Source organism: Dyella acidiphila (genome assembly GCF_014863405.1).
GTDB classification, from domain to species: Bacteria; Pseudomonadota; Gammaproteobacteria; order Xanthomonadales; family Rhodanobacteraceae; genus Dyella_B; species Dyella_B acidiphila.
Map to the genome: position 1 here is coordinate 1 of NZ_JACZZA010000019.1, position 55,544 is coordinate 55,544.

Annotated in this window: 55 protein-coding genes; 33 read left to right on the forward strand and 22 right to left on the reverse strand. The window is 64.2% G+C overall.

Translation table 11 applies throughout. From position 1 onward, the window contains the following. Positions 1-135: 135 nt before the first annotated feature. Entirely contained in the window at positions 136-885 is a 750-nt protein-coding gene (locus IGX34_RS21150; RefSeq protein WP_192557747.1) for a hypothetical protein, read from the reverse strand. A 544-nt stretch (positions 886-1,429) separates the two neighbouring features. Here IGX34_RS21150 and IGX34_RS21155 point away from each other — a divergent pair. The 4 genes from IGX34_RS21155 (at position 1,430) to IGX34_RS21170 (ending at position 5,215) form a co-directional block, all read left to right on the forward strand. After that, entirely contained in the window at positions 1,430-1,954 is a 525-nt protein-coding gene (locus IGX34_RS21155; protein ID WP_192557748.1) for a hypothetical protein, read from the forward strand. Positions 1,955-2,501: 547 nt separating this feature from the next. Then, on the forward strand, positions 2,502-2,864 hold the full coding sequence (locus tag IGX34_RS21160; RefSeq protein WP_192557749.1) for a hypothetical protein: 363 nt from the start codon (positions 2,502-2,504) through the stop codon (positions 2,862-2,864). Between the two features lie 219 nt (positions 2,865-3,083). Further along, on the forward strand, positions 3,084-4,400 hold the full coding sequence (gene rimO / locus IGX34_RS21165) for a 30S ribosomal protein S12 methylthiotransferase RimO (protein WP_192557750.1): 1,317 nt from the start codon (positions 3,084-3,086) through the stop codon (positions 4,398-4,400). 11 nt (positions 4,401-4,411) lie between these two features. Beyond that, positions 4,412-5,215 (forward strand): DUF3025 domain-containing protein, encoded by an 804-nt coding sequence (locus IGX34_RS21170; RefSeq protein WP_192557751.1) that lies wholly within the window; start codon positions 4,412-4,414, stop codon positions 5,213-5,215. Here the strand turns inward: IGX34_RS21170 and IGX34_RS21175 are convergent, their stop codons facing one another. Together IGX34_RS21175 and greB are read right to left on the reverse strand one after the other, a co-directional pair. After that, on the reverse strand, positions 5,216-6,169 hold the full coding sequence (locus tag IGX34_RS21175) for a sulfotransferase family protein (protein ID WP_192557752.1): 954 nt from the start codon (positions 6,167-6,169) through the stop codon (positions 5,216-5,218). Positions 6,170-6,280: 111 nt separating this feature from the next. After that, positions 6,281-6,784: a transcription elongation factor GreB gene (gene greB / locus IGX34_RS21180; protein WP_192557753.1), complete on the reverse strand. Its 504-nt coding sequence runs from the start codon at positions 6,782-6,784 to the stop codon at positions 6,281-6,283. A gap of 122 nt (positions 6,785-6,906) precedes the next feature. On the opposite strand from greB, the gene IGX34_RS21185 reads away from it, so the two are divergent. Next, positions 6,907-8,415, forward strand: coding sequence for a transglycosylase SLT domain-containing protein (locus tag IGX34_RS21185; protein ID WP_192557754.1), 1,509 nt, complete (start codon positions 6,907-6,909; stop codon positions 8,413-8,415). Between the two features lie 120 nt (positions 8,416-8,535). On the opposite strand, the gene IGX34_RS21190 is transcribed toward IGX34_RS21185, so the two are convergent. Together IGX34_RS21190 and asd are read right to left on the reverse strand one after the other, a co-directional pair. After that, positions 8,536-8,976, reverse strand: a complete 441-nt coding sequence (locus IGX34_RS21190) for a hypothetical protein (RefSeq protein WP_192557755.1) — start codon at positions 8,974-8,976, stop codon at positions 8,536-8,538. 153 nt (positions 8,977-9,129) lie between these two features. Then, positions 9,130-9,978, reverse strand: coding sequence for an archaetidylserine decarboxylase (gene asd, locus IGX34_RS21195; RefSeq protein WP_192557756.1), 849 nt, complete (start codon positions 9,976-9,978; stop codon positions 9,130-9,132). A gap of 66 nt (positions 9,979-10,044) precedes the next feature. On the opposite strand from asd, the gene IGX34_RS21200 reads away from it, so the two are divergent. The 10 genes from IGX34_RS21200 to IGX34_RS21245 all read left to right on the forward strand — a co-directional run bounded on the left by IGX34_RS21200 (position 10,045) and on the right by IGX34_RS21245 (position 19,743). Then, positions 10,045-10,371, forward strand: coding sequence for a cupin domain-containing protein (locus IGX34_RS21200; protein WP_225737678.1), 327 nt, complete (start codon positions 10,045-10,047; stop codon positions 10,369-10,371). A 78-nt stretch (positions 10,372-10,449) separates the two neighbouring features. After that, positions 10,450-11,370 (forward strand): 50S ribosomal protein L3 N(5)-glutamine methyltransferase, encoded by a 921-nt coding sequence (gene prmB / locus IGX34_RS21205; RefSeq protein ID WP_338015526.1) that lies wholly within the window; start codon positions 10,450-10,452, stop codon positions 11,368-11,370. A 132-nt stretch (positions 11,371-11,502) separates the two neighbouring features. After that, positions 11,503-12,054, forward strand: a complete 552-nt coding sequence (locus IGX34_RS21210) for a GNAT family N-acetyltransferase (RefSeq protein WP_192557758.1) — start codon at positions 11,503-11,505, stop codon at positions 12,052-12,054. Positions 12,055-12,150: 96 nt separating this feature from the next. Then, on the forward strand, positions 12,151-13,239 hold the full coding sequence (gene aroC, locus IGX34_RS21215; RefSeq protein WP_192557759.1) for a chorismate synthase: 1,089 nt from the start codon (positions 12,151-12,153) through the stop codon (positions 13,237-13,239). Between the two features lie 84 nt (positions 13,240-13,323). Then, on the forward strand, positions 13,324-14,325 hold the full coding sequence (locus IGX34_RS21220) for a 2-hydroxyacid dehydrogenase (RefSeq protein WP_192557760.1): 1,002 nt from the start codon (positions 13,324-13,326) through the stop codon (positions 14,323-14,325). A gap of 133 nt (positions 14,326-14,458) precedes the next feature. Further along, positions 14,459-15,487, forward strand: a complete 1,029-nt coding sequence (locus IGX34_RS21225) for an aspartate-semialdehyde dehydrogenase (protein WP_192557761.1) — start codon at positions 14,459-14,461, stop codon at positions 15,485-15,487. Next, entirely contained in the window at positions 15,487-15,783 is a 297-nt protein-coding gene (locus tag IGX34_RS21230) for a hypothetical protein (RefSeq protein WP_192557762.1), read from the forward strand. The genes IGX34_RS21225 and IGX34_RS21230 overlap by 1 nt, the downstream gene beginning before the upstream one ends. Before the next feature lie 168 nt (positions 15,784-15,951). Continuing rightward, positions 15,952-18,249 carry a motility hub landmark protein FimV gene (locus IGX34_RS21235; protein ID WP_192557763.1) on the forward strand — a complete coding sequence of 766 codons (2,298 nt, stop codon included), beginning with the start codon at positions 15,952-15,954 and terminating at the stop codon, positions 18,247-18,249. Between the two features lie 106 nt (positions 18,250-18,355). Beyond that, positions 18,356-19,123: a tRNA pseudouridine(38-40) synthase TruA gene (gene truA / locus IGX34_RS21240; RefSeq protein WP_192557764.1), complete on the forward strand. Its 768-nt coding sequence runs from the start codon at positions 18,356-18,358 to the stop codon at positions 19,121-19,123. Next, complete coding sequence (locus IGX34_RS21245; protein ID WP_192557765.1) at positions 19,120-19,743, forward strand: phosphoribosylanthranilate isomerase; 624 nt, start codon at positions 19,120-19,122, stop codon at positions 19,741-19,743. The genes truA and IGX34_RS21245 overlap by 4 nt, the downstream gene beginning before the upstream one ends. Positions 19,744-19,837: 94 nt before the next feature. Here the strand turns inward: IGX34_RS21245 and IGX34_RS21250 are convergent, their stop codons facing one another. Next, entirely contained in the window at positions 19,838-20,722 is an 885-nt protein-coding gene (locus IGX34_RS21250) for a LysR family transcriptional regulator (RefSeq protein WP_192557766.1), read from the reverse strand. A gap of 123 nt (positions 20,723-20,845) precedes the next feature. Between IGX34_RS21250 and trpB the strand changes: the two genes are divergently transcribed. The 3 genes from trpB to accD all read left to right on the forward strand — a co-directional run bounded on the left by trpB (position 20,846) and on the right by accD (position 23,979). Beyond that, positions 20,846-22,057 carry a tryptophan synthase subunit beta gene (gene trpB, locus IGX34_RS21255; RefSeq protein ID WP_192557767.1) on the forward strand — a complete coding sequence of 404 codons (1,212 nt, stop codon included), beginning with the start codon at positions 20,846-20,848 and terminating at the stop codon, positions 22,055-22,057. After that, a complete protein-coding gene (trpA, locus tag IGX34_RS21260) occupies positions 22,054-22,854 on the forward strand; it encodes a tryptophan synthase subunit alpha (protein WP_192557768.1) in 801 nt (266 codons plus the stop codon). Before trpB ends, trpA begins: the two co-directional genes overlap by 4 nt. A gap of 255 nt (positions 22,855-23,109) precedes the next feature. Continuing rightward, positions 23,110-23,979, forward strand: a complete 870-nt coding sequence (accD, locus tag IGX34_RS21265; RefSeq protein WP_192557769.1) for an acetyl-CoA carboxylase, carboxyltransferase subunit beta — start codon at positions 23,110-23,112, stop codon at positions 23,977-23,979. Positions 23,980-24,625: 646 nt separating this feature from the next. On the opposite strand, the gene IGX34_RS21270 is transcribed toward accD, so the two are convergent. Together IGX34_RS21270 and IGX34_RS21275 are read right to left on the reverse strand one after the other, a co-directional pair. Then, positions 24,626-25,201, reverse strand: coding sequence for a phosphatase PAP2 family protein (locus IGX34_RS21270; protein ID WP_192557770.1), 576 nt, complete (start codon positions 25,199-25,201; stop codon positions 24,626-24,628). After that, positions 25,170-26,330: a glycosyltransferase family 4 protein gene (locus tag IGX34_RS21275; protein WP_192557771.1), complete on the reverse strand. Its 1,161-nt coding sequence runs from the start codon at positions 26,328-26,330 to the stop codon at positions 25,170-25,172. Before IGX34_RS21275 ends, IGX34_RS21270 begins: the two co-directional genes overlap by 32 nt. Positions 26,331-26,507: 177 nt before the next feature. Between IGX34_RS21275 and IGX34_RS21280 the strand changes: the two genes are divergently transcribed. The 4 genes from IGX34_RS21280 (at position 26,508) to IGX34_RS21295 (ending at position 29,335) form a co-directional block, all read left to right on the forward strand. Continuing rightward, a complete protein-coding gene (locus IGX34_RS21280) occupies positions 26,508-26,942 on the forward strand; it encodes a DUF4399 domain-containing protein (RefSeq protein ID WP_192557772.1) in 435 nt (144 codons plus the stop codon). A gap of 99 nt (positions 26,943-27,041) precedes the next feature. Further along, complete coding sequence (gltX, locus tag IGX34_RS21285; protein ID WP_192557773.1) at positions 27,042-28,442, forward strand: glutamate--tRNA ligase; 1,401 nt, start codon at positions 27,042-27,044, stop codon at positions 28,440-28,442. Positions 28,443-28,538: 96 nt separating this feature from the next. Continuing rightward, positions 28,539-28,808: a hypothetical protein gene (locus IGX34_RS21290; RefSeq protein WP_192557774.1), complete on the forward strand. Its 270-nt coding sequence runs from the start codon at positions 28,539-28,541 to the stop codon at positions 28,806-28,808. A 107-nt stretch (positions 28,809-28,915) separates the two neighbouring features. After that, complete coding sequence (locus IGX34_RS21295; RefSeq protein ID WP_338015527.1) at positions 28,916-29,335, forward strand: transcriptional repressor; 420 nt, start codon at positions 28,916-28,918, stop codon at positions 29,333-29,335. A gap of 2 nt (positions 29,336-29,337) precedes the next feature. Here IGX34_RS21295 and IGX34_RS21300 read toward each other — a convergent pair whose 3' ends face one another. Continuing rightward, positions 29,338-30,132: an alpha/beta hydrolase gene (locus IGX34_RS21300; RefSeq protein WP_225737680.1), complete on the reverse strand. Its 795-nt coding sequence runs from the start codon at positions 30,130-30,132 to the stop codon at positions 29,338-29,340. A 155-nt stretch (positions 30,133-30,287) separates the two neighbouring features. On the opposite strand from IGX34_RS21300, the gene IGX34_RS21305 reads away from it, so the two are divergent. The 3 genes from IGX34_RS21305 to IGX34_RS21315 all read left to right on the forward strand — a co-directional run bounded on the left by IGX34_RS21305 (position 30,288) and on the right by IGX34_RS21315 (position 31,996). Then, complete coding sequence (locus tag IGX34_RS21305; protein ID WP_192557776.1) at positions 30,288-30,719, forward strand: MerC domain-containing protein; 432 nt, start codon at positions 30,288-30,290, stop codon at positions 30,717-30,719. 59 nt (positions 30,720-30,778) lie between these two features. Beyond that, positions 30,779-31,750: a cation diffusion facilitator family transporter gene (locus IGX34_RS21310; RefSeq protein WP_192557777.1), complete on the forward strand. Its 972-nt coding sequence runs from the start codon at positions 30,779-30,781 to the stop codon at positions 31,748-31,750. Positions 31,751-31,831: 81 nt separating this feature from the next. Further along, a complete protein-coding gene (locus IGX34_RS21315; RefSeq protein WP_192557778.1) occupies positions 31,832-31,996 on the forward strand; it encodes a 30S ribosomal protein THX in 165 nt (54 codons plus the stop codon). A gap of 45 nt (positions 31,997-32,041) precedes the next feature. Here the strand turns inward: IGX34_RS21315 and hutI are convergent, their stop codons facing one another. The 3 genes from hutI to IGX34_RS21330 are packed head-to-tail and all read right to left on the reverse strand — an operon-like array spanning position 32,042 to position 36,305. Next, complete coding sequence (gene hutI, locus IGX34_RS21320) at positions 32,042-33,268, reverse strand: imidazolonepropionase (protein WP_192557779.1); 1,227 nt, start codon at positions 33,266-33,268, stop codon at positions 32,042-32,044. Further along, positions 33,265-34,704, reverse strand: coding sequence for a chloride channel protein (locus IGX34_RS21325; protein WP_192557780.1), 1,440 nt, complete (start codon positions 34,702-34,704; stop codon positions 33,265-33,267). Before IGX34_RS21325 ends, hutI begins: the two co-directional genes overlap by 4 nt. Positions 34,705-34,742: 38 nt before the next feature. Continuing rightward, positions 34,743-36,305, reverse strand: a complete 1,563-nt coding sequence (locus IGX34_RS21330; protein WP_192557781.1) for a bifunctional GNAT family N-acetyltransferase/carbon-nitrogen hydrolase family protein — start codon at positions 36,303-36,305, stop codon at positions 34,743-34,745. Positions 36,306-36,414: 109 nt separating this feature from the next. Between IGX34_RS21330 and IGX34_RS21335 the strand changes: the two genes are divergently transcribed. Together IGX34_RS21335 and IGX34_RS21340 are read left to right on the forward strand one after the other, a co-directional pair. Next, positions 36,415-37,785, forward strand: a complete 1,371-nt coding sequence (locus IGX34_RS21335) for a formimidoylglutamate deiminase (protein WP_192557782.1) — start codon at positions 36,415-36,417, stop codon at positions 37,783-37,785. A gap of 429 nt (positions 37,786-38,214) precedes the next feature. Then, the gene (locus IGX34_RS21340) at positions 38,215-38,379 is read left to right on the forward strand and encodes a hypothetical protein (protein ID WP_192557783.1); all 165 of its coding nucleotides are present in this window, start codon (positions 38,215-38,217) and stop codon (positions 38,377-38,379) included. 17 nt (positions 38,380-38,396) lie between these two features. On the opposite strand, the gene IGX34_RS21345 is transcribed toward IGX34_RS21340, so the two are convergent. Then, on the reverse strand, positions 38,397-39,341 hold the full coding sequence (locus IGX34_RS21345; RefSeq protein WP_192557784.1) for a LysR family transcriptional regulator: 945 nt from the start codon (positions 39,339-39,341) through the stop codon (positions 38,397-38,399). A 132-nt stretch (positions 39,342-39,473) separates the two neighbouring features. On the opposite strand from IGX34_RS21345, the gene IGX34_RS21350 reads away from it, so the two are divergent. From IGX34_RS21350 to IGX34_RS21365, 4 genes are all read left to right on the forward strand, one after another. Further along, a complete protein-coding gene (locus IGX34_RS21350) occupies positions 39,474-40,595 on the forward strand; it encodes an aldo/keto reductase (protein WP_192557785.1) in 1,122 nt (373 codons plus the stop codon). 65 nt (positions 40,596-40,660) lie between these two features. After that, on the forward strand, positions 40,661-41,509 hold the full coding sequence (locus IGX34_RS21355; RefSeq protein ID WP_192557786.1) for an alpha/beta fold hydrolase: 849 nt from the start codon (positions 40,661-40,663) through the stop codon (positions 41,507-41,509). A gap of 78 nt (positions 41,510-41,587) precedes the next feature. Continuing rightward, complete coding sequence (locus tag IGX34_RS21360) at positions 41,588-42,874, forward strand: MFS transporter (protein WP_192557787.1); 1,287 nt, start codon at positions 41,588-41,590, stop codon at positions 42,872-42,874. Next, positions 42,871-43,254: a VOC family protein gene (locus IGX34_RS21365; RefSeq protein WP_192557788.1), complete on the forward strand. Its 384-nt coding sequence runs from the start codon at positions 42,871-42,873 to the stop codon at positions 43,252-43,254. The genes IGX34_RS21360 and IGX34_RS21365 overlap by 4 nt, the downstream gene beginning before the upstream one ends. Here IGX34_RS21365 and IGX34_RS21370 read toward each other — a convergent pair. Together IGX34_RS21370 and IGX34_RS21375 are read right to left on the reverse strand one after the other, a co-directional pair. Continuing rightward, the gene (locus IGX34_RS21370) at positions 43,251-44,159 is read right to left on the reverse strand and encodes a LysR family transcriptional regulator (protein WP_192557789.1); all 909 of its coding nucleotides are present in this window, start codon (positions 44,157-44,159) and stop codon (positions 43,251-43,253) included. The two genes, IGX34_RS21365 and IGX34_RS21370, sit on opposite strands and share 4 nt — an antisense overlap. Positions 44,160-44,390: 231 nt before the next feature. Continuing rightward, positions 44,391-45,695, reverse strand: a complete 1,305-nt coding sequence (locus IGX34_RS21375; protein WP_192557790.1) for an alkaline phosphatase family protein — start codon at positions 45,693-45,695, stop codon at positions 44,391-44,393. Positions 45,696-45,871: 176 nt separating this feature from the next. On the opposite strand from IGX34_RS21375, the gene IGX34_RS21380 reads away from it, so the two are divergent. Further along, positions 45,872-46,348, forward strand: a complete 477-nt coding sequence (locus IGX34_RS21380; RefSeq protein ID WP_192557791.1) for a nuclear transport factor 2 family protein — start codon at positions 45,872-45,874, stop codon at positions 46,346-46,348. A gap of 22 nt (positions 46,349-46,370) precedes the next feature. Here the strand turns inward: IGX34_RS21380 and IGX34_RS21385 are convergent, their stop codons facing one another. The 7 genes from IGX34_RS21385 to IGX34_RS21415 form a co-directional block, all read right to left on the reverse strand. Further along, positions 46,371-47,627, reverse strand: coding sequence for a TIGR03862 family flavoprotein (locus IGX34_RS21385; RefSeq protein WP_192557792.1), 1,257 nt, complete (start codon positions 47,625-47,627; stop codon positions 46,371-46,373). 42 nt (positions 47,628-47,669) lie between these two features. Continuing rightward, positions 47,670-48,200 carry a cupin domain-containing protein gene (locus IGX34_RS21390; RefSeq protein WP_192557793.1) on the reverse strand — a complete coding sequence of 177 codons (531 nt, stop codon included), beginning with the start codon at positions 48,198-48,200 and terminating at the stop codon, positions 47,670-47,672. A gap of 145 nt (positions 48,201-48,345) precedes the next feature. Beyond that, entirely contained in the window at positions 48,346-49,461 is a 1,116-nt protein-coding gene (gene ampH / locus IGX34_RS21395) for a D-alanyl-D-alanine-carboxypeptidase/endopeptidase AmpH (RefSeq protein ID WP_192557794.1), read from the reverse strand. Between the two features lie 71 nt (positions 49,462-49,532). Then, complete coding sequence (locus IGX34_RS21400; protein WP_192557795.1) at positions 49,533-50,057, reverse strand: methylated-DNA--[protein]-cysteine S-methyltransferase; 525 nt, start codon at positions 50,055-50,057, stop codon at positions 49,533-49,535. After that, positions 50,054-51,565 carry a DNA-3-methyladenine glycosylase 2 family protein gene (locus tag IGX34_RS21405; RefSeq protein ID WP_192557801.1) on the reverse strand — a complete coding sequence of 504 codons (1,512 nt, stop codon included), beginning with the start codon at positions 51,563-51,565 and terminating at the stop codon, positions 50,054-50,056. The genes IGX34_RS21400 and IGX34_RS21405 overlap by 4 nt, the downstream gene beginning before the upstream one ends. 109 nt (positions 51,566-51,674) lie before the next feature. Continuing rightward, on the reverse strand, positions 51,675-52,217 hold the full coding sequence (locus IGX34_RS21410; protein ID WP_192557796.1) for a cytochrome b: 543 nt from the start codon (positions 52,215-52,217) through the stop codon (positions 51,675-51,677). Next, a complete protein-coding gene (locus IGX34_RS21415; RefSeq protein WP_192557797.1) occupies positions 52,217-53,302 on the reverse strand; it encodes a catalase in 1,086 nt (361 codons plus the stop codon). Before IGX34_RS21415 ends, IGX34_RS21410 begins: the two co-directional genes overlap by 1 nt. Positions 53,303-53,526: 224 nt before the next feature. Here IGX34_RS21415 and hutU point away from each other — a divergent pair, with 224 nt between their 5' ends. Then, positions 53,527-55,197: a urocanate hydratase gene (gene hutU / locus IGX34_RS21420; protein WP_192557798.1), complete on the forward strand. Its 1,671-nt coding sequence runs from the start codon at positions 53,527-53,529 to the stop codon at positions 55,195-55,197. Positions 55,198-55,544: the final 347 nt, after the last annotated feature.

Consider the following 55,544-nt stretch of genomic DNA (forward strand, 5'->3'; position numbering starts at 1 on the left):
CCTGCGAGGAAAGCACCTCGGCCTCGCGCAGCTTGTGGATGATCTCTTCGGAACTAAAGCGTTTCTTGGGCATCGTCCAGTCTCCTCGTCATAAGTCTATGAACTTTGGATCTGGACCAGAAATTTCAGGTCAGCTCACGATTTAATTTGCGCAATCACAGGCGCCATTGCTTCATCACTAGAAACTGGAGCTTCTAGTACAAATTGCATAAAGGCTTCGGGGTTAGATGCTACAATTTCATAAATGTCATTGCTTCGTACATTGTGTTTAGACGCAGTGACGATCCTGCGGTTAACTTCATCGGCCTTTTCATCGTTTTTTTCCAACTGCGCGTATGTCATTTCTTGATGCAAGGCAGCCATAAGCTCCCTTTGTTTTTGCTTGACAGGGGCATACAGCGCGGCCGCGAAGTCGCCTAAAAACATGTCAATCCATGATGATAGAGCGGTCCTTATTTTAGATGAGGAGCTTCCTACGCCCTTGAGAGTTTTGACAACGTTCTGGGCCGTAGCGTAAGCGTATTGGGGGGTCGGAGGACCGGTGAAGCGTCCGGCTTTGCTTTGTAGGTTGACGAGGCTTTCGCAGGTGAGTTCGCTTAGTTCCCTTATGCGGGCGAGTATGTCCGTTGCCTCTGTAATCTTTTCTTCCAGCTTACGGGTCTTTGCTTCAATGCCAAGACCTTTCAAAGATTCAAATTTATCTATATTTCCCGCCAAAACAAGTACAAGTCCTGCAGCGAGGCACGTGCCTGCGACCGAAATATTCCCCTCTGCCGCAAAGTAAGTGCCGATGAACAAATTTACACCACCGAAAATACAAAGCACTCCACTGGCGACTGGAAAGGTCCATCGCTGCAGCTCTTGTAGAATCTCTTTGGCTTTCATGTTCTGCCCCCTAGATACTCTCTCCAAAGCACTGGATACTAACGAAGAAAGCGGCATTATGCCGCTTTCCTTTTGATCTTTATTTGTTCGGTGGGGGATGTGTGTATAGGTATATGCGCCGATCCTTGTGGAAAACTTTTTTAGCAAGCGATAGCTACGTTCCACGCCTCTTTAGCGACATTTTTTCCGCTCTCGATAATTTGGCCGTGCTCATCAATGATCGCCAATTGAGCAGGTTTCCCGTCGGCCGCGGTAACGCTAAGTCCTTCGAAACAAACAGCGCTAATAACTGAGTCGGATAAACCACCAGTTTTGTGCATTCCAATCATTGACTGTCCTTACGTGGAAAGCGGTTCCAGGTTGACTTACTTTGTAGCCGGGAGGCTCAAGGCAGTGGAGACCGTATACGTCCGGTGCAAGGGGCTTGAGCTATAACGGGCTCCCCAGCCGCTTTTGGGGCGGCGTAGGGGCCGGCCGGCAGCGGGTTCCCGAATCCCACTATAATTTTTGGACTTCACAGAGAACCGTACAGGGGTGTTTGCGTATGTCTGTGCCGGACTTGGTGACGATAACGCTCGGTGTAGTTTCGCCGCTAGTTTCTTTGGGCGGTTCCTATATTTCGTGGCGCATTTATCAAAATCAGGCACGAGATAGCAGGAGCCAGACGCGCAAGACTATGGAGATATTGGCGCCTTCCTTTCTTGGGGATGTGCGGACTGCAAGGGCTGCCTTAGAGCAAGTACGCAACGATTGCGCTTCAATTCCGCAGGTGCGCATGGCGAATTCAAGGCAATCTGTAGAGGTCGTTCAGACGCTGGCAAAGATACGAATGCCGACAGTTGAGAAATACAAAGATGACGTAGTCAGGTTCGACCCTACGGTTGCCGATCCACTATTGCAAGCTTTGGCGTGCCTCGAACGCGTCCGCAACGTGGTGGAAAACCTTGTTAGTAAAGATCTAAGCGTGGCAAGCTTGAACGATGCTATCGCTGGAATACGAACATCGATTCCTAACGCGATCCGGCTGTTTGAAATCGCTGAGGACGTGCTGGCGATGCCGTCTAAATAAGGTCGACGAGGGAGCGTGACCCGCTGGAACCTAAATCCAACGGGCCTATAGCGACTGATAGTAAAAAGAAAGCGGCTTTAGGCCGCTTTCTTTTCAGAAACGGTTCCAGGTTCAGTTATGCCCAACAGCACTCCCTTGTGGGACTCCCTTCCTGTTTTGAGGGGGCGGCTGGCAGCCAGGCACCAGCAGCTCTGGTTCCCGCTATAATTCGCAGTTTGCCAACCCCTTAACGGTCCCCAGGTCATGTCCAAGGCCACCCAGAAAATCGGTTTCGTCAGCCTCGGCTGCCCCTGGCGCACTCTATCTATACTGAACAACCTACTCATTTCCTGATTTGCGGCTTAGACGGGGTCTAGGCAAGTGTGAAATGTCGGCTGTTGACCCTTGACGGACACATTGTTGCAGCCTCTAACCGAGCCTGGGGCATAATGCGCCGGTAGTCCGGTCCGGCACTTACAATTCAATCGTCGAGGCTAGATGGCCGATGTGGTCAATTCGTTTCACAAAAAAGTCTTTGCGGCGTTGGTTTGGGCGCCTATTCCAAATCGTGCTGGCCATCCTCACGGTCATATTGCTCTGCCATCCTACGCTTCATGTGTTTGCACCACTGCTCGATTTGATTGGCTCAGTGGGCCTTGACGGATTGCTTTTGATCTTGGAAGTGCAATTTCTGGCGTGGTCCGTCCCGATCCTTCGCCGCCGTGTTGGCCCGGCGATCACGCAGTACTGGAATCGCTATTTCGCTTCGTACTTTGGCTTGCAACCAAGTGAAAATATTTTTTTTGACGCCACGCTAAGCTTTTTTCACTTTCTGTTGCTTCGCGGCGGCGCGCCTGGTTTAACGATCTATCTCTTTTATATTGCCTTTGCTTGCCACTTTAGTACTCATGTGCACATGGCACTGAGTTGAAGAAGCATCGGAGCCTTCACTCAATCTCAGCTTCGCCATAAATGGGTAGCGGACATTGCGCATGGCCATATCAGCACTCATGTTCACATGGCACTGAGTTGAGGAAGCGACTGGAAGCGGACAGCAGGGTAAAATACTAGTTTAGTGTGAATCAGGGCACCCTGGTCCCTGCAGAAATTCGGTGAGCGAGTGAAAAAGCGTTTAGAATTAAAGGTTAATATGGCGCCTGCGCCCAAAATCGGGCTGCTCAGCCTCGGCTGCCCCAAGGCGCTGGTCGATTCCGAGCGCATCCTCACCCAGCTGAAGGTGGAGGGGTACGAGATTGTGCCCAGCTACGACGCGGCCGATGCGGTGGTGGTGAATACCTGCGGCTTTATCGATGCGGCCGTGCAGGAGTCGCTGGACGCGATCGGCGAGGCGCTGCACGAGAACGGCAAGGTGATCGTTACCGGTTGCCTGGGCAAGCGCTCGGAGCTGATCCGCGAGGCTTATCCGGATGTGCTGGCCATTACCGGTCCGCAGGACTACGGCAGCGTGATGAATGCGGTGCATGCGGCGCTGCCGCCCAAGCGCAATCCGCTACTGGACATCATTCCCGATACCGGCATCAAGCTGACGCCCAAGCACTACGCGTATCTGAAGATTTCCGAGGGCTGCAATCACCGTTGCAGCTTCTGCATCATTCCCTCGATGCGTGGCGACCTGGTCTCGCGCCCGGTGGACGAAGTGCTGCTGGAAGCGGAAAAGCTGGCCAAGGGCGGGGTGAAGGAGCTGCTGGTGATTTCGCAGGACACCAGCGCCTACGGCGTGGATATCAAATACGCCGAACGCAGCTGGCGCAACACGCAGTACCGCACGCGCATGACCGAATTGTGCGAAGGCCTGTCGGAGCTGGGCGTGTGGACGCGCCTGCACTACGTGTATCCGTATCCGCACGTGGACGAGATCATGCCCTTGATGGCCGAAGGCAAGCTGCTGCCGTACCTGGATATCCCGTTCCAGCATGCCAGCCCGCGCATCCTCAAGCTGATGAAGCGCCCGGGCAATATCGACAAGACCCTGGAGCGCATCCAGAACTGGCGCAAGCTGGTGCCGGATCTCACCTTGCGCAGCACCTTTATCGTCGGTTTCCCCGGCGAGACCGATGCGGAGTTTGAAGAACTGCTGGATTTCCTGCGCGAAGCCGAGCTCGATCGCGTGGGTGCCTTCACCTATTCGCCGGTGGACGGCGCCAAGGCGAACGAGCTGCCCAATCCGGTTTCCGAAGAGCTGAAGGAAGATCGCCTGGAGCAGTTCATGGCAGTGCAGGCGGAGATTTCCGCGGCGAAGCTGCAGCGCAAGGTTGGCCGCACGATCAAGGTGCTGGTCGACGAGGCCGGCGCCGATGGCGCGGTGGCGCGTTCGGCGGCCGATGCGCCGGAGATCGATGGCGTGGTGCACATCGCCAACGGCCAGGCGCTGAAACCGGGCCAGTTCGTCGAAGTGGTGGTGCAGGCTGCCGACGAACACGATCTGCACGCTAGCCTGGTGCACTGAGCCGGCGCGCCATGCGCTATCTCGCGCCTGCTCGCGCTGCGGTCGATCCGGCGGTATTCGACTACGCGCCGCTGCGTGACTGGGACAGCCATGGCGACTGGTTGCGCGGCGCCGGCTGGCCGTCGATCGAGCAGCTCAATGCACATTGGCCCGCGGAAGCTGGCGAGCGCTTCGTGGCGCAGACCCGCGCGCTGCTCGAAGATGGGCTGCATTACGAGCAGCGCATCGCGCAGCATGGTGTGATCGCCACGCGCGAACAAAACTGGCACGACCTGTTCAACGCCATGATCTGGCTGCGCCATCCGGCGCTGAAGCGCGCGCTCAACCGGCAGCAAGTGGCAGAGATCATCCGCTTCGGCCCGCGCGAACGTTCGCGCCCGCAATGTGCGCAAACGCATTTTGACGAGGCCGGCGTGCTGGTCATGGTGCGCGATCCTGGCTTGATGGCTTTGTGGGATGCGCATGACTGGCACGGCTTGTTCTGGCGCCAGCGCAGTGCGTGGCGCGATGGCTGCATCGAGCTGGAACTGTTCGGCCACGCCTTGCTGGAGCACGCGCTGACGCCGGGCAAGTTGCTGGTGGGCAAGGCCCTGGCGGTGGATGCTGCCGATTCGTCGCGGGCGCTGGCGCAGTGTGCCGAGGCGATTGCCGCCGGGCGGTTGCTGCGCGATCCGCAGGAATTGCGTCCGTTGCCGCTGTCAGGCATTCCGGGCTGGCATGCCGAGAATGAAAGCGAAGCCTTTCATCTCAACGCCGCCTGCTATCAGCCCTTGCGTGCCGGGCGCCGCTATCCCGCGCCATGGCGCCTGGATTGATCAGCTTTTCGGCTGGATTTTTGCGGCGATGTTCTTCAGCAGCTCTTCGTAGGCAAGCAGCTTTTTGGTCAGCTCCTGCTCCCTCGCATGCACCTGGTCCAGATGCGTGCTGTACAGCTCGGAGACGCTGCGGAAGTTGAGCGCAGCCTGATCCAGTGCCTGCCAATCGCTGCGCGCTTGGGCCAGTGCGAGGCAATGGCGGTAGAACTCGGCGACGAAGGGCGGGAGATTGTCCGGCAATGCGCTGTCATGCTCGGGCCTGGCCCGATGATGGCGATGACCTGCATGCAGAAAGCTGTCGATGTCCGAACTGGCGGCCGCTTCGGCGCGTGGCCAAGTCAGCGCCAGCGTACCGGCGACGCGCTGCATGGTGGCGCGCCAATCGCCCAGCAATTGATCGTAGGTGATCAGCGCGCGCGGGCATTCGCGCGCGGCCAGCACCGCTTCCACCATGTAGTGCGCCCACAGCAGGTATGCCGGCTCGCGCATCCACGGTTCGCGTGCTTGCAGGGAGGCGGCGACTTCGCGCGGATCGCGCACCACCAGCAGGCATTGCACCTCGTAGCCCATGGCGCGGAAGGCATCGATCCATGCCGGTGCGGTCAGGCACATGCGCGGGTCTTTGACGGCTACCAGGGTGCTGGCGGCGAATTCATCGCTGATGATGCGCCGAATGCGTGGCTGCACGTTTTGCGCTTCCGGCCGCTGCAGCCAATGGGGCGGCAGGCGGCGGATATCGAACCAGCTGCGCCCGAATGATTCCAGCAGATAGTGATTGGTCAGCATCGCATCGGCGTGCTCCCAAAAACCTTCGGAATTGCCTGCGCCTGGCGGCAGGATATTGCGGCCGATATTGGCCCCCAGCAGATTGACCACGCGCGTGACAGCGGAGGTTCCGCTGCGATGCATGCCCAGGATAAGCAGCGCCTTGCGGCGCGGTGGTGATGCTGACATTCCGGAGTGATTCCCCGCGCGAAGCGCCAACGTGCAAGTCTCGAGACAGTTTTAACGTGTCGCCGGATGCGGGGTTGACGTAGGGCAGCGGGGGGGCGCGGTATGCGCAGTTTATTGCGGATAGTCGACACCGATCACGGCAAAGCGCGTACGCCCGCCGGGCAGCTCGGCCTCGAATTCGTCGTCCACTTTTTTCTTCATCACTGCACGGGCCATAGGCGAGTCGATGCTGATCCAACCACGCTTGGCATCGGTCTCGTCGGGCCCGACGATGCGATAGCGCAGCGTGTCGCCGCTGTCGACGTTTTCCAGTTCGATGACGGCGCCGAAGAACACGGTGTCGCGATCGGCAGGCGTTCCTTCGGCCACCTTCAGCGAGGGAATGCGCTTGCTCAGATAACGCACGCGCCGATCGATCTCGCCGAGCTGCTTCTTGCGATAGGTGTACTCGGCGTTTTCCGAGCGATCGCCTTCGGCCGCGGCGGCAGCCAGCGCCTTCACCACCTCTGGGCGCAGCGTGTGCCAGAGATGGTCCAGTTCGCTCTTGAGCTTCTCGAAGCCTTCGCGCGTGATGATGGCAGTGGAGCGTGGGGCAGGTGGACGCCAGCGAGTCATGGCAATACGCGGTTATCGTTGCGATGGTGGCACAGGGCACGCATTGTAGCGGCGTCGAAAGAAGTTGTTTGCATCCGCGTCGCCCGCTATGGTTGCGCCTTCATTGCAGGTGTATTGCCGACATGCCGAATCGCCCCGTAGCTGTGTCCCTTCGTCTGGTTCTATTGGCCGCGGGGCTGACGCTATTGGGGGGGTGCGCATCCGGCAGCAAGGCGGCCAAGCCCGCACCAACACCGGATGCGGTGAACGTGCTCTACACCCAGCTCGACCAGGCCAGCAAGAGTTACGAGACGGCCTTGCAGCAGACCCGCGCCGGCGACATCGAGGCTGCGCAGAAAACCCTCGATGGTGCGCTCGATCAGCTCAAGGAGGCTTCCGCGCATTGCGGTACCACTCCGGGCTGCGATCCGCAGCGCTTCTTCTCGGTGTTTGATCATCTGCTGCGCCTGAAGGACGGCAGCTTTATCGGCGACGAAACGCCGGGCGAAGGCGAAGCGGCCACGGGCGAAACCTCGTCCGTGCCGGTGGCCGGCCAGGCCGGCGCCGCCGGCAGCCTGCCCGAAGTGCAGCGCAGCGTGACCTTGCTGCGCGGCCACCAGCTGTCCGAGTTGATCGCCATGAACGGACCGGTGAAGGCGGCGCTGGAGATGTGGTTGACGCAATGGCGCGGCAACCTGATGGACGCCTACGTGAATTACCAGTACCTGCGCCAGGAGATGTGGCCGCAGTACCAGCAGGAAGGCCTGCCCGAGGCGCTGCTGTTCGGCATTCTGGCCAAGGAATCGGGCGGCAAGGTGCACGCGGTATCGCGCTCGGGTGCGGCCGGCCCCTTGCAGTTCATGTATGCCACGGGACTGCGTTTCGGGCTGAGCGATCAGGATGGCTTCGACTCGCGCTTCGATCCTGGCGAGTCGGCCCGCGCCAATGCCGCGTACATGGATGAGCAGCTGAAGGTGTTCAACGACAACCTGGAGCTGACCCTGGCCGCGTACAACGGTGGCGAAGGGCGCATGAAGCGCCTGGTCGGCGACGATACCTCGGTGAGCTTCTACGATCCGCGCATCTACGGCCAGGTGTCCCAGGAAACGCGTGACTACGTGCCGTCGGTGTTGGCGGCAGCGTGGCTGTTCCTGCATCCGGACAGCTACAACCTGCGCTTCCCGAAGGTGGATGGCCTCACCGGCAACATCACGCTCAAGCGCGCAGCGTCGATTTCCGAACTCACCGTGTGCCTGGGCTCGGCCAACGACATGCCGGACGGCTGGTTCCGCACGCTGCGCAATCTCAACCCGCGGCTGGATCCGCAGCAGGAGCAGCCGGTGGGCGCGGAATTGCAGATTCCCAAGGCGCTGGAGGGCGTCTACGCCGTGCGCTGCGTGAATGGGCCGTGGCCGATCCTGGCGGCCGATCTGCATAACGCCGTAGTGCCGGTATTCCCCGATCCGCCGCCGGCAGTGGCGGCAGCTTCCAGTTCCACCCAGCGCTACACCGTGCGCCGTGGCGATACGCTGGGCAGCATCGTGCGCAAGCATGGCGGCTGTTCGAGCGAGAGCGAAGTGGCTCGCATGAACAACCTCAAGTTCAATCATGTGAAGGTAGGGCAGGTGCTGAAACTGCCGAGCTGTCGCTAACGCCGCCGTCCGCACGGAACCAACGTAGGTTGGGTTAGCGTAGCGTAACCCAACGGAGTTTGATCGCTTCGGTGAAGATCTGTTGGGTTACGCTGCGCTAACCCAACCTACGGCGATGCTTTAGGCCGCGGCGCCGGAACGCATCCACTGCGCGGTCGCATCCTGTTGCTCGCTGCCGGCGTCGCGCAGCTCGCGCAATACGCGCAGCAGCTGGCGGTGCTGCGGCTGCAGGCTGGTGTGCGGCGATTCCTTGGTTTCGTGATAGGCCACCGCCAGCCACAGCGCGATGCCGCGCAGGGCTACTTCGGGATTCTCGGATTGCGCGCGGCCGTAGCCGATCTCGGTGCCCTGGCCCCAGGGCATGTAGCGCTGCTCGGGGGCGGTGCCGTACAGGTGCGGGAATTCGCACTTGGAGGCTTGGCCGATCTCGCGCAGGGTCATGATGGCCAGACGCGAGCGCGTGCGTGCGGGCAGCACGGCGATGTTGCGATCGATCTGCTGGAACTGGCGCTGCAACTGGCGGGCGCGAGTCATCGCAATAAGGCGGGTGACAATCTGCATTGGGACCCCTCGTCGAACAGTGCCGCACGACTGCGCGGATTAGGCGCGGAGGATAACGGCCTGCTTCACGCGGATGCGCCGAAAACGTCACAAAATGACAACAGGTGTCAAAGTTCGGCGCACAGGGCCAGGCAAAAACGCCGGCAGGGCGAACTAAGTGTGATGCAGTTCACCTAATCGCTGACCAAGCTTGATCACCTGCTGCGAATTCATGGCATCGAGTTCGGCCATGCCTTCGGGCAGCAGCACGATCACGGTGGAGCCCATGTTGAAGCGTGCCATCTCGGCGAAGCGTTCGAGCGTGATGTTCTGCCCGGCGAAGGATTTGCGCCGGATCGACGACGCATACGGCGGAATCACCAGGCCGTCCCACACGGTGGCGACCGAGGAGACCAGGATCGCGCCCACCATCACCAGCACGAACGGGCGGCCGTGCTCGTCTTCGAAATGGCAGACCAGGCGCTCGTTGCGCGCGAACAGGCGCGGGATCGCTTCCACCGCAAACGGCGCCACGCTGAAGATGCGGCCCGGTATATGCACGGTCTCCTTCAGCTGGCCGCGCAGGGGCATATGGACTCGGTGATAGTCACGCGGCGAGAGGTAAATGGTGACGAAGCGTCCGTTGCGGTAGGGGGCCGCGGCGGCCTCGTCACCCAGCAGTTCGGCGGCGGTGTAGTCCTGGCCCTTGGCCTGGAATATGCGTCCGCCGTTGATCGGACCCGCCTGGCTGATGCGTCCGTCGGCTGGCGAAAGCAGTGCGGCCGGCGCCGCATCAGCACGGCGGGCATCGGGGCGCAGCTTGCGCGTGAAGAACGCATTGAAGTGGGGATAGGCAAACGGATCGGACTGGGCGGCCTCGGTCATGTCGACCTGGTAGCTGCGCACGATCTGGCCGATCAGGAAGTTCTTCCACGGTGCAAAAGTCCAGCGTGTGGCCCAGTACACCACGCGCGACAAGGCCCGATGGGGAAGGATGTATTGCAGGAATACCTTGAAAGTCATCCGGCAAGTATAAGGAAAAGAGAGCCAATCTCAGACGGGGGTTGAATTGGCTTTCGGGGAGGCAGCATGCAACCACGTATGACACCCGCCGCCGCCCTGGCCGCACTCGACCAGGCGCGCAAGACATCCGCCGGCATGTTCCGGCACGGCACGCTGGAGGTGGAGATCTTCCAGCCCTCCGGGATCGACACGCAGGCCCCGCACCGCCGCGATGAGCTGTGCATGGTGATCGCCGGCAAGGGCTATTTCGTCTGCGGTGATACGCGCCGGGCCTTCGGGCCGGGCGAGCTGCTGTTCGTGCCCGCCGGCACCCCGCACCATTTCGAGGATTTCAGTCGCGATTTCAGCGCCTGGATCATGTATTACGGCCCTCACGGAGGCGAGGCCGCGTGAGCCATAGCCATGAATCTGCGTGGGTCTCCTGATGAGCAGTCGCTATACTTCACAGCCCCCAAGCCGGACCGTGCCTACGTGACTGCCGAACTCGCCTCGATCATCGACTTCATCCGCTACGGCGCCAGCCGCTTCTCCGCGGCCGGGCTGACTTTCGGGCACAGCCACGACAATCCGATCGACGAGGCTACCCACCTGGTGCTGGCCAGCCTGCACCTGCCACCGGATATTCCGCCGGCCTATGGCGCCGGCAAGCTCACCGCGGAGGAGCGCCTGCGCGTGCTGAACCTGATCGAGCGGCGCATCAACGAGCGCCTGCCGGTGGCCTATCTGGTCGGCGAAACCTGGTTTGCCGGCATGAAGTTCAAGAGCGACCGCCGTGCCCTGGTGCCGCGCTCGCCCATCGCCGAATTGATCGAATCGGGCTTTGCGCCCTGGCTGGATGGCCGTCACGTGGAGCATGCGCTGGACCTGTGCACCGGCTCCGGTTGCATCGGCATCGCCATGGCCGAATACCACCCGCACTGGCAGGTGGACATCGTGGACATCAGCGACGATGCCTTGTCGCTGGCGCGTGAGAACGTGGCGTTCCAGCACGTGAGCGATCGCGTTGAGGTGGTGCAATCGGATCTGTTCGGTGGCCTGCAGGGCCGCAAGTACGATCTGATCGTGTCCAATCCGCCGTACGTCACCGAAGACGAATATGCCGCGCTGCCGGGCGAATACAGCCACGAGCCCAAACTCGGCCTGACCTCGGGCGAGGACGGCCTGGATATCTGCCTGCGCATCCTCGAGGAAGCGCCCGATCACCTCAGCGAAGACGGCCTGCTGATCGTCGAGGTCGGCGAAAGCGAGCACGCGCTCAATACGCTGCTGCCCGAAGTGCCCTTCGTATGGATCGAGTTCAAGGTCGGCCAGATGGGCGTATTCGCGCTCGAACGGCGCGAACTGGTGGAACACGCCGCGGCGATCCGCACGGCCGCCGCCGCACGCCGCTGATCGATCCCGCCGCGGATCGCGTAGGTTGGGTTAGCGCAGCGTAACCCAACAAATCTTCATCGAAGCGGGCAAGCATTGTTGGGTTACGCTGCGCTAACCCAACCTACGTATTGCCTTGGATGGGCGCTACACATGGAATTCAACACTGCCCGACTGCGCCTCGACGGTCTGCGCGAAAGCGATGCCGGGAGCTTGTTTCAATACCGTTCCGATCCTGCCGTTGCGCGGTATCAGGGCTGGTGTCCCGCTTCGACTGACGAGGCACTCGATTTCATCCGTACGCAGCAGTCGATCTCGTTCGACGTACCGGATAGCTGGCTGCAGCTGGCAATCCGCCTGTCCGACGACGACCGCTTGATCGGCGATCTTGGTCTGCATCTTCCGGCCGATGCCGATGGCTCCTACGAATTCGGCGTCACCCTTGCACCGGCTTTCCAGGGCCGGGGTTATGCGCGTGAGGCGGTGGGCGCGCTGCTGGATTTCCTGTTCCGCACGCACGGCGCGCATCGCGTGCACGCCTCGATCGATCCGCGCAACCTGGCGAGCGCTGCCTTGCTGCGTTCGCTGGGCATGCGCCAGGAAGCGCATTTTCGGGAAAGCCTGAAAATGCGCGGCGAATGGGTGGATGACGTGATTTTCGCGCTGCTGGCGCGGGAATGGCCCGCGCCAGGCGCGCTGCGCTGAGTCGTTTCTGCGGCGCTGGACGCCTGGGCGTGGCAAGATGGGGAGACTTCGGCGCCGCAGCGGCCGTTGTCATCCTTTATCGCCATTGGTTCTATCGTGTCCAGCAATTCCACCGGCAAGCTATTTACTGTCACCACTTTCGGCGAAAGCCACGGGCCGGCCATCGGCTGCGTGATCGACGGCTGTCCGCCGGGGCTGCCGATCGATGCGCAAGAATTCCGCGCCGATCTGGAGCGCCGCGCCACGGGGCGCAGCCGGCATACCTCGCAGCGACACGAGGCGGATGATGTCGAAATCCTTTCCGGGGTATACCAGGGCTGCACCACCGGTACGCCGATCGCGCTGCTGATCCGCAATACCGACCAGCGCAGCAAGGATTACGGCGATATCGCCGCCACTTTCCGCCCTGGCCATGCCGACTACACCTACTGGCACAAGTACGGCATCCGCGATCCGCGTGGCGGCGGGCGTTCTTCGGCGCGCGAAACCACCATGCGCGTGGCCGCGGCGGTGTTGGCCAAGAAATGGCTGCTGGAGCGGCATGGCGTGCGCGTGCGCGGCTATCTGGCGCAGCTGGGCGAGGTATCGCCCACCGCTTTCGACTGGGAGGCGGTGGAGCAGAATCCGTTCTTCTGGCCGCATGCGGCGCAGGTGCCTGAGCTTGAAAAGTACATGGATGCGCTGCGCAAGTCCGGTGATTCGGTCGGCGCGCGCATCAACGTGGAGGCCGAGGGCGTGCCGCCGGGCTGGGGCGAGCCGATCTACGGCAAGCTGGACGGCGATCTTGCCGCCGCGCTGATGTCGATCAACGCGGTCAAGGGCGTGGAGATCGGCGACGGCTTCGAGGTAGTGGGCCAGCGCGGCAGCCAGCATCGCGATGAAATGCATATGGACGGCTTTACGTCCAATCACGCGGGTGGCATCCTGGGCGGCATCAGCACGGGGCAGGCGGTACGTGCCTCGATCGCGCTCAAGCCCACCTCGAGCATCCTGATTCCCGGCCACAGCGTGAACCTGGCCGGCGAGCCGGTCGAGGTGGTCACCAAAGGGCGCCACGATCCCTGCGTCGGCATTCGTGCCACGCCCATCGCGGAGGCCATGATGGCACTGGTATTGATGGATCACGCCTTGCGTCATCGGGCTCAATGCGGCGACGTGGGCGAGATAAAACCGCGCATCGCCTGATTGGACGATGCGCGCCGCCGTTCCCGCCTGCGCGGGAGCGGCACCTCCACGAAACACCGGCCAAGCCGCCTTTCACCATTTACGATGAGCAAGCAACAAAGCGTCTGGGTGTCCCGCCCACTGTTCCCCGAAGTACTGGCCAGCCTGGCGCAGTACGTGGACGTGCGTGTGGAAACCAGGGAGGCCAGGCGCACGCCGGAGCAATTGCGGACGAAGCTGGTGAAGGTGGATGGCGCGATCATCGGCCTGGGCGACCGTATCGACGCTTCGGTGGTGGCCGGCAATCGCCGCCTGAAGGCGATCGCCAACCTGGCGGTGGGCTACAACAACCTGGATCTGGAGGCACTGACCGCCGCTGGCATCCAGGCCACCAATACGCCGGACGTGCTTACCCAGACCACCGCCGACTACGCCTGGGCGCTGCTGCTGGCCGCCGCCCGGCGGGTCAGCAGCGCCGAGCGCTGGCTGCGTGCCGGCCGCTGGCGCGGCGGCATGCGCTTTGACGATTGGCTTGGTGTCGACTTGTACGGCAAGACCCTGGGCATCCTCGGCATGGGCCGGATCGGGCAGGCGGTGGCACGCCGTGCCAGCGGCTTCGACATGCCGGTGATCTATCACAACCGCTCGCGCCTGCCGGAGGCCGTCGAGCGCGAGTGCCGCGCGCGCTGGGTGGATAAAGCCCAGCTGCTGCAGCATGCCGACCATCTGGTGCTGGTGGTGCCTTATACCGCGCAGACACATCACGCGATCGGCGCCGCCGAATTGGCGCAGATGAAGCGCACCGCGGTGCTGGTGAATATCGCCCGCGGCGGCATCGTCGACGATGCCGCGTTGGCGGTGGCCTTGCGCGAAGGGCGCCTGGCGGCCGCGGGGCTGGATGTGTTCGAGGGCGAGCCGGCACTCCATCCGGCCCTGCGCGAACTCGAGAGCGCCGTGCTCAGCCCGCATATCGCCAGCGCCAGCGCCGATACCCGGCGCGCCATGGCCCAGTTGGCCGCCGATAATCTGCTCGCCGCGCTGGGGCATGGCCCCGACGCGGGACGTCCGCCCTCGCTGCTCAATCCCGCCGTGCTGGGCGGACGATGATGTCGAAACGTGACCGGCCTCACGTTGATAAGGCCATGCCGTGTTGTTTGCGTGCTGCGCAGGCTAGATTCCCCGGTTGGGGTTTCGGCGCCGATGCGGCGACCTTCCCAAACCCCCTGACAAGTGACCTGAGATGAGCAAGAAGAGTAGTTACAAGGTAGCCATGGTGGGCGCCACGGGCGCCGTGGGTGAAACGCTGCTGAGCATCCTGGCGCAGCGCGAATTTCCGATCAGCGAACTGGTGCCGCTGGCGAGCGAACGTTCCGCCGGCGACACCGTGGCGTTCAACGGCAAACAGGTCACCGTGCGGAACCTTGCTGACTACGATTTCAGCGGCGTGGATATCGCCTTTTTCTCGGCCGGCGGCTCCGTCAGCCGCGAGCACGCGCCGCGCGCCGCGGCCGCCGGTGCTGTGGTGATCGATAACACCTCCGAATTCCGCTACCAGGACGACATCCCGCTGGTGGTGAGCGAAGTGAATCCGCACGCCATCGCGCAGTACACCACGCGCGGCATCATCGCCAACCCCAACTGCTCCACCATGCAGATGCTGGTGGCGCTGGCGCCGATCCATCGCGCGGTAGGCATCGAGCGCATCAACGTGGCCACCTATCAATCGGTGTCCGGCGCCGGCCGCTCGGGCATGGAAGAACTGGGCAAGCAGACCGCCGCGCTGCTCAATTTCCAGGACGTGGAAAAGAGCAAGTTTCCCAAGCAGATCGCCTTCAACGTCATCCCGCACATCGACGAATTCCAGGCCAACGGCTACACCAAGGAAGAAATGAAAATGGTGTGGGAGACGCGCAAGATCCTGGAGGACGAATCGATCCAGGTGAATCCCACCGCAGTGCGCGTGCCGGTGTTCTATGGCCATGCCGAAGCCGTGCACATCGAAACGCGCGACAAGATCACCGCCGAGCAGGCGCGCGAGCTGCTGGAACAGGCCGATGGCGTGGTCGTGCAGGACGAGCGCAAGCCGGGCGGCTATCCCACGCCGGTGGGCGATGCGGCGGGGCAGGATCCGGTCTTTGTCGGCCGCATCCGCGAGGACATCTCGCACGAGCACGGCCTGGACCTGTGGGTGGTGGCCGACAACATCCGCAAGGGCGCGGCGCTGAACGCCGTGCAGATCGCCGAGCTATTGATCGAGGATTATCTGTAATGCATCGCAATGCGCTGGTTGTTGTAAGTGGCTTGCTGGTTTCCGCACTCGCCGTAGCCGGTCCGCAGGCTGCCAGCAGCAGTACCGCCGGGGCTCCGGCGGTCGCCCGCATGAACCAGCGCATTGCCCAGCATCAGGCCGAGGTCGACCATTTGCAGCAGAACGTAGGCCAGCAGGAATCGGCTAGCCGCGAGGCTGCCGATCGCCTGCAACAGCAGGACCGTACCATCGCGGCGCTGCGCCAGCAGCTGAAGGCCGCCCAGGATGCCGCCGGTAAACCGGCTGCCGGGCATTGACGGCCGTCACGCCGCCGAAAAAATCGCCCGCTGAGAGGGCGATCGGACCATTCTGGTATTGTTGATTGACGTTTATCTAACTAAAGTGACGCCTTCTAAGAGGAAGTCATCGCAAGCTGCGGTGATTTTTAGGCAAAGCGTCCGGGTTGGCTCTCGGGGGAGCACGCGATGAATCGTTCGTTAAAGCTGTCGATACTGATGGCGCTTGCGCTGGGCAGTACTCAGGCGGCAGCCGTGGAACTGGGCCAGGCGCATGTGAAATCGGCGCTGGGCCAGCCTTTGCTGGTGGAAATTCCGGTGACCCAGGCCTCCCAGGCCGAGCTGGAAAGCCTCAGCGCGCAGCTGGCTTCGAACGACGCTTTCGCCAAGACGGGCAGCGAGCGCCCGACCGTCGCGCTGCAGTTCAGCGTGGTGGACGAAGGCGGCCACAAGGTTATCCGTGTCACCAGCAGCGCTCCGGTAAGCGATCCCTACCTGGATCTGCTGATGGAAGTGACCAGCACGGCCGGCAGCAGCGTGCGCGAATTCGCCATTCTGCTCGACCCGCCGGGCAAGTCCGCGCAGAGCGTACAGAGTGCGACCAGCAGCGCGCCGAGCCATCGCCATGCGCCGTCCTCCGGCAGCACGGCAGCAGCCCCCGCCGGCCACCAGGCTGCGTCCAACGCTGCGCCTGCCCAGCATGCGGTCGGCCTTAGCGGCGGCCAGTTCGGCCCGGTGGAGAAGGGTGCCACGCTGTCGCATGTAGCCGCGCAGACCGCGCCGACCGGCGTGGATACCAACCAGATGATGCTGGCGCTGAAGGCGGCCAATCCGGATGCTTTCTACCGCGACAACATCAATGCCCTGAAGGCCGGCGCGATCCTGCGCCTGCCGTCCCGCGATGACGCCATGGCCACGGCTGCGGCCGCGGCTGCCGCGACGGTGCGTCAGCAAAACAGCGACTGGCGCAACGGCACGGTCAGTGCGCCGGTGGCTGTGGCTGCCGGCGGCACACGCGCCAATTCGTCGGTGGCGCCCACGCAGAGCAGCAAGGCCGACAAGCTGGCGCTGGTGCCGGCAGCGGGCGAAGGCCAGTCGGCCGGCGGCGCGAACGGCAAGGCCAACGCCGCCATTCGGCAGGAGCTGCAGCGCAGCCAGGAAACGCTGTCTTCGCTGCAACAGCAAAGCGGCGAGCTGGAGTCGCGCCTGAAGGACCTGGAAGACCTCAACGGCAAGAACCAGCGCCTGCTGTCGCTCAAGGACAACGAAATCGCCGACCTGCAGAAGCAGCTCGCCGATGCACGCAAGTCCGCGGGCATGCCGGCCGCTGCGCCGGTCGCCGCGGCCCCTGCACCCACGCCCGCGCCAGTTGCTGCGCCGGCACCTGCCAAGCCGGCCCAGCCGGCTGCGGCGGCCTCCACCCCGGCTGAAACCGCCGCCCAGGCGCTGGCCGCCAAGCCGGCAGCCAGCACCAGTGCACCGGGCGCAGCGACGGTCACCACCCCGCTCAGCGCACCGGCCAAGCCGAAACCGGCAGCGCATCCGCCGGTCCATCACACCCCGCCGCCGGAACTGCCCTGGTACATGCAGACCTGGGCAATGGCCGTCGGCGCCGGCGTGATCGTGCTGGCCTTGCTGGCGCTGTTCGCCCGCCGCGGCAAGTCCGGCGCCAAGCCGGCCAAGTCCAAGGCGGCGCCGGCCGACAAGGGTTCGCTGGCCGATCGTTTCGGTACGGTCGACGTCGACAACCTGGACGGCGCGCACGGCTCCGATCCCGACCAGGATGAACTGCTCGACCAACTGGCCGAGCATCCGGACGACATCGCCTCGCATCTGGAGCTGGTCAGCCTGTACTACATGCGCCGCGATGTGGAGCATTTCGAAGCGGCCGCCGAAGCGATGCACGCGCATATCACCGATGCCGACCAGCCGGAATGGCAGGACGTGATGCATATGGGCCAGGATCTGGCGCCGGGGCATCCGCTGTTTACGCAGGCGGCCATTCCGCCGTCCGGCCACGATGAGCATTCGCCGCTGCACCATTTCGACCTGGACAGCTACGGCGAGGACCGGCATGCCGCCGACGAGCCGGCAGCACCGCGCCAGGCCCCGCCGCCGCTGCCGTCCAAGGTCAGCGAATATCACTTCGACTTCGACCTCACCCCGCATCATGCGGAGCCGGCGGCTCCGGCCGTCAGCCAGGTGACGCCGCCCAAGCACGAGGAAGAACCGGTTTCCACCTGGCAGTTCGACGAGCCGGCACAGGCCGCACACGAAACCCAGCACGACAGCGGCCACGCCGCCGTGCAGGAAGACGAGTTCGGCGAACTGAATGACGATCCGATCGACACCAAGCTCGATCTGGCCCGCGCCTACCTCGACATGGGCGATCCGGACGGTGCCCGCGCCATGCTGGAAGAAGTACTGCACGAAGGCAGCCAGATGCAGCGGGATGTCGCGCAGACGCTGATGGCGAAGATTCGCTGATTGCCGCCGTTGCATGCATCATGATCGGGCCGGCCATGCCGGCCCGATTTTTTTGTGGCCATGCCGACCTGTTAATCTTGGCCGCTTAGCAACGCACTGAATCATCATGCGCATCGCCCTGGGCATCGAATACGACGGCACCGATTTCCTTGGCTGGCAACGCCTCAGCCATGGCAACACCGTGCAGGGCAGGGTGGAGCAGGCACTGTCGTTCGTGGCGGCCGAGCCGATCGAAATCACCTGCGCCGGCCGTACCGATGCCGGCGTGCATGGACGCTGCCAGGTGGTGCATTTCGATACCACGGTGCAGCGCGATATGCGTAGCTGGGTGCTGGGCGGCTGTTCGAATCTGCCGGACAGCGTGGCGGTGCTGTGGGCACAACCGGTGGCGGAGGATTTTCATGCGCGCTTTTCAGCGCGCAGCCGCCGCTACCGCTACACCATTCTCAATCGTCGCGTGCGCCCCGCGCTGGATACGCGCTACGTGGCCTGGGAGCGCCAGCCGCTCGATGCCGAGCGCATGCATGCAGCTGCGCAGGCACTGATCGGCGAACACGATTTCACGGCATTTCGCGCGATGTCCTGCCAGGCGGCGCATGCACGGCGCGAAGTGAAGACTTTGCGGGTATGGCGCGAGGATGAGCAGGTCATCATCGAGATCGAGGCCAATGCGTTCCTGCATCACATGGTGCGCAACATCGTCGGCTCGCTGCTGCCGGTCGGGCGCGGCGAACAATCGGTGGGTTGGGTGCAGGCCTTGCTGGCCGGCCGCAATCGCGAAGTGGCCGGCCCCACTGCGGCGGCTTCCGGCCTCACCTTTATCGGTCCACGTTATGAGCGGCACTGGCAGTTGCCGCCTGAGGTAAGCGAATGACCCGGATCAAATGCTGCGGCATGACCCGCATCGAGGACGCCCTGCTGGCGGCGCAACTGGGCGCCGATGCGATCGGCGTCGTCATGACCGCGCACAGCAAGCGCCAGGTGTCGGTGGCACAGGCCAAGGCCATCGTCGAGGCGATGCCGCCGTTCGTCACTACGGTGGCGCTGTTCATGGACGACGACACGGGCTTCGTGCAGGAAGTCATCGACGTCGTGCGTCCCTCGCTGCTGCAGTTTCACGGCACGGAAAGCGATGAATGGTGCCGGCAGTTCGGCCATCCCTATCTCAAGGCGATCGCGATGGGCGAGGGCGCCGCGGCGCTGTACCAGCTGCGCGATCATCCGCATGCAGCCGGGTTGCTGCTGGATGGTCACGGGCTGGGCGAGGCGGGCGGCAGCGGCAAAGTCTTCGATTGGTCGTTGATGCCGCACGACGTGAAGCAGCCGCTGATCCTGGCCGGCGGACTGACGGCGGCCAATGTCGCTGCGGCCATTCGCATCGCGCAGCCGTGGGCGGTGGATGTTGCCAGTGGCGTCGAATCGGCGCCGGGGATCAAGGATCCGCACAAGCTGCGTGATTTCATCGCTGCCGTGCGCAGCACCGCGAATCCGTAGATTCCGGACTTGATTCGGCAGTAACCAAGTATTGAAGACCTGTTGGGTTACCCCCGGATCAAGTCCGGGGTAACCCAACCTGCGCGCGAGTGCATCAGGCCAGGCTTTTGCGCAGCCATGCCACGAGCGCATCGACACGGTTGTCGTTGCTGCGGCGTGGCGTAGCCAGGATCCAGCTCGCATCGGTTTGCTGGAAGCCCCATGGAGCAAGCAGGCGGCCTGCGGCGAGATCGTCCTGCACCAATTGCGCGGGTGCGATCGCTACGCCCAGTCCGGCCACCGCCGCTTCCAGCAGGTAGAACAGGCGTGCGAAGCCTTGCCCGTAATGCAGCGTGGCGGCGGCGATGCCGCTAGCCTGCGCCCATGCCGGCCAGGCCTGCGGCCGCGAGCTGGTATGCAGCAGGGCTTCCTCGCTCAAGCTGGCTGCGCCGCCTTCCAGCAGCCACGCAAGACCGACATAGCGCGGGCTGACCACCGGGCCGATGCGTTCCGGCGCCAACGCATGAACCACCCAGCCGGACGGCCAGGGCGGCGCGGCAAGCGCCAGAGCGGCATCGGGCTGGGTATGCAACGGCGTCAGGGGATCTTCTTCCGGTGACAGGTGCAGGCGCAGCGCGGGCAGTTCGCGTTCCAGCCGTTCCAGGCGGGGGATCACCCAGCGCGCCAGCAGGCTGCTGGCACAACCCAGCACAAAAGGGCCATCGTGGCGCTGGTGCTGCAGCTCGGCCCAGCCATCGCGCAACTGATCGAACGCGCCGGCCACCCGGTCGCGCAATTGCTCGCCGGTGGCGGTAAGCGCGATGCCACGCCCGAGCCGGGTAAACAGCGGCTGCTCCAGCGACTCTTCCAGTACCCGCAGCTGGCGGCTGATCGCGCCATGGGTAACGTGCAATTCCTCGGCCGCGCGGCTGACACTGCCCAGCCGCGCAGTCGCTTCGAAAGCGCGCAGGGCATTCAGCGAGGGCAGGTCACGGCTCAAGCGTCTTGTGAGAATTTCTAACGAATCGTAGCCATCATATCGCTTTTTCGATGGCCGGAATCGCGGTATTTTCTGCTATCTGCCCGCCAGGCGTGCAGTTTGTTCTCACAGGATTTCTGACTAATGCCCACGATCCAGAATTTCCAGAACTGGCCCGATGCCCACGGGCGATTCGGCGACTTCGGCGGCCAGTACGTGGCCGAAACCTTGATGGCCCCGCTGGCCGAACTGACCGAGGCCTACCTGCGCCTGCGCGAGGACCCGGAATTTCTGGCCGAGCTGGACCGCGACCTCACCCATTACGTGGGCCGCCCCAGCCCGATCTATCACGCCGAGCGCCTGTCCAGGCACGTCGGCGGCGCGCGCATCCTGCTCAAGCGCGAAGACCTCAATCACACCGGCGCGCACAAGATCAACAACACCATCGGCCAGGCGCTGGTGGCCAAGCGCATGGGCAAGCCGCGCGTGATCGCCGAGACCGGCGCCGGCCAGCACGGCGTGGCCAGTGCCACGGTCGCCGCGCGTTTCGGCCTGAAGTGCGTGGTGTACATGGGCGCGGTGGATATCGAGCGCCAGAAGATCAACGTATACCGCATGAAGCTGCTGGGCGCCGAAGTGATTCCGGTCACCTCCGGCTCCAAGACGCTGAAGGACGCGCTCAACGAAGCGATGCGCGACTGGGTTACCAACGTGGCCGACACCTTCTACATCATCGGCACGGTCGCCGGCCCGCATCCGTATCCGATGATGGTGCGCGATTTCAACGCCATCGTCGGTCGCGAAGCGCGGGCCCAGATGCTGGAGCAATACGGGCGCCTGCCGGATGTACTCACGGCTTGCGTCGGCGGCGGCTCCAACGCGATCGGCCTGTTCCATGCCTTCCTCAACGACCGCGAGGTACGCATGGTCGGCGCCGAGGCGGCGGGCGAGGGCATTGCCAGCGGACATCATGCGGCATCGCTGGCGGCGGGACGCCCGGGCGTGCTGCATGGCAATCGCACCTATGTGCTGTGCGACGACAACGGCCAGATCACCGAAACGCATTCGGTGTCCGCCGGCCTCGATTATCCGGGCGTGGGTCCCGAGCATGCTTTCCTGAAAGACGCCGGTCGCGCCGAGTACGTCGGGGTCACCGATGACGAGGCGCTGGAAGCGTTCCACCTGTTGGCGCGCACCGAAGGCATTCTCGCCGCGCTGGAATCCAGCCACGCCGTGGCGCAGGCGTTGAAGCTGGCGCGCGAGCTGCCGAAGGATGGCATCGTGCTGTGCAATCTTTCCGGCCGTGGCGACAAGGACGTGCACACGATTGCTGCACGCGAAGGAGTGCAAGTATGAGCCGCATCGATCGCCGTTTCGCCGCCTTGAAAGCCGCGCAGCGCACCGGCCTGATTCCTTTCATCACCGCCGGCGACCCCGCGCCGGAACACACCGTGGCGCTGATGCATGCGCTGGTCGAGGCCGGTGCGGACGTGATCGAACTGGGCGTGCCGTTCTCCGATCCGATGGCCGATGGTCCGGTGATCCAGCACGCCAGCGAGCGCGCGATTGCCAAGGGCGTAGGCCTGGCTGACGTGCTGGCCTGGGTCACGGCGTTCCGGCAGCGCGATCAGGACACGCCGATCGTGCTGATGGGCTATCTCAATCCGCTGGAAATCCACGGCTACGCGCGCTTCGCCGATGAGGCGGTGGCCGCTGGTGTCGATGGCGTGCTGGTGGTGGACTGCCCGCTGGAAGAGACCCAGGTGCTGAGTGCATTGCGTGCAGCCGGCCTGCAGCAGATTCTGCTCGCCGCGCCTACCACCGCACCCGCGCGTATGGCGCAGCTGTGCGAAGCGGCCCGAGGTTTCCTGTACTATGTATCGTTCGCCGGCATCACCGGCGCCGGACGCTTGAGTACACCGGATATCGCCGCACGCGTGGCGCAGATCCGGGCTCAGGCCAAGGCACCGGTAGCGGTCGGCTTCGGCGTCAAGGATGCGCAGAGCGCGAAAGCGATCGCCGGATTCGCCGATGCCGTGGTGATCGGCAGCGCCCTGGTCGAGCGGCTCGAAAGCGCCGGCAGCGCGCAGGAGATCGCCACGCGGGCCGGCGAATTTCTGCGCCCGATCCGCGCAGCGCTGGACGAAAGATGATTTCTCGCTCTCCCTGAGGAGGGGGCGGGCTGGGAACCAGGGGCTGCGAACCTGGGGTTCGCGACAAACCAGATAGGGAACCGCGCCGGATCCGGATGGTCCGAGCGTGATCGAGGCCGGGTCGTCCTCGCCCTTTATCTTTTCGGGATCAGCTCCATACAGGAGTGGCTCGATACGGCAAAGGGACGCGCGACATGTTCGCGTGACCGGGCGCGCCGAACAGGCGTCGCTTGTTTCCAGATTGAGGCGTATGCAATGAATTGGCTGCAAAAAATCATGACCCCGCGCGCGCGGACGCAAAGCTCCGCGGCCGGCAAGGGCAAGGTGCCCGAAGGTGTGTGGGAGAAATGCGCAGGTTGCGGTGCGGTGCTGTACCGGCCGGAGCTGGAGCGCAACCTCATGGTGTGCCCCAAGTGCAGCCATCACCACGCGATCGGTGCGCGCGAGCGCCTGCTGGCGCTGTTCGACGAAGGCAGCACGCAGGAACACTGGGCCAATCTGGAGCCCACCGATCCGCTGAAATTCCGCGATTCGAAGAAATACCGCGACCGCATCGTCGCCGCGCAGAAATCCACCGGTGAAAAAGATGCGCTGATCGCGCTGAGCGGCAAGCTCAAGGACAAGCCGCTGATGGCGGTGGCGTTCGAGTTCTCCTACATGGGCGGCTCGATGGGTTCGGTGGTGGGCGAGAAATTCACCCGCGCCGCCGAGCGCGCGCTGGCCGAACGCAGCGCACTGGTGTGCTTCTCCGCCAGCGGCGGTGCGCGCATGCAGGAGGCGTTGTTCTCGCTGATGCAGATGGCCAAGACGTCCGCCGCCCTGGCGCGGCTGCGCGAAGCCGGCGTGCCTTACATCAGCGTGCTGACCGACCCCACCACCGGCGGCGTCTCGGCGAGCCTGGCGATGCTGGGCGATATCAACGTGGCCGAGCCGAAGGCGCAGATCGGCTTTGCCGGCCGGCGCGTGATCGAGCAGACCGTGCGCGAGACCTTGCCCGAAGGCTTCCAGCGCTCGGAGTTCCTGCTTGAGCATGGTGCGATCGACATGATCGTCGACCGTCGCGAGATGCGCGACAAGCTGGCCGACGTGCTCAACATCCTGCGCAAGGTGCCGCGCGCGGCGTGAGTCATCGCTGCATGGGTGCAAACAAAGCCGCCGCAAGGCGGCTTTGTTGTTTTCTCAACCGCTCTTCCGGCTTGCCTTTCGCCCTCTCCCTTCGGGGAGAGGGCCGGAGTGAGGGGGCGCGCTTGCGCGCATCTGCATCCTTGCACCGAATGAGTGGCCGAAAGAGTGCTGCAGCGGCGATGTTCCTTCGTCGCAAAATTGCCTCTCACCCCAACCCTTCCCCGAAGGGGAGAGGGAGCAACAGCGCATTGGGTTTTCCACAATAAATGTGGACGGCCTCTGGACAAGCCTGTGGAAAAGCCTCCGATCACATTGCGCCATCAAGCACTTGGCACGCAGTGATGAAAGTTTGCGCAGAAAGTGCGCGCAGTTTTCCACAGCGACTGTGGAAAGTATCCGGTAGAGCTTGTGGATAGGTGTCGTATGTCATTGACCGCAAAGTATGTGAGCACGGTGTGACGAACGAATGAGCAGCGCAAACTTTGCGCACCGCTGCGCATGCGTTGCGCGTTGCGCGAGGTTTTCCACAGCGATTGTGGAAAGCAGCCGGTAGAGCTTGTGGATAGATGCGCTATGTCGTTGAGTGCAAAGCGTGTGGCTACGGCGTGACGATGAATTGCTCAGCGCACGCAACAGCGATCGGCAACTACGCCAGCAACTGCGGTGCGCTGTGCACCAGCCACAGCGACAGGCTGCCCAGGCCGCTGCCGACCACGATCGCAGCCAGCACGTCGCTCGGATAATGCAGCCCCAGAATCACCCGCGATGCCGCCACCAGTGCGGTGAAGGTGAGCAGCAGCGGCGCCAGCAGCGGATACCAGGCCAGCGCCACGATGGTGAAGCCCACCGCTTGCAGCGTGTGACCGGAGGGGAAGCTGAATTCGTCCAGCGGCGGCACATGGGCGATCACGCCGGGGCAGGTGCGGAACGGACGCGGACGGCGCGTCCAGCGCTTCAGGATGCGGTACAGCAGCAGCGCGACCAGGCCGGTGGCGGCCATGTGGGCGGCGGCTTCCAGGCCGCGGCGACCATCGATCAAAACCAGCGCCAGCATCAGCGCGTACCAGAAAATGCCATCGCCGAGACGGCTGACGATACCGAAGAACAAACCTACTGCATGCCGCGCACCCCAGCGATTGGCGGCGATGCACATGCGGCGGTCGAACGCATGGCGGGGCAGGGCAACCTGGTCAGGCAGGTGCGATGGTGACATGGCGCTCATGCACGTTCTCCTCGACCAGTTGGTTTAGTTGACTTTCGAATTCGCGGATCACCGCTTCCGGCGACAGCCGCTCCACACTCGCTACTGCGGCGGTACCCATCTGGCGGATCAGGCCGGTGTTGCTGGCCAGCGTCACTGCCGCGGCGGTGAAGGCCTCGGCATCGCCGGAGTTGATGCGGAAACCGTTGACGCCATCGATCAGATGCTCGCGCGCCGCGCCTTCGTTGTAGGCCACTACCGGCAGGCCGGCGGACAGCGCTTCCAGGATCACGTTGCCGAAGGTTTCGCTGAGGCTGGGGAAGGGGAACAGATCCGCGCTGGCGTAGTGCGCCGCGAGCGTCTCGTCGCGCTTCATGCCGGCGAAGATGAAATCCGGATTGGCCGCCTGCAGCGCCGCGCGGGCCGGGCCGTCGCCCACCCACACATAGCGCGCATTCGGCACCTTTTGCTGGATGGCGCGGAAAGTCGCCACTGCCAGGTCGAGATTCTTTTCCGGCGCGATGCGGCCTACGTACAGCACTACCGGCGTATCCGCATCCACGCCCCAGCTTGCGCGCAGCGCTTCATCGCGCCGGGACGGATGGAACAACTTGGTATCCACCGCGCGGCGCAGCAGGCGTGCATGGTCCACGCCCATCGCGGCGAGTTCCGCGGCGAGTGCATCGGTGGGCACCAGGGTGATGTTGGCGCGGCAGTGGAAGCGGCGCAGATAGCCGTGCACCACCGGAGTGAGGAAACCTACGCCGTAATGGTCGGCATAGGTGTCGAAGCGGGTATGGAAGCCGGTGGCGACGGGAATGCCGAGCTTGACGGCAGTTTTCACGGCCGAGCGCCCCAGGGGGCCTTCGGTAGCGACATAGATCACGTCGGGGCGCTGTTCCGTCCAGCGCTTGCGCAAGGTGCGCGGCGCCGGCAGGCCGAAGCGCAGGCCGGGATAGCGAGGCAGGGCGGCGCCGCGGGTTTCCAGGGCGTCGATGCCCGGTTCGTCGGCGTGGCTGACGTTCTGGCGGGGACGGATCAGATCGATCGCATGGCCGTGAGCGGCCAGACCGGTCGCCAGACCATGCACGGTGAGGGCAACACCGTTGATCTCCGGCGGATACGTCTCGCTGATGATGCCGATACGCATGGCGCATCCTCGTCTTGTACGGCAGTAGCCTGCGCCCGCGTGATTTCGTGCAGGTGGCGGACACGTGACAAGGCGGTTACGCGTATGACGAAATGCAGAAAACGATGTAAGCCGGCGAATAACAATTTGGGCTAGATTGCCGGCATCAGGTTTTGTCCACGGTCAAGGAGAACGCTCATGAAACGTCTATTGCTCGCCCTGGCACTGCTGACTACCGCAGGCTACGCCGTCGCTGCCGCCACGCCCGGGCTGCCGGTCACCAAGGCCACGGCCGGGGCGGAGGTCTACATCATCTCGCCGCAGGACGGCGCCACGGTGCCGCAGACCTTCACCGTCCGCTTCGGCCTCAAGGGCATGGGCGTTGCGCCCGCCGGCGTGGAGCACAAGGACACCGGCCACCACCATCTGCTGGTGGACGTGAAGGAGCTGCCTGCCGCCGGCACGCCGATTCCCAAGGATGAGCAGCACATCCATTTCGGTGGCGGCCAGACCGAAACCACGCTCAAGCTCGCGCCCGGCACGCACACCCTGCAGCTGGAACTGGGCGATTCGAACCACATTCCGTTCGACCCGCCGCTGCTGTCCAAGCCGATCACGGTACATGTGAAGTAAGCCGGCGCCCCTGGCGATGCCCCTCTCCTGCGGGAGAGGGGAGTTCGGCCGCGGTATCGGTTAAAATTTCCCGTTCCGTCCTGGCGCAACGCAGAAATCATGACCGTCCGCACTCGCTTCGCTCCCAGCCCCACCGGCTTCCTGCACATCGGCGGTGCCCGTACCGCGCTGTACTGCTGGCTGGAGGCGCGTCGCCGCGGCGGTGAATTCCTGCTGCGCATCGAGGACACCGACCGCGAGCGTTCCACCGATGCCGCCGTGCAGGCCATCCTCGACGCCATGCAGTGGCTGCAGCTGGGCGCCGACGAGGCGCCGATCTACCAGACCCACCGCCTGGCCCGCTACAAGCAGGTAGCCGACGCATTGCTGGCGGCCGGCAAGGCCTACTACGCCTACGAGAGCAAGGACGAAATCGAGGCCATGCGCGAGGCCGCCATGGCCCGCGGCGAGAAGCCCCGCTACAACGGCTACTACCGCGACCGCAACGAGCCGTATCGCGAGGATCCCAATCGCGTCATCCGTTTCAAGAACCCGCTGGAAGGATCGGTGGTGTTCGAGGACAAGGTGAAGGGCAGGGTGGAGTGGGCCAATGCCGAGCTGGACGATCTGGTGATCTTCCGCTCCGATGGCTGGCCTACCTACAACTTCGCGGTGGTAGTCGACGATATCGACATGGGCATCACCGAAGTGATCCGCGGCGACGACCACGTCAACAACACGCCGCGCCAGATCAATATCTATCACGCGCTCGGCGCCAAGGTGCCGGAGTTTGCGCACTTGCCGATGATCCTGGACAAGGAAGGCAAGAAGCTGTCCAAGCGCACCAATTCGGTCAGCGTGATGGAATATCGCGAAAGCGGTTTCCTGCCGCACGCCATTCTCAATTACCTGGTGCGCCTGGGCTGGTCGCATGGCGACCAGGAAATTTTCTCGCGCGATGAAATGATCGCGCTGTTCGACGCGGGCGACGTCAACAAGGCGGCCTCGCGCTTCGATACCGAAAAACTGCTGTGGCTCAACCAGCACTACCTCAAGAGCGACGATCCGCAAAGCCTGGTACCGGAATTCAGCTGGCATCTGGCGCGTGCCGGCATCGATACCGGCAACGGGCCGGCTCCGGCGGATGTGATTGTCGCCCTGCGCGATCGCGTGCATACGCTGAAGGAAATGGCCGAGCGCGCTGCCATCTGGTACGGCCCGATCACCGAGTGGGACGACAAGGCCATTGCCAAGCACCTGAAGAACGACAGCGCGGCAGCGGTGCTGCAGGCGGCGCGCGAACTGCTGGCCACCTGCGCGTGGCAGCCCGAGCCGATCCATCAGGTGATCGAGCAGGTGGCCGCGAAGCTGGAACTGGGCATGGGCAAGATCGCCCAGCCGCTGCGCGTGGCGATGACCGGTACGCAGGTTTCGCCGTCGATCGATCACACCATTTATCTGACCGGCCGCGACGTAGCGCTCAAGCGCATCGACGATGCACTTGCGCTGGCGCAGGGGTGATGCGCGCTTGATCCGCGAATAAGCTGGCATTTCGTGCGGGTTCGTTGGGTTACGCTGCGCTAACCCAACCTACCCCAACCTACACGGCGTGCGGCGATGGATGAATTGCTGGCCAAGGCTACCCAAGGTGTCGATCCGGACTCGCCTGGCGCGTTCATTCACATCTTCCTCAACCTGATGAACATGATTCCCTGGGTCGCGCTGTTCTGGTGGAACCTGGGCTTCATCGCGGTGGGCGCCTTGCTTGGCTGGTGGCGCGGGCGCCTGCTGACCGGTATCGTCTGGGCGCTGGTATTGGGGCCGATCGGCTGGATTGTCGTGCTGGCCGCCCCCAAATCCGCCAGACCGCCGCCGCTGCCGCGCTGAGGGCATGCCGGCGCGGTGTATCATTCGCGAAGAGGTGACTCCCGTTGAGCAACAGTACGTCCGGCAAAGCGCACGCCCATCACCACCACGAGACGCCCCATGAACTCGTGGCCGCGGTGGAGCATGCCAGCGAAGAGCGCGGGCTGCGCCTCACGCCGCTGCGCAAGGAAGTGCTGGAACTGATTGCCGCCGCCGGCAAGCCGGTCAAGGCCTACGATCTGCTCGACCATCTGCGCGAGCGCCACGGCAACGCGGCGCCGCCCACGGTTTACCGCGCGCTGGATTTCCTGCTCGAGCACGGCTTTATCCATAAGCTGGAATCGATCAACGCATTTGTCTCTTGCCATCACCCGGCCGAAGCGCATCAGGTGCCGTTCCTGATCTGCGATGTCTGTTCCAGCGCGCAGGAAGTGTGCGACGAGCGCGTCGCCGAATTGATCGAGGCGCAGGCCCGGGCCTTCGGCTTCCGGCCGCAGGCGCAGACTCTGGAAGTGCACGGCATCTGCAAGAACTGCGTGAAGGCCTGAGGTCAGCGCGCCAGCTGCGCGTCCATCCAGCTGGCGATGGCGTCCACCACTTTGTTCTCGATGCCGTAGTAACCGTGCGGCGTCAGCGAGCCGCACGTATTCGCCGAACGCTGCTCGCCGCCACTCACGTAGATCACATTCACTGCCGGCGAGGCCGTCATCGCTGCCGCGATGCGCGCCGCGTTGGCGGGCGGCGCGACCTTGCATTGATCATCGTGATTGGCCACCACCAGGGCCGGCACGCGTACTTTGCCGGGGTCGGCCATGAATACCGTTTCATGGCTACCGCCCAGCACCGATACGGATTCGGTCAGCACCACGCCCGCCAGCGTGGCAGGGGCAAGATGCGCGGCGCCATTCATCGCGGCGATCGAACCCTGGCTGGTGCCGAGCAGAAATACCGGGCCGGGAGACTGCTGCTGGGCGAACTGCACCAGTGCGCCGACCAGCGCCGGATAGGCCGGCGAACTGCGCATGCCGCGCAGGTTGTCGCCATCGAGCGCATCGGGAATCACTACGGCGTAACCGCGAGCCGCCCACAGTGCGCGCGTGCGCACCACGAAGTTGTCGTCATGACGCAGATCGCCATCGCGGCGGATGCCCACGTCGCCGGCGCCGCCCGGCAGCATCACGATGCTTGCTTTCGGCTGCGCAGGCGCCAGATACAGCACGCGCTGATGGCCGCCGCCGGGTGCCGGAAGATCCATCGTGCGCTCGGCCTGAGGGCTGGCGAAGGTAGCAGGCGGGAGCAGCGCGGCAAGGCTCAGCGCGAGGAAGCAGGGCAGTCGACGGTTCATGGGATAGGTAGCGGTGGGCTGATGGGAGGCAACGTTGCACGGGCCTTCCGGTGTACTCAAGTTGCCGCTTGCGTGTCCGGGCTAGGTGTTATAATGTATCAATTCTTCTCGCCGGCATCGCCGGCGCCACTTTGTCTGGTGTAGTCCCCCACCCCATGGATTCCACGCCAACGCCGCAAACCTCCCGCTGGTGGAACCTGGCCGATCGCCTTGGTGCGACTGCTTCGTTCCTCTGCGCCATCCACTGCGCCGCCCTGCCGTTCGTGCTGGCCATTCTGCCCCTGCTGGGGCTGACCTTCCTGGCCAACCACGCGTTCGAGCGCGGCTTCGTGCTGTTCGCCAGCGCACTGGCCCTGTTCGCCCTGGTCAATGGCTATCGCCGGCATCATCGCTCGCTGCCGTTGCGGCTGGCCTTGCCCGGTCTGCTCCTGCTGGTGATGGGCGTCACCGTGGCCGAGAACATCTCGATCATCCTGCACAGCGTGCTGGTGACATGCGGTGGCCTGCTGGTGGCCAGCGCGCATTTCGTAAACCTGCGCCTCGATCGCCAGCTCGGCCACGAACACGGCCCGCACTGCGCGCACTGAATCTTCGTTCCGTTGCGCAGTGATTGTGTAACGGCCGCATCGCTTCCTAGCATTGTTGAATGAATCACGCGCATAGCCATGCCTGCGAGCATCACCACGACCATTCCCCGGCAGCGGGAACGGCCGGGCGCGAGCGCAAATTACTCATAGCGGTAGTACTTACCGCCGGCATGATGCTGGCCGAAGTGGCGGGTGGATGGTGGTCGGGCTCGCTGGCGCTGCTGGCCGATGCCGGACATATGCTGGTCGACAGCGCGGCGCTGGTGCTGGCCTTGTTTGCCGCGCGCATGGCACGCCGTCCGGCCGATGCGCAGCGCACTTACGGCTATGGCCGCATGGAAGTGCTGGCCGGTTTCGTCAATGCGCTCACCCAGTTCGTGCTGGTGGGTTTTATCGCCTACGAGGCCATTGCGCGCTTCTTCAAGCCGGTGGAGATTCTTTCTGGCGTGATGCTGGGCGTGGCGGTGCTTGGTTTGCTGGTCAATCTGATCGTGCTGCGCAGCCTGCATGGCCATTCGCATGAAGACGTGAACATCGGCGCCGCCAGCCTGCATGTGCTGGGCGATCTGCTCGGTTCGGTCGGCGCGATTGCGGCGGCGCTGCTGGTGCGCTGGATGGGCTGGAACTGGGCCGATCCGTTGCTTTCGCTGCTGGTGTCGCTGCTGATCCTGCGCAGCGCGTGGCAATTGCTGCGCCGTTCCACGCATATCCTGCTGGAAGGCGTGCCGGAAGGCATGGACACCAAGGATGTGGAAGCCGCCTTGCGCGGCGCCGATACGGCAATTCGCGACGTACACCATCTGCACGTATGGCAGCTGGCCTCCGGCTCGCGCATGGCCACGCTGCATCTGGAACTGCATGAGCAGGGCGACGGCGCACGCGTTTTGACCGCGGTGAATCGCACGCTGCTGGAACGCTTCGGCATCCGTCACACCACGGTGCAGATCGATCCGGGCGATTGCCCCGACGGCAGCCCGGGCTGCAGCGCCCAGCAGGGCCACGTGGCGGTGCATTCCCACCATCATCACTGAGCCGGGGGCGCGCTTGCGCTTTGGCTTGCCGCTGCTAGGATGATTGGCCATCCACAAGCAGTACGAAGCAAGGAGTTTCCCATGGGTAAGGGCGATCGCAAGACCCGTCGCGGCAAGACCTATCGCGGCAGCTACGGCAACACCCGCGTGCATGGCGCGCAGCCTGCTGTTGCCGGCGCCAAGGCCACCGTGACTAAGCCGGCTGCCGTCAAGAAGGCCGCCGCACCGAAAAAGAAATCGGCCTGAGCCATTGTGCTCGCCGCAAAGCCCTCGCCACCGCGAGGGCTTTTTTTATGCCGCAGCGTTGACCGCCACGCCGCCGAGCCAGACCTGGCGCACCAGGCCGCCGCCGACCCAGTAGCAGAGCTCGGCCGGCTGGCGCACCTGCCACGCGACCAGATCGGCGCGCTTGCCGACTGCCAGCGTGCCGCGATCGGACAGGTTCAGCGCGCGCGCCGCGTTCACCGTCACGCCGCGCAAGGCTTCTTCCGGGGTGAGCCGGAACAAGGTGCAGGCCATATTGGCGGCCAGGCGCAGCGACAGCAGGGGCGAGGTGCCGGGATTGCAGTCGGTGGCGATCGCCATCGCCACGCCATGCGAGCGCAAGGCATCCACCGGCGGCAGCTTGGTTTCGCGCAAGGCGTAAAACGCGCCGGGCAGCAGCACGGCAACGGTGCCGGCGCGCGCCATGGCCTGGATGCCGGCATCGCTGAGGTATTCGAGATGATCGGCGGACAAGCCGCCGAACTCGGCCACCAGCGCCGCACCATCCAGATCGGACAACTGCTCCGCATGCAGCTTCACGCGCAGCCCCAGTTGCCGCGCGTGCTCGAATACCCGCTGCGTTTCTGCACGCGTGAAACCGATGCCTTCGCAGAACGCATCCACGGCATCCACCAGGCCTTCATTGGCCAGCACCGGCAGCAATGCGTTGCAGACCAGGGCGACGTAGTCATCGCGGCGGTCCTTGTACTCCGGCGGCAGTGCATGCAGGCCCAGAAAGCTGGTCTGCACATGCACGCCGAGCGTTTCGCCGATGCGCCTGGCTACGCGCAGCATGCGCCGTTCTGCTTCCAGCTCCAGTCCGTAGCCGGATTTGATTTCCAGCGTGGTGACGCCATCGGCCAGCAGGGCGCGTGCGCGTGGCAGCGACTGGGCGAGCAGCTCGTCCTCGCTCGCGTGGCGGGTGGCGCGTACGGTCGAGACGATGCCGCCGCCGGCGCGCGCGATGTCTTCGTAGCTGGCGCCATTGAGGCGCAAATCGAATTCCTGCGCGCGATCGCCGCCGAAGACCAGATGCGTGTGGCAATCGATCAGGCCCGGCGTAACCAGGGCTCCTTCCAGGTTATGCACCTCCAGCGCGGCCGCGGCGGAAGCGGCGGGCAGGTCGCGCATCGCGCCGATCCAGGCGATACGGCCATCCTGGCAGGCAATTGCCGCATCGGTGATCAGTCCATAGCTGGCTTCGCCCACGAAGGTGGCCAGCGAAGCATGCGTCAGCAAAAGATCCCAGTTCATGGCTTGGATTCGTCGGTTGGCGTGATGGGGACCGGTGCGGCGGGTTCGCCGTAGGTGCTGGTTGGGCCGATATCCTCGGCCTGGGCAGGTTTTACTTGCTGCCGCTCGTAGTCCTGGATCATGCGTTCGGCGAAATCCCGGTACACCGGCGTGGGGCAGAAAATCGAGGCGGCTGCGCGCGCAAGCAGGCAGGCGGCCATGATCGGTATCACCATCTCCTGGTTGTTGGTCAGTTCCATCGCGATCACCGCCGAGGTAAGCGGCGCGCCGGTGACCCCGGACAAATACGCGCTCATGCCCAGCAGCACCACCGCCGCCTCTGGTGCATGCGGCAGCAGCAGGGCGATGTTGTGGCCCAGGCCCGCGCCGACCGCCAGGGCAGGCGAGAAAATGCCGCCGGGAATGCCGGCCCAGTACGACACCACATTGGCCAGCAATTTCGCGAAGCCGAAGCTGTGCCCGGGCGTGGTGGAGGCTTCCTGCACAAAGGCGCGCGCCTGCGCATAGCCGGTGCCGTATACCGCGTCGTGCGACAGCACGCCGATCAGCGCCAACGCCAGGCCGCAGGCGCCCGCAAACCACACCGGATGACGCTCGCGCAGGCGCCCGATGGCGGCGAGCGGACCGCTGCGGCTGAGCAGGATCAGGCGCGCAAACAAGCCGCCCGCCAGCCCGCAGCCGATGCCGCACTCCAGCACGGCCAGCCAGGCATGGCCCAGCGGCAGGCTGGCCTGCACGGTGCCGAAGTAGGCGTAGTTGCCGACGATACCGAGCGACACCACGCCGCCGACAAATACCGAGGTCAGCAACAAGCCGCTGAAACGATGTTCGAAAGTGCCGGCCAGTTCTTCGATGGCAAACACCACGCCGGCCAGCGGCGTGTTGAATGCGGCTGCGATACCCGCGGCGCCACCGGCCAGGATGAAGCGCGAAAGCGCCTTGGAATCGTCAAAGCCGAAGCGGCGCCCGAGCCAGTACATCAAGCCCGCGCCGACATGCACGGTGGGTCCTTCGCGGCCGATCGAGGCGCCCGCCATCAAGGCCAGCAAGGTCAGCACCATCTTGCTGGCGGCGATCGGCAAGGCCAGCATGCGCGAGCGAAAGCCTTCGTCGTCGATATGGATGGTGGCAATCACCTGCGGAATGCCGCTGCCGCGCGAGGCGCGCAGCTTGCCGTCGGTCACCCACGACAGCAGCGCGAACACGACTGGCGTCAGCAGCAGCGGAATCCAGATCCCGTGCGCCAGGATCTTCTGGAACAGGGCATAGGCCCAGTCGCTGGCCTTGGCAAACAGGATGGCCGCCAGCGCGACCAGAATCGCGCCACTCCACAGGGCGATGCGCCGCTTCCATTGATAGGGCGCGAAGAATTCATGACCGAGCACCGCACGCAGACGCGGATTGGCGGCCTTCGAGGGATCGGCGGATTCGGGCATTTGCCGATTATGACAGAACGCCCAAAGCCGCCTCGGCGTCAGCGCGATTTGCTTAGCCAGCGCGTCTCGTAGAGATCGTAGCGGCGGTCTTTCAGGTTCTGCACGGCACCGGCATTGCGTGCTCGCGCGAGGCTTTCCAGGCGCAGATCGGCAAACAGCACGGTTTCGATATTCGGGGTGGAATCGGCCGCAATACCGTCGCGCGCGAACGGAAAATCGCTGGGCGTAAGAATGCAGCTCTGGCCGTACTGGATATCGAAGTTGTTGACGCCGGGCAGGTTGCCGACGTTGCCCGACAGCACTACGTAGCACTGGTTTTCCACCGCGCGCGCCTGCGAGCAATAGCGCACGCGCAGATAACCCTCGCGCACATCGGTGCAGAACGGCACGAACAAAATCAGCGCGCCCTGGTCGGCCAGGTGGCGGGCTACTTCCGGAAATTCGGAGTCGTAGCAGATCATCACGCCGATCGGGCCGCAGTCGGTCTGGATGGTGGCGGCGCTGTCGCCACCGGTGATATTCCACACCACACGCTCGCTCGGCGTGGGATGCAGTTTCTCGCGTTCGTGGATGGAGCCGTCGCGCAGGCACACGTAGCACACGTTGTGGATGTCGCCGTTCGGCTGTTCGGTAGGATGCGAGCCGGCCACGATATTGATGTTGTAGTGCACCGCCAGGCGGCTGAAGAGTTCCTTCACCTGCGGCGTGTAGTGACTGAGCTTGCGGATGGTTTCCACCGGCGAAAGCTCTTCATTCTCGATCGACAGCAATTGCAGCGTGATCAGTTCGGGAAAGGTGACGAAATCCGCGTTGTAGTCGGCCGCGATATCGGTGAAATACTCCACGTGGGTGGCGAATTCCTCGAACGATTTGATCCGCCGCTGCTGGTACTGCACGGTAGCTACGCGCACCAGGTCGGGCAGGTTCTGCGGCGATTTGACGGCGGGGATATCCGGCTGGTTCATCAGCGCCGGATTGCGCCAGATCAGATGCGCGCCGTAGCCGAGCGAGTCATAGTCCATCGGCACGTAAGCGCGCAGCAAGCCGATAAACTCGAAGTCGTTGGCGAGCTGGAAGCTCAAGGTAGGATCGCGCCGCTTTCCCTCGATCACCGCCTGCACATAGGCTTCCGCATTGCCGTAGCGCTGCACGTTGCGCGCCAGTCCGGGGATGCGGCCGCCGAAGGTGATGCCGCGCAGTTTCAGGTCGATGCACAGCCGCTTGCGTGCCTGATACAGGCGCTGGCCGATGCGCATGCCGCGGTAGTCCGGATGCACCACCACTTCCATGCCGTACAGCCAGTTGCCGTCGGGATTGTGGCGCGAGGCCATGCCGCCGCCGGTAATCTGCATCCAGGTATGCGGTTTCAGCGCCAATGCTTCGTCGAGGCGGAAGGTGGCGCAATAGCCGACGATATTGCCCTCGTACTCCACCACGAACTGGCCTTCCGGAAAGTGCGTCTGCTGGGAGCGCAGCATTTCCGCCGAATGGCCCCATTCGGCGGTGTAGATGCGGGCGGTGAGGTCGACCAGGGCCGGTACATCGGCGGGAATGGCCTGGCGCAGGGTGAGCTTGGGCGTGTTTTCGTTTTTCTTGGCCATTTCCTCATCCTTTCGTAAGCAAGGTGAAGCGAATGCGAGCAAGCCGGCTACACTTTAGCGGCTGTTTATGATGGCGGCGATACGCGCCCCGGTTCCACGGAGATGATGCATGAGCACCAACGCTGCAATCCGCACATTCAAGGCAAGACAGCTGTGGCAGGACGCGGCATGGCAGGGCGATGCCGTGTTTGCGGTCGACGAGCGCGGTTATCTCGCCGCTGCCGGCGAGGATTCGCCGCACTATCTCGGCAGCTGGGTATTGCCGGGCATGCCCAATCTGCATTCACACGCCTTCCAGCGCGCCATGGCCGGGCTGGCCGAGCGCCGCGGGCCGGGCGACGATTCCTTCTGGACCTGGCGCGAAACCATGTACAGCTTCGCCGCCCGCATCGATCCGGACACCTTGCAGGCGATTGCGGCCCAGCTGTATGTGGAAATGCTCAAGGCCGGCTACACCCAGGTCTGCGAATTCCATTACCTGCATCATCAGCCCGACGGTACGCCCTACGCACAGTCGGAAGCGATGTCGCTGGCCCTGATCGAGGCCGCGCGCGAAGCCGGTATCGCGCTGACCTTGTTGCCGGTGCTGTACATAAGCGGCGGTTTCGACGGGCGTCCGCTGTCGGCACGTCAGCGTCGCTTCGGCCATGACGTGGACAGCTACCTGCGTTTGCTCGGCGACCTGCGTAAGCGCGAGAACGATCAGCTGCGCGTAGGCGTGGCCCTGCATTCGCTGCGTGCGATTCCGGAAAGCGCGTGGCGTGGCGTGATCGACAGCCAGGCGCTGCAGAGCGGCCCGATCCATATCCATATCGCCGAGCAGATCGGCGAAGTGCAGGATTGCCTCGCCACCCGCGGTGCGCGTCCGGTGGAATGGCTGTTCGAGCATGCGCCGGTCGACCGGCGCTGGTGCCTGGTGCACGCCACCCATCTCACCGAGGCGGAAACCGCGCAGATTGCGCGCAGCGGTGCGGTGGCCGGCTTGTGCCCCACGACCGAGGCCAACCTGGGCGACGGTCTGTTTCCGCTGGCGCGCTATCTGGATGCCAACGGCACGCTGGGCATCGGCTCGGATTCGCACATCTCCATCTCGCCAGTAGAAGAATTGCGCTGGCTGGAATACGGCCAGCGCCTGAGCACGCGCCATCGCAACGTAGCCGCACGCCATGCGGGTGACAGTGTGGGCGAAACGCTGTGGCGTGCTGCCCTACAGGGCGGCGCGCAGGCAGCGGATTTGCCGATCGGCGCACTGCGCACCGGCGCGCGTGCCGATGTAATCGTGCTCGACAACGAATCGCCGCTGCTCGCCGCGCGCGATGCGCGCTCCGCGATGGACAGCTATCTGTTCGCCGGCAATACACCGCTGGTGCGCGATGTGATGGCTGGCGGTCACTGGGTGGTGCGCGATTTCCGTCATCACGACGAAGTGCGCATTGCCGCGCGTTATCGCGCCGCAGTGGAGCGCCTGGCGCAGCAGTAAAGGGTTGGTTCCCCTTTCGATGTCCAGCAGGTTTGCAGCCGGAGCCGGATCATCGGAAGGCTGCTGCCCGCTACCTCGCGTGGCGGCCTCCGGCTGCAAGCCTGCTGGACATCGGAAGGGTGGTGCAGGGGATAAATCAGAATCTCGTTATTGTTTTTGGATGGTGCGTTCAGCACGATGCGTAGCGTGATGGATTCGATATAGAAAACGGATAAAAGTTCGCGGCCGCCACGTACAGAACGCGTAACTTTTACCGCGCAGCTTTGCCGGCAGCGCACGCGGGCGTACGCAGATACCGTCAATGAATCTGCTTTCACTGGCCTGACGGCGGGCCTGAACCCTCGGCATCAGTTCAGCTTCGCGCCGTCATCGCGATCATTCGAGCATGCGTTTTCCGACATGAGTTCCACGCTCATAGAGGAGAGCACCATGCGCCGTTATTTTTCCGTCTTGCTGATTGCACTGGCCGTGCTGGGTGGCACCCTGGCGCAGACCGGTTGCGTGGTCGTGGCACCGCGTCCGGCCCGTGTATGGGTACCGGGTTACTGGGGCCCGAGTCACGTCTGGGTGGGTGGCTACTGGCGTTATCACTGAGCGTCAGGGTCTTGCTGTCATGGCGCGGCGCGGGACGATGAAGAGGCCATCGTTCCGCGTCCGGTCCATTCACGAATGAAGTCGATAAATACGCGCAGTTTGGGCGGCACCTGGAACCGGCTCGGGTAATACAGGTAAAAGCCCTCGAACGGCGGCAACCAGGGTTCGAGCACACGTTCCAGGCGTCCGGCTTCCAGCCCGGCGCGTGCGGAAATTTCCAGCACTGACAACAGCGCGATGCCGTCTTCGACTGCGCGCAACGCCAGCGAGATATCGTTGAGCGTGAGGTTGCCGTCCACGGCAATCTCGTACCAGCGTCCTTTTTGCGCGCCGCTGCGATGCGCGAATTCCCAGCGATAGATCGCACCGCTGCTGGGCAGGCGGAACTTGATGCAGTTGTGATGCTGCAAATCTTTGGGCGTTTTCGGATAACCGTGGCGTTGAAAATAAGCCGGCGACCCCACCACCACTGCATGCAGCGGGCCGCCCAGCGGCACCGCCACCATGTCGCGCTGCACGCTTTCGCCGAGCCGGATGCCGGCATCCAGGCCTTCGGCGACCAGGTCGCTGAGATGGTTGTCCACCCGGATATCCAGTTGCACCTCCGGCCAGCGCGCCATGAATTCAGCCAGCATCGGTTCGATGATGGTTTGCGAGACCATCATCGGCACAGTCAGGCGCAAGGTGCCGCGCGGACGGTCGGCATGCTGGCGGATCGCATCCATCGCCGCTTCCAGTTCATTTAGTGCAGGCGCAATGCGCAGCAGCATTTCCTGGCCGGCTTCGGTAAGGCCGACGCGGCGGGTGGTCCGCTGCAATAGCCGTGTGCCGAGCTGCTGCTCCAGTTGCTGCACGGTCTGGCTCAGCGCCGAAGGCGTCACCTCCAGCGCGGCGGCGGCGCGGGTGAAGCTGCCGTGCTCGGCGATCGCGCGGAAAGCGCGCAGGGCGTAGTGGTCGCGCATGGCGGGGTGCCGGAAGCGGGGTTGGCTGCAGATTAGTTAGTTCAGCTAAATAATGCATCAAGCCATTGGCGGTTTTTCTGTGGAATGCCGGCGCGCACACTGCGTCCCATCTTCCACCACGGAGTCACCGCCATGTCGCTCGACCAGTACTACACCCTCGGCCGCTCCGGCCTGCGCGTCAGCCGGCTTGCCCTGGGCGCCATGACCTTCGGCGAAAACTGGGGCTGGGGCGCCGCGGCCGATACCGCGCGGGCCATGTTCGACCGTTATCTGGATGCTGGCGGCAACTTCATCGATACCGCCGACCTCTACACCGAAGGCAGCAGCGAAACCCTCCTAGGCCAGTTCATCCAGGACAGCGGCACCCGCGATCGCGTGGTGCTGGCCACCAAGTTCAGCTACAACGGCCAGCCGGGCAATCCGAATGCCGGCGGCAACGGCCGCAAGAACATCATGCGTGCGGTGGAAAGCTCGCTGCGCCGCCTGCGCACCGACTACATCGACCTGTACCTGCTGCACACCTGGGATCGCGTTACCCCGGCGGAAGAAGTGATGCGCACCTTCGACGACCTGGTACGCGCCGGCAAGATCCGCTACGCCGGCCTGTCCGACGTGCCCGCCTGGTACGCGGCTCGTGCGCAGACCTATGCCGAAGCGTATGCACTGACCCCGCTGGTGAACATGCAGCTGGAGTACTCGCTGACCGAACGGCATATCGAACACGAATACGTGCCGCTGGCGCAGAACCTGGGCATGGGCATCACAGCCTGGAGTCCGCTGGCGATGGGCCTGCTGTCGGGCAAGTACAAGCCGAGCGAGCAGGGCGGGGCGGGCGACGGGCGCCTGACCAAGATCGCGCTGACCCAGCCGGGCTTCCAGCGTTTTACCGAGCGCAACTGGAAGATCGTTGCCGAGCTGGAGCAGGTGGCGAAGGAAGCGGGGCATAGCATGGCGCAGGTGGCGTTGAATTGGGCTACCACGCAGCCTGGCATCGCCTCGGTGATCATCGGCGCGACCAAGCTGGAGCAGCTCGACGCTAATCTCGCCGCGCTGTCGTTCGAGCTGCCGGCGGCATTGCGTGCACGTCTGGATGCCGCCAGTGCGCCAGATAAGCCGTTCCCGTATTACATGTTCGCCGATGTCCAGCAGACGCGGTTGCACGGCGGCGTAGCGGTGGGCGACAAACCGGCCGGCTATGCACCCGGCGTGTTCGTACCGGCGGTGCAGGCGCAATCGTTCAACGCTTCACGCTGAGCTTTCGCGGCTTCGTGTTATCGCCCTTTGCGCATCGCAAAGGGCGCCTTAAAGGAAACTTCGCCATGACCAACACGACTTCGCACTGGATCGACACCCAGCACGCCCGCCTGTACGCCGAAGAAGCCGGCACCGGCGACACCATCACCATGCTGCACGGCTTTCTGGTCGACAGCGGGCAATGGGACCATGAATTCGCCACCCTGGCGAAGACCCATCAGGTGCTGCGCTACGACGCCCGCGGCTTCGGCCGCTCCAGTATCGAGCCGGGCAGTTACGCACATCACGAAGACCTCGCCGCCGTGCTCGATGCACGCGGTATCCGGCGCACGGCCTTGCTGGCCTGCTCCGGCGGCGCGGCCACGGCGCTGGATTTCACGCTGGCGCATCCGCAACGCGTCAGCGCGCTGATCTTTGTCGGCGCCGGCTATTGGGGGCGTTTTGCCGACAGCACGCCGGCAGCGCGCGCTTTCCTGCAGGCGCTGGGCACCATGGACGTGAACGGCCTGATCGACAGCTCACTGCGCGCCTTCACCGATGGTCCCTGCCGTGCACCGAGTGAAGTGGATCCGACGGTGCGCAAGCACACCGAGGCGATGACGGCAAAGTTGTTCAAGCGCGAAAGCAGCTACTGGACGCGCGCCGCGATCGATCAGCGCACAGCGCAACCCAGTGCGCTGGAACGCCTGCACGAGATCGCGGTGCCCACCCTGCTGCTGGTCGGCAGCGAAGATCAGCGCGAGGTGCATCAGCTGGCGCGCGAACTGCTGCAAGGCATAGCGCATGCGCGTGCAATGGTCATCGACGGCGCCGGGCATCACGCCAATCTGGAAGCGCCGGCCGCGGTGCTGGCGCAACTGCGCGCGGTGGTGGCGCAACCGGCCAAAGCGCGGCCTGAGGTGCAGGCCGTGTGATCGATTGATATCTCCCGGCTATCGAGCCGGAGGTGCGGTGCTATCGATCCTCCGCGCAGCGCCAACTATGCTTGCGCCATGAACGCCAATACCTCTGCCGCCACGGCAGGCACGCCGGTCGCCTGGTCCAGCGAGGACCTGATCCGTCACGGCACGCCGGCCTTCAGGCGCACCAATCTGGCACTGTTTGCCGCGGGCCTGGCCACGTTCGGCCTGTTGTACTGCGTGCAGCCGCTGATGCCGCTGTTCAGTCAGCACTACGGGGTCAGCGCCGCGGTCAGCGCTTTATCGTTGTCGGTAACCACCGGCGTGCTGGCGTTCGCGATGCTGTTTGCCGGCGGCGTTTCGGATGCATGGGGCCGCAAGTCGGTGATGGTGGCCTCGCTGTTGTCATCGGCCGTGCTGGTGCTGCTCAGCGCGCTGATGCCGAACTGGTATGCGTTGCTCACCATCCGCACCTTGCTCGGCATCACCTTGAGCGGCCTGCCGGCGGTGGCGATGACCTATCTCACCGAAGAAATGCATGCCGAATCGATCGGCCTGGGCATGGGGCTCTACATCAGCGGCAGTGCAGTCGGTGGCATGAGCGGGCGCCTGATTTCCGGCGTGGTGGCCGATTACTTCGGCTGGCGCATAGGTATCGCGGTGGTCGGCGTGATCGGCCTGCTGTCCGGCCTGGTGTTCTGGCGGGCGCTGCCGGCGTCGCGCCATTTCCAGGCCAAGCCGCTGCAGTGGCGTGCATTGTGGGCGCGCTTTGCCGGCATGTTCGGCGATGCCGGCCTGCCGTGGCTGTTTGTGGAAGGCTTCCTGCTGCTCGGCGCCTTCGTCACGGTCTACAACTATCTGGGCTATCGCCTGCTGGCACCGCCATACAACCTCAGCCAGAGCGTAGTCGGCCTCATCTTCGGCATTTATTTGATCGGCACTTTCAGCTCGGCGTGGATGGGGCATCTGGCCGGCAAGCTGGGACGCCGCAAAGTGCTGTGGACGGCATTCGCCCTGATGCTGGCCGGCACAGCGTGCACGATGCTCGCGTCGATCTGGCTGATCGTGCTGGGTATCACGGCGATCACCTTCGGTTTCTTCGGCGGCCACTCGGTGGTCAGCAGTTGGGTGGGGCGGCGCGGTGGCGTGGCCAAGGCGCAGGCCTCGTCGATGTATTTGTTCAGTTACTACATGGGCTCGAGCGTGGCGGGCGCCAGCGGCGGCCTGTTCTACGCCGCCGCCGGCTGGAACGGCGTGGCCTGGTTCGTCGGTGCGCTGGTGCTGCTGGGCCTGCTGATCGCGCTGTGGCTGTACCGGCTGCAGCCGTTGCCGCAGATCGTCACGCCACCTACGCCGATGAGCAAGGGAGCCATGCCATGAAGATCGATCGCCTCGATCACTTTGTACTTACCGTGGCCGATATCGACGCCACCTGCGCGTTCTATACGCGCGTGCTGGGCATGCAGGTGGTGAGCTTCGGCGAAGGGCGCAAGGCGCTGGCGTTCGGCATGCAGAAGATCAACCTGCATCAGCATCATCATGAGTTCGAACCCAAGGCGATGCAGCCCATGCCGGGTTCGGGCGATTTCTGCCTGATCACCGCGGTGCCGCTGGATGAGGTGCTGGCGCATATCGAGCAGTGCGGCGTGCCGATCGAAGCGGGGCCGGTGGCGCGCACTGGCGCGCGTGGACCGATCCGTTCGGTGTATTTGCGCGATCCCGACGGCAACCTGGTCGAGATCAGCAACTACGTCGCCTAGCGACTCTTCGTATTGCCAAGAATCAGCTGGATGAAATGCGGCAGCAGCGGCAGGCGCTCGTCGTCGCGGTACACCACATGGATTTCCGACATGGCGGAAGGATCGGTCAGCGGCACATAGCGCACACCTTCCACGTTGATGTGGCTGCACGACTCCGGAAGAATCGATACGCCCAGGCCCGCCGCGACCAGCCCGATGATGGTGGATGCCTCGCGCGCCTCCTGCGCGATGCGCGGGGCGAAGCCGGCCGCACGGCATAGCGAAAGCGCGTGCTCGTAGACACCGGCGCCGGCACTGCGCGCAAACATCACGAAAGGCTCCTGCGCCAGCGCCTTGGCCGGCAGCTTGCCGCGCGCGCCCACGCTTTTCAGCGCCGGATGATCGGCATGCATCACTGCCACCAGCGGATCGCGGAACAAGCGCTTGGATACGAGCGCCTTCGGCAATACGCCAGGGCGCAGAATGCCCACATGCAGCTTGCGCTCCAGCAGCGCATCGATCTGCTGCAGCGAATTCATCTCTTCCAGTTGCAGATGCACCGCCGGATAGCGTTGGCGGAAGGCGAAGATGGCGCGAGGAATATCCTGCGACAGCGGCGTGGTGCGAGTGAAGCCGATGCGCAGCTCGCCCAGCTCGCCGCGCTGCGCACGCTGCGCCAGTTCGGCGGCGCGCTCCACCCTGGCGAGAATGTCGCGGGCTTCGCCGAGGAACAGGCGCCCCGGCTCGGTCAGCGCCACGCGCCGGTTGGTGCGCATAAGCAGGCGCGCACCGACCGTTTCTTCGAGCTGGCGGATCTGCTGGCTGAGCGGCGGCTGGGACATGCCCAGGCGTTCGGCGGCTTTGCCGAAATGCAGCGTGTCGGCGACGGTGACGAAGTAGCGCAGGTGGCGGAGTTCGATGCTCATGGCCGCTACTTTCGTCGCTGGCGGCCCAAGCCTCAAGCGTTTAATCCCTGCGCAATCCATTCCCTCCCCTGCGACGGCAGGGGAGGGCTCGGGTGGGGTTGGCCGAGCTGGCCCCGGAACATGCGTTTTACCGATCCGACCCTGCGCGATGATCCCGGGCTTGAGGCAAGCGCGTGCAACCCCACCCCGACCTTCCTCTGCTGGCGCAGGGGAGGGCGTGATGCCATCGGCTTAGTGCTGCGCCGCTGCCGCCGGCACCGGCTTCAGCATCCCTTTCACATCCCCCAGATGCCCATCATTGAAAGCCGGCGTAATACCCAACAGATGCGCCATCAACGGATACACATCCACATTCGGGAAGCTGTGATAGCGGATGCCGCTCTGGAACGCCGGCCCGTGCGCGATAAACAGCGCCTGCATCAGCGGATCGGCATTGTCGTAGCCGTGCTCGCCCAGGCTCAGCGTGCCCTTGTGCTTGGCCAGGTACTCTTCGGTGGTAATGCGCCAGCCCACGTCGGCCAGGCATACCAGCTGCGGCACGCGCGCATTGGAACCGTAGTTGAAGCGCTTCGGGATGCGCGTCTTGTCCCAGCACTGCATATGCTGCTGCGGCTGCTCCAGCTTCTCTTCGATCGCATTGAAATCATGCTTGCGCTTGGGATTGAAGCCGGCGATCTCGCCCATCGTCACCGATTCCACCTCGCTCATGTCGATCAGCTTGTCGATCAGGATGCTGTGGTCCACCGGCACGCTGGCCATGCCGTGGTCGGCCAGCACGATGATGTTGATCTTGTCGTACAGGCCGCGCTGGCGCAGGCCGTCGACCAGGCGGCCGATCGCCGCATCGGTATCGCTCAGGGCCTGATTGACCTGCGGCGAATCGGGCCCGTAGTGGTGGCCGTTCTTGTCCACCTGGTCGAAGTACAGGGTGAGGAAGGTGGGGCGCTGATCGGTGGGCAGGTCCAGCCAGGCCAGTACCTGGTCCACGCGCTGATCGGCAGTGACCTTGGCGTCGTAGGGTTTCCAGAAATCCGGATGCTTGCCCTGGATATCCGCTTCGGAGCCGGGCCAGAACATGGTGGCCGTGCGCAGGCCGGCGGCGTCGGCGGTTTCCCACAGCGGCGTGGCTTCGTCCCACCACATGCCATTGCCGGCGGCCTTGCGATCGCTGAGCGAGAAGCGGCCCAGTTCCGGATCGAGCATGTTGTTGTCGACGATGCCGTTATGGTCCGGCACCAGGCCGGTGACGATGGCGTAGTGATTGGGGAAGGTCAGCGACGGAAACGAAGGCTGCATGCCGTCGGCGTGCACACCGCTGTCGGCCATTGCCTGCAGGTTCGGCGTGATGCCGCGCGTGATGTAGTCGGCGCGGAAGGCATCGATGGAAATCAGCAGCAGCGGCGCGGTGACGGCCGCCTTCGCCTGCTCGGCCTTGCTTTCCGGCGGCGGCGTGGATGGGCCGGAGCCGTGGTGGAAGACGCAGCCGGCGTTGAGGGCGACCAGCGAAGCAAGCAGCAGGCGGGGCAGGTATTTCATGCAGACGATCCGTATAAATAGCGAAAGACAACCTGCCAATAATGGCCTAGTTGTATGACTAAAACAGCTTGTGCCCGACGCAAGTTCTTGAACGGCTGCCGCCAGCCCGGCGGCGCGGTTTGCGGCAGGCCGGCGTATAAGTCGTGCGAGCCCGTCCCCCATCTGCCGGAGTCCCCATGTCCCCGAACGAACAGCGTCCCCCGTTGCCGCCCTTTACCCACGAGACCGCGGTGCAGAAAGTACGCCTGGCCGAAGATGCCTGGAACAGCCGCGACCCGGCGCGTGTGGCCCTGGCCTATACGCCGGACAGCCGCTGGCGCAATCGCGCCGAATTTCTGCAGGGCCGCGGCACGATCGTGGATTTTCTTACCCGCAAATGGGCGCGCGAACTGGAGTACCGGCTGATCAAGGAGCTGTGGGCGTTCGAGGGCAATCGCATCGCCGTGCGTTTCGCCTACGAATGGCACGACGATTCCGGCAACTGGTTCCGTTCCTACGGCAACGAGAACTGGCTGTTCGACGAAAACGGCCTGATGGCCCAGCGCCACGCCAGCATCAACGATGTGCCGATTGCCGCAGCGGAGCGCAAATACCATTGGCCGCAGGGGCGCCGGCCGGACGATTATCCGGGCCTGAGCGACCTGGGCTTGTAAGGCTAAGGCTGCGCGTGCCGGGTCATGCCGGCGCGTGTGTCCTGGCCAGCCATGTGGCCGCGCCACGGCCGGCGCGATAACCGCTGGCAAAGCAGGCGGTCAGCAGATAGCCGCCGGTGGGCGCTTCCCAGTCGAGCATTTCGCCGGCACAGAACACACCGGGCAAGGCGCGCAGCATCAGGGCGTCGTCCAGGCCTTCCAGGCGTACACCGCCGGCACTGCTGATCGCCTCGGCGATCGGGCGTGCCTGCGTGAGCCGCAGCGGCAGGCGCTTGATCGTGCGCGCCAATGTGTGGAGATCGTCGAGCTGCGGCTTGTCCAGCACTTCATGCAGCAGGGCGACTTTCACACCGCTGAGGCCGGTGTGCCGGCGCAGATGCTCGCCGAGCGAGCGGCTGCCGCGCGGCTTGGCCAGATCCTGTTGCAGGCGTTCGGGGCTGCGGTCAGGTGCCAGATCCAGTTCCAGCGTGGTCTGACCGTGCCTGGCGATCGCTTCGCGCAGGGTGGCCGATAACGCATAAATCAGGCTGCCTTCGATGCCGGTGGCGGTGAGCACGCATTCGCCCTGGCGCCGATGGCCGTGGCCGCTGGCGTCGCGCCAGTGCGCGACGACCGGCTTCAAGGGCGCGCCTGCGTAGCGCGTCGACAGGTATTCGCTCCAGCCGATATCGAAGCCGCAATTGGCGGCCTGCAGTGGCGCGATGTCCACCTGACGAGCGGCCAGCACCGCTTGCCATGCACCATCCGAACCCAGCTGCGGCCAGCTGCCGCCGCCCAACGCAAAGATTGCGGCCGAGGGCGTCACGCGGTGTTCGCCGGTGGGCGTTGCAAAGCGCAGGGCGCCATCGTCGTTCCAGCCCAGCCAGCGATGATGCACGTGGAAACGCACACCGCTTTCGCGCAGGCGATGCACCCAGGCGCGCAACAGCGGGGCCGCTTTCAGATCGCGCGGAAAAACGCGCCCGGAGCTGCCGACGAAGGTATCCACGCCCAGCCCCAGCGCCCACGCGCGCAGCGCGTCGGCGTCGAAATCGTCCAGCCATGTACCGACCGCGTCAGCGCGTTCGGCATAGCGCTGGTCGAACGCGGGCCGCGCTTCGCCGTGGGTAAGATTCATGCCGCCCTTGCCGGCGATCAGAAATTTGCGCCCCACCGAACCCTTGGCTTCGTAGAGATCCACCTCGATGCCGTGGGCGCGCGCCGTCTCGGCCGCCATCAGTCCGGCCGGACCGCCGCCGATGATCGCCAGGCTAGGGGAGTGGTGTGCGGTAGAGGCCATGCATTGCTCGCGGTGAAGCCGCGCATTGTAGGCCCTACGGCGCTAGGCGTCGGCCCCCACCTTGGGCGCAAGCCGTTCAAGCAAGGCACGATGCCCGGAATAGCGTCGCAGCAGATCCGGCATGCTGGCCAGCTCGAAATGTTCGAACTCGAAGCCCGGCGCTACCGTGCAGCCGGCCAACGTATAGCCGCGCGGACCGGTGCGCTCCGCGGCAAACCAGTAGCCCGCCGGCACCAGCACCTGGAAGGTGCCATCCGGCTGCTCCAGCGTATTGCCCAGGATGCGCGTCACCAGCTCGCCCTGCGGATGCAGCATGTGGATAAACAGCGGATCGCCCAGATGGAAATGCCACAGCTCGTCGGCATCGATGCGATGCCAGGCGGAGTAGTCGCCATTGTTCAGCAGGTAATAGATGGCGGTGGATGCGCGCCGCTCGATGCGGGTTTGATCGGCCGCCGAACGCAGAATGCGTTCCTCGCTGCGATGGGTTTGCCGGTACCAGCCGCCTTCCGGATGCGGCAGCAGATCCAGTTTCGCGATCAACCGATCGGCAAACGAAGATTCGGTATTCATCGAAGCCTCCGCGCGTTCTTTTTTTTATGCGATGGCCAGCGCTGCCTTCTCCTCAACGCTGTCGCGCCGACAGGCCGCCGACAGCTTCGTGCCTGCCGCGAATACACCTGCGTCTACGCCAGGGCATGGTGCGACCCGGCACCGTCTAGGCGCCGTGATGATGCGCCTGCTCGGTCAGCTTGGCGACCAGGGCATTTACCTGTGTGGTGATGGCGTGAAGCGCTGGCAGATCCATGCGCGTCACCGCCACGAATACACCGATCTTCTGCCCCGGCGCCAAGGCCATGTACGACATGAAGCCGCCGTAGCCGCCGGTCTTTTCCAGGATCGCCGGCTGCTGCGCACTCGCGGCCAGCAGCACCCAGCCCAGGCCGAGGCCGTCCGCGTGGCCGGCGTGATCCATGCCCTGCACATCGGCCAGCGACTGGCGTTGAAAATAGATCGCCTGGCTGATCGCGGTTTGCGGATCGACACCTTGCTGGCCCAGGCCCAGCTGCTGTTTCATCCAGGCCGCCATGTCGGCGGCGCTGGCATACATGCTGCCGCTGCCGGCGTTGTCGCTGGCGCTGGTGCAGGGCGTTGCATCGCGGCCGGCGAGCAGGCGCGCGCACTGTTCCGCCGAAGGTGTTGCGGTGGTATCGCGCATGCCCAGTGGCTGCGTCACGTAGTGCTGCAAGGCCTGTTCGTAAGTGCTGCCCGCAGCCTTGCCCAGGGCATCGGCGAGAAAATCGAATGCCAGATTGGAGTAGAGCGCGACGTGCCCCGGCGCGGACAATGTTTTCTGCTGCTGCAGCCAGATCCAGCGTGCCTTTGCATACGGCAATGCGCCGGCCGGCAGATCGGCCTGTCGCGGCAGACCGCTGGTATGCGTGGCCAGATCGAACAAGGTGATGGGGCGCCCGGACACGGGCAGCCGCATTCCGTCCGGTGCATAGCGCTGCAGGGGATCGGTGAGGCGCAAGGCATCCTGCGCGGCCAGCTTGACCATCAGGTCGGCGGCCAGCAGCTTGGACAGCGAACCGATGTGCAACAGCGAATGCGCATCGGGAAGCTGCTTGCTGCCGGGGCGCGTTTCGCCGTAGCCATGGATGCTGACCGTATCGCCATCGACCACCGCAATCACCATGCCCGGCGCACCTGCGGCGGCAAACATCGGTTGCTCCGCGCTGCGCGTGAGGTCCGGCGAGGTGGCGCCGGCAAGCCAGGGCGCAAGCAGCGCGCACGTAGCAAATACGAAACAGCGCAGCGCGCGTTGATGCATGGGGATCCCCTGGTGGCGAGCACGCGATGCTAGCCGGCACGCAGGCCGCTTGCCAGACGGTTTTATGGCGTTTAGGTGGCGCCCTGGCCGAACAGATCGCCATGCACGATGCGATCTTCCAGCCCCAGCAGAAAACGCTTGGTCGGCAAACCACCGCCGAAACCAGTGAGGCTGCCGTCACTGCCGATCACGCGATGGCAGGGCAGCACGATCGGCAGCGGATTGCGTCCGTTGGCGGCGCCCACTGCGCGTACCGCCAGTGGCTGGCCGATGCGTCGAGCTAGCTCGGCATAGCTGATGGTGGTGCCATACGGAATCCTGGCCAGCGTATGCCACACCTGTACCTGGAAGGGTGTGCCCAGCGGATGCAGCGGCAAGTCGAAATCCTGCCGCTCGCCGGCGAAATACTCATCCAGCTGCTTGCGCGCAAAGTCCAGCCTGGTGGCTTGGCGTTGCCAGGTCGAAGCCGGTTCGCGCTGATGCCGGCCGGTTTCGAACCACACCTCGCGCAGGCCTTGCGTATCGGCAGCGAGCAGGAGCTTGCCGATCGGCGTGGACAGATAGTCGTACCAGACAGTGTCGTGCGCCGTGCTCATGCCGTGACCTCCTTCCGCGTAGCGCGCGGCCGTTTTGCCGGCTCGCTCATGCTGCGCCACAGATGCATCACCGAGTAGGCGCGCCAGGGACGCCATGCTTCGGCCAAGTTGGTAAGTGCGCGCGTGCTGAGCAAGCTGTCGCCCTCCGCCGCCGCGCGGCGCAGGATCAGGTCGGCCGCAGGAAACGCATCCGGATGACTGAGTCCACGCATGGCCATGTAGTGCGCAGTCCATTCGCCAATGCCGGGCAGCGCGACCCAGCGTTCGACAAATTCATCCAGCGATTGCTCGACGCGAAAATCCACCCGGCCATCCAGCACCGCACGCGCCACGCCGCGGATGGTTTCGGCGCGTGCAGTGATGATGCCGAGCGAACGCAGATCGGCATCGGCCAAGGCTTCCGGTCCGGGGAACAAACGTTCCAGGCCGGGCGCGATCGACACCGGCAGCGCCACGCCGTAGCGCTGCACGATGCGCGAGGCCAGTGTACGTGCCGCGGCCACGCTGACCTGCTGGCCGAGAATCGCGCGTACCGCCACTTCAAAACCATCCCAACTACCTGGCAGGCGCAAGCCTGGCCGTTTGCGCAACAGCGCTTTCATCTGCGGTGTGGTCTGCAGGGCCGCGCCGATAGCTTGCGGATCGGCATCGAGATCGAACATGCGGCGGATCCGCGTCACCACCGTCAGCATCTGCGCCGGTTGCGGACAATGCAGTTGCAGCCGCAACGCGTGCTCATCGCCAGACCATGCGCTCAAGCGCAGCCAGCCCGGCGCCTGCGGCGTGCCGAACACGCGCGCATAACCGGTTTCGTCGACGCATTCGATCCCCGGCAGCGCACGTCCGCGCAGAAACGCCAGCATGGCGCCGAAATCGTAAGGCGGCCGGTAGCTGAGTTTCAGGCTGAGGCTGTCGTCATTGCCGGCATGCGGATGACGGCGCAGTTCGCGCGGCTGGATTCGATTCGCCTGCGCAAACGCTGCGTTGAAACGGCGCAGGCTGCCGAAGCCGGACGCGAGCGCCACATCGGTAACGGGCATGCGCGTTTCGGTCAGCAACTGCTTGGCGAACAGCAGGCGGCGAGTGGTGTGCACATCGATCGGCGGGGCGCCCAGCCGTTCGACGAACAGCCGGCGCAATTGCCGTGCGCCGACACCGACCCGGCGCGCCAGTTCTTCCACCGGCTGCTCCTGCAGCAGGCCGCCTTCGATCAGCTTCAAGGCACGCGTTACCACATGATCGCCGCGCTGCCAGGCATCGTTGCCCGGCGCCAGTTCCGGGCGGCAGCGCAGGCAGGGCCGAAAGCCGGCCGCTTCCGCTGCGGCCGCGGTGGCATAGAAGCGCACGTTCACGCTCTTGGCGGTGGGCGCCGGGCACACCGGCCGGCAATAAATGCCGGTACTGCGCACGGCGATAAAGAACAGCCCGTCGAAACGCGCATCGCGGCTCAGCCGGGCGCGTTCGCAGGCTTGCAGATCGAGCGTGGGGAGTGGGGCGGCTTCGGACATGCCCTGCAGGCTAGCACCGTTGCCGGGGCGAAACTCGCCGTTTTCGGACATCAATGCCAAGGCGGGCGCAGCCTGGAAATGCAACCCAGGCTGCGCAGTTGGCGCTGCACTATGGCGCGCGGCCGCCGACCATGCTGCGCAACACGCCATCGCGGCGGATCAGCCCGTGATAAAGCGCCGCACCCAGATGCGCCAGGAAGGTGAGCAGCAACAACATCGCCAACCATGCATGCGCATGCCGGAGCACCGCAAACGCCACCGCATTGGCGGGGAAGATCGACGGCAGGCGCAGCGAATCGCTCAGCATCACCGGATAACCGCCTGCCGACAGCATCGCCCAGCCGACCAGCGGGATCAGCAGCATCAGCACATACAGCAGCCAGTGCGATGCATGCGCGGCAAATTTCTGCAGTGCGGGCAGATCGGCCGGCAGCGGCGGTGGCGGATTGCGCAAGCGCACGATCAGGCGCACCACGGCCAACAACAGAATCGCGATGCCCAGCGGCTTATGGATGCTGATCAGCCACGCATGCCGCTCGGATACCGAAGCCACCATGCCCACGCCGATAAACAGCATCGACACGATCAGCAGCGCCATCAGCCAGTGCAGCACGCGTGCGGCGAGCACGAATTGAGTGGGTGAGCGCGTCATCACTTGGCCTCCGTATGGCTGGCGGCAGTACCGGGCAGATGCGCCTCTTCACTGGTGCGACGCAGATACGAGGTGGCGTACGCCGCCGAGCGTGCAGGCAGCAGCGGATCGTCCGAGATCTGGATGCCGTTGGGTAGCACCGTCGGGTCGTAGTTGATGTCACGGCAGGGGCCGCTTTCCTGCGGCTCGGTGCCGGTGAGCACAAGCGTGCCTGCATCGACTTCATGGCGATCCGCCGGCCATTCCTTGCTGGCATCGTCGGTGGGATCGCCGGGGCTGGCCAGCGTGAGCACCAAATGCCAGCGCTGCGGACCTTGCGCGAGCCGTTGCGCCAGATCGGCATCCAGATAATTCGGATCGCTGCCGCCGGGCGTGCTGTTGCCGTTCTCCGCCACCATGCGCCAACGCACCGGATGCTTGTCGCCGTTCGCATCGACCAGCACAAAGGCGTTCAAGCTCCAATAACTTTCCGTGGCATAGCTTGCCGACGGCTTCGCGGTTTTCACCCAGGCGAGAAAAGCCGACGTTTCCGGATGCGAAGCGAAAAACGCACCGAGCTTGGCCGGATCCGGCTTGCCACTGGCCGGATCGGGATGCTGCGCTTGCAACAGCTCGAAGAACGCCTGCGGCGTGCCCACCGGAAATACCGGCATGCTGTTCATGCCGGAACGCCATTGCTGGCCGTTCGCCTCAGTGAAGCGCAAGGCCATGCTGCGGATCGGCGCGCTGCTGTCCGGCGCATACGGATTGCCGACCGGCACCGCGAAGCGTCCCACCACCGGCGTGCGGCCCGGCGCGAACACCTGCGCTACCGAAAACGCCTGGGCCTGGCCGTTGCTGTCGAAATAGCCGGCCACGCATACGCCCTTGGCGTGATTGCGCCGATAGCCCGGAAAAACCCCGGCATTGGCCTGCAGCTGATTGACCATGCGCTGCGCGGTAAGCCGCTGCGGCGCCAGCCAGCCGCCGACATAGCCGAAGGCGAGCACGACAATCAGCAGGACCGCACCGATCAGCGCAAAGCGCAGCAGCATGCTGCTGCGGCTCAGCGGTGGCGGTGCGGGGAATTGGGACGGTGCATTCATGCGAGCGCTTCCTCTGTGGCGGGACGCCAGCTACCCCTGGGCGATCTTGCGCCCGCCGGCGTGCGTTGTCGTGTGCTTCGTGCGAACGGAATGGCCGGTTACATCGATTTAGGGGACTGCAGCCCCGACCGCCGCGGCCGCACTTTTGCCGCACTGCAGTTGGCGGCCGGGAAAGGGGACGACCATAATGGCTGTCTTTCCCCATGGCAGTCGCAGGTATTCCGATGAACGCGCCCACCCGCATCGACACCACCCGCACCATCCGCGCCCCGCACGGCACGGCGCTGAGCTGCAAGAGCTGGCTCACCGAAGCACCGTACCGCATGCTCCAGAACAACCTGGACCCGGCCGTGGCGGAAAATCCCGCGGAGCTGGTGGTATACGGCGGCATCGGCCGCGCCGCGCGCAACTGGGAGTGCTTCGACGCCATCCTGCGCGCACTGCGCGAGCTCAACGACAACGAAACCCTGCTGGTGCAGTCGGGCAAGCCGGTCGGCGTGTTTCCCACCCATCCGGATGCACCGCGCGTGCTGATCGCCAATTCCAACCTGGTGCCGGCCTGGGCCAACTGGGAACACTTCAACGAGCTCGATCGCAAAGGCCTGATGATGTACGGCCAGATGACGGCCGGCTCGTGGATCTATATCGGCTCGCAGGGCATCGTGCAGGGCACCTACGAAACTTTCGTGGAAATGGGCCGCCAGCATTACGGCGGCAGCCTCAAGGGCAAGTGGATTCTCACCGCGGGCCTGGGCGGCATGGGCGGTGCGCAGCCGCTGGCGGCATCGCTCGCCGGCGCCAGCAGCCTGAATATCGAATGCCAGCAGAGCCGCATCGATTTTCGCCTGAAGACGCGCTACGTCGACGAACAGGCGAACGATATCGATGACGCGCTGGCGCGCATCGAGAAATACACCAAGTCCGGCGAAGCCAAGTCGATCGCACTGCTCGGCAATGCCGCCGACATCCTGCCCGAACTGGTGCGCCGCGGCGTCAGGCCCGATGCGGTAACCGACCAGACCAGCGCGCACGATCCGGTCAACGGCTATCTGCCGCAGAGCTGGACGGTGGAGCAGTGGTTCGAGCGCCGCAAGAGCGATCCGAACGGCACGCGCGATGCGGCCAAGAAATCGATGAAGCAGCATGTGGAAGCGATGCTCGCATTCCATGCGCAGGGCATTCCCACCTTCGACTACGGCAACAACATCCGCCAGATGGCCAAGGACGAAGGCTGCGCCAACGCCTTCGATTTCCCGGGCTTCGTGCCGGCCTTCGTGCGTCCGCTGTTCTGCCGTGGCGTGGGCCCGTTCCGCTGGGTGGCGCTATCCGGCGATCCGGAAGACATCCTCAAGACCGATGCGAAGGTGAAGGAACTGATCCCGGACGATCCGCATCTGCACAACTGGCTGGACATGGCCGAGCAGCGCATCAGCTTCCAGGGCCTGCCGGCGCGTATCTGCTGGGTGGGCCTGGGACAGCGTCACAAGCTGGGCCTGGCGTTCAACGAGATGGTGCGCAAGGGCGAGCTGAAGGCGCCGGTGGTGATCGGGCGCGATCATCTGGATTCGGGGTCGGTGGCCAGTCCCAATCGCGAGACGGAAGCGATGCGCGATGGCAGCGATGCGGTGTCGGATTGGCCGTTGCTCAACGCGATGCTTAATGTGGCGGGCGGGGCTACGTGGGTCAGCTTGCATCATGGTGGTGGTGTGGGGATGGGGTATAGCCAGCACAGTGGTGTGGTGATTGTGTGTGATGGCAGTGAGGCGGCGGATCAGCGGATTGCGCGGGTGTTGTGGAATGATCCGGGGACGGGGGTGATGCGTCATGCGGATGCGGGGTATGACATCGCGGTGAAGTGTGCGAAGGAGCAGGGGTTGAACTTGCCGATGGTGTGATGTGTTTTGCGTTTGCCTGGTTTTCTATTGCGCCCTCGTTTGAGGGCGCAATGCTATGTGCGTGGCGCTTCGCTGCGTAGGTTGGGTTATCCCAGGGCTTGATCCGGGGGTGACTCAACGGATGTCTGTTCCTTCGGCCTCAGGTATGCATGTCGCGTTGATGTGTGCCATTGCCTGCGGCGCTTTCGGCCCCTGCGGGCCCGAGTTACTTTCTCTTGCGTGCCCAAGAGAAAGTAACCAAAGAGAAGGGCACCCCGAGGGAGCGCTTGATGGGCGTCCTGCCCATCAAGTGCGTGAAGGGTGGGAGGGGCTTTTCGACAGGGCATCCTGCCCTGACGAAAAGGCAT

What these genes read in the sequence shown, in the direction of transcription:
- IGX34_RS21150 (WP_192557747.1), bottom strand. Translation starts at nt 885, where the DNA reads ATGAAAGCCAAAGAGATTCTACAAGAGCTGCAGCGATGGACCTTTCCA.
- IGX34_RS21155 (WP_192557748.1), top strand. Translation starts at nt 1,430, where the DNA reads ATGTCTGTGCCGGACTTGGTGACGATAACGCTCGGTGTAGTTTCGCCG.
- rimO (WP_192557750.1), top strand. Translation starts at nt 3,084, where the DNA reads ATGGCGCCTGCGCCCAAAATCGGGCTGCTCAGCCTCGGCTGCCCCAAG.
- IGX34_RS21170 (WP_192557751.1), top strand. Translation starts at nt 4,412, where the DNA reads ATGCGCTATCTCGCGCCTGCTCGCGCTGCGGTCGATCCGGCGGTATTC.
- IGX34_RS21175 (WP_192557752.1), bottom strand. Translation starts at nt 6,169, where the DNA reads ATGTCAGCATCACCACCGCGCCGCAAGGCGCTGCTTATCCTGGGCATG.
- greB (WP_192557753.1), bottom strand. Translation starts at nt 6,784, where the DNA reads ATGACTCGCTGGCGTCCACCTGCCCCACGCTCCACTGCCATCATCACG.
- IGX34_RS21185 (WP_192557754.1), top strand. Translation starts at nt 6,907, where the DNA reads ATGCCGAATCGCCCCGTAGCTGTGTCCCTTCGTCTGGTTCTATTGGCC.
- IGX34_RS21190 (WP_192557755.1), bottom strand. Translation starts at nt 8,976, where the DNA reads ATGCAGATTGTCACCCGCCTTATTGCGATGACTCGCGCCCGCCAGTTG.
- asd (WP_192557756.1), bottom strand. Translation starts at nt 9,978, where the DNA reads ATGACTTTCAAGGTATTCCTGCAATACATCCTTCCCCATCGGGCCTTG.
- IGX34_RS21200 (WP_225737678.1), top strand. Translation starts at nt 10,045, where the DNA reads ATGCAACCACGTATGACACCCGCCGCCGCCCTGGCCGCACTCGACCAG.
- IGX34_RS21210 (WP_192557758.1), top strand. Translation starts at nt 11,503, where the DNA reads ATGGAATTCAACACTGCCCGACTGCGCCTCGACGGTCTGCGCGAAAGC.
- IGX34_RS21220 (WP_192557760.1), top strand. Translation starts at nt 13,324, where the DNA reads ATGAGCAAGCAACAAAGCGTCTGGGTGTCCCGCCCACTGTTCCCCGAA.
- IGX34_RS21225 (WP_192557761.1), top strand. Translation starts at nt 14,459, where the DNA reads ATGAGCAAGAAGAGTAGTTACAAGGTAGCCATGGTGGGCGCCACGGGC.
- IGX34_RS21230 (WP_192557762.1), top strand. Translation starts at nt 15,487, where the DNA reads ATGCATCGCAATGCGCTGGTTGTTGTAAGTGGCTTGCTGGTTTCCGCA.
- IGX34_RS21235 (WP_192557763.1), top strand. Translation starts at nt 15,952, where the DNA reads ATGAATCGTTCGTTAAAGCTGTCGATACTGATGGCGCTTGCGCTGGGC.
- truA (WP_192557764.1), top strand. Translation starts at nt 18,356, where the DNA reads ATGCGCATCGCCCTGGGCATCGAATACGACGGCACCGATTTCCTTGGC.
- IGX34_RS21245 (WP_192557765.1), top strand. Translation starts at nt 19,120, where the DNA reads ATGACCCGGATCAAATGCTGCGGCATGACCCGCATCGAGGACGCCCTG.
- trpB (WP_192557767.1), top strand. Translation starts at nt 20,846, where the DNA reads ATGCCCACGATCCAGAATTTCCAGAACTGGCCCGATGCCCACGGGCGA.
- trpA (WP_192557768.1), top strand. Translation starts at nt 22,054, where the DNA reads ATGAGCCGCATCGATCGCCGTTTCGCCGCCTTGAAAGCCGCGCAGCGC.
- accD (WP_192557769.1), top strand. Translation starts at nt 23,110, where the DNA reads ATGAATTGGCTGCAAAAAATCATGACCCCGCGCGCGCGGACGCAAAGC.
- IGX34_RS21270 (WP_192557770.1), bottom strand. Translation starts at nt 25,201, where the DNA reads ATGAGCGCCATGTCACCATCGCACCTGCCTGACCAGGTTGCCCTGCCC.
- IGX34_RS21275 (WP_192557771.1), bottom strand. Translation starts at nt 26,330, where the DNA reads ATGCGTATCGGCATCATCAGCGAGACGTATCCGCCGGAGATCAACGGT.
- IGX34_RS21280 (WP_192557772.1), top strand. Translation starts at nt 26,508, where the DNA reads ATGAAACGTCTATTGCTCGCCCTGGCACTGCTGACTACCGCAGGCTAC.
- gltX (WP_192557773.1), top strand. Translation starts at nt 27,042, where the DNA reads ATGACCGTCCGCACTCGCTTCGCTCCCAGCCCCACCGGCTTCCTGCAC.
- IGX34_RS21290 (WP_192557774.1), top strand. Translation starts at nt 28,539, where the DNA reads ATGGATGAATTGCTGGCCAAGGCTACCCAAGGTGTCGATCCGGACTCG.
- IGX34_RS21300 (WP_225737680.1), bottom strand. Translation starts at nt 30,132, where the DNA reads ATGAACCGTCGACTGCCCTGCTTCCTCGCGCTGAGCCTTGCCGCGCTG.
- IGX34_RS21305 (WP_192557776.1), top strand. Translation starts at nt 30,288, where the DNA reads ATGGATTCCACGCCAACGCCGCAAACCTCCCGCTGGTGGAACCTGGCC.
- IGX34_RS21310 (WP_192557777.1), top strand. Translation starts at nt 30,779, where the DNA reads ATGAATCACGCGCATAGCCATGCCTGCGAGCATCACCACGACCATTCC.
- IGX34_RS21315 (WP_192557778.1), top strand. Translation starts at nt 31,832, where the DNA reads ATGGGTAAGGGCGATCGCAAGACCCGTCGCGGCAAGACCTATCGCGGC.
- hutI (WP_192557779.1), bottom strand. Translation starts at nt 33,268, where the DNA reads ATGAACTGGGATCTTTTGCTGACGCATGCTTCGCTGGCCACCTTCGTG.
- IGX34_RS21325 (WP_192557780.1), bottom strand. Translation starts at nt 34,704, where the DNA reads ATGCCCGAATCCGCCGATCCCTCGAAGGCCGCCAATCCGCGTCTGCGT.
- IGX34_RS21330 (WP_192557781.1), bottom strand. Translation starts at nt 36,305, where the DNA reads ATGGCCAAGAAAAACGAAAACACGCCCAAGCTCACCCTGCGCCAGGCC.
- IGX34_RS21335 (WP_192557782.1), top strand. Translation starts at nt 36,415, where the DNA reads ATGAGCACCAACGCTGCAATCCGCACATTCAAGGCAAGACAGCTGTGG.
- IGX34_RS21340 (WP_192557783.1), top strand. Translation starts at nt 38,215, where the DNA reads ATGCGCCGTTATTTTTCCGTCTTGCTGATTGCACTGGCCGTGCTGGGT.
- IGX34_RS21345 (WP_192557784.1), bottom strand. Translation starts at nt 39,341, where the DNA reads ATGCGCGACCACTACGCCCTGCGCGCTTTCCGCGCGATCGCCGAGCAC.
- IGX34_RS21350 (WP_192557785.1), top strand. Translation starts at nt 39,474, where the DNA reads ATGTCGCTCGACCAGTACTACACCCTCGGCCGCTCCGGCCTGCGCGTC.
- IGX34_RS21355 (WP_192557786.1), top strand. Translation starts at nt 40,661, where the DNA reads ATGACCAACACGACTTCGCACTGGATCGACACCCAGCACGCCCGCCTG.
- IGX34_RS21360 (WP_192557787.1), top strand. Translation starts at nt 41,588, where the DNA reads ATGAACGCCAATACCTCTGCCGCCACGGCAGGCACGCCGGTCGCCTGG.
- IGX34_RS21365 (WP_192557788.1), top strand. Translation starts at nt 42,871, where the DNA reads ATGAAGATCGATCGCCTCGATCACTTTGTACTTACCGTGGCCGATATC.
- IGX34_RS21370 (WP_192557789.1), bottom strand. Translation starts at nt 44,159, where the DNA reads ATGAGCATCGAACTCCGCCACCTGCGCTACTTCGTCACCGTCGCCGAC.
- IGX34_RS21375 (WP_192557790.1), bottom strand. Translation starts at nt 45,695, where the DNA reads ATGAAATACCTGCCCCGCCTGCTGCTTGCTTCGCTGGTCGCCCTCAAC.
- IGX34_RS21380 (WP_192557791.1), top strand. Translation starts at nt 45,872, where the DNA reads ATGTCCCCGAACGAACAGCGTCCCCCGTTGCCGCCCTTTACCCACGAG.
- IGX34_RS21385 (WP_192557792.1), bottom strand. Translation starts at nt 47,627, where the DNA reads ATGGCCTCTACCGCACACCACTCCCCTAGCCTGGCGATCATCGGCGGC.
- IGX34_RS21390 (WP_192557793.1), bottom strand. Translation starts at nt 48,200, where the DNA reads ATGAATACCGAATCTTCGTTTGCCGATCGGTTGATCGCGAAACTGGAT.
- ampH (WP_192557794.1), bottom strand. Translation starts at nt 49,461, where the DNA reads ATGCATCAACGCGCGCTGCGCTGTTTCGTATTTGCTACGTGCGCGCTG.
- IGX34_RS21400 (WP_192557795.1), bottom strand. Translation starts at nt 50,057, where the DNA reads ATGAGCACGGCGCACGACACTGTCTGGTACGACTATCTGTCCACGCCG.
- IGX34_RS21405 (WP_192557801.1), bottom strand. Translation starts at nt 51,565, where the DNA reads ATGTCCGAAGCCGCCCCACTCCCCACGCTCGATCTGCAAGCCTGCGAA.
- IGX34_RS21410 (WP_192557796.1), bottom strand. Translation starts at nt 52,217, where the DNA reads ATGACGCGCTCACCCACTCAATTCGTGCTCGCCGCACGCGTGCTGCAC.
- IGX34_RS21415 (WP_192557797.1), bottom strand. Translation starts at nt 53,302, where the DNA reads ATGAATGCACCGTCCCAATTCCCCGCACCGCCACCGCTGAGCCGCAGC.
- hutU (WP_192557798.1), top strand. Translation starts at nt 53,527, where the DNA reads ATGAACGCGCCCACCCGCATCGACACCACCCGCACCATCCGCGCCCCG.